Genomic DNA, 54198 nt, shown 5'->3' on the forward strand with positions numbered 1-54198 from the left:
AGCTTTATCGTGCCGCTGTCGCTGCTGGTGCTGACCGCGTTGTTCGCGATCCAAAAACGCGGCACCGGCAGCGTCGGCAAACTGTTTGCCCCGGCGATGGTTATCTGGTTCCTGACGCTGGCGCTGCTGGGCATCGGCGGCATTCTGCATCACCCCGGCGTGCTGCGGGCGCTGAACCCTTACTGGGCGGTGAATTTCTTCCTCGAATACAAGGCGGTGTCATTCTTTGCGCTGGGCATGGTGGTGCTGTCGGTCACCGGCGCAGAAGCGTTGTACGCCGATATGGGCCACTTCGGTAAAAAGCCGATCCGTCTGGCGTGGTTTACGCTGGTGGCGCCGGCGCTGGTGTTGAATTACTTCGGCCAGGGGGCGCTGCTGCTGGCCAATCCGGCGGCGATCAACAACCCGTTCTTCCTGCTGGCGCCGACCTGGGCGCTGATCCCGCTGCTGGTGATCGCCACGCTGGCGACGGTGATCGCCTCGCAGGCGGTGATCTCCGGCGTGTTCTCGCTGACGCGGCAGGCGGTGCGGCTGGGTTACCTGCCGCCGATGCGCATCATCTATACCTCCGATCAGGAGTCCGGGCAGATCTACATTCCGGTGGTGAACTGGCTGCTGTTCGCGGCGGTGCTGATCGTGATTATCAGTTTCAAACACTCCAGCAACCTGGCGTCGGCTTACGGCATCGTGGTGACCGGCACCATGCTGCTGTCGTCGATTTTGCTGAGCATCGTGGCGGTGAAAAACTGGGGCTGGCCGCGCGCGCTGGGCGGGTTGATGCTGCTGGTCATGCTGTGCATCGACGTGCCGCTGTTCGGCGCCAACCTGATCAAGCTGGCGACCGGCGGCTGGCTGCCGGTGGCGCTTGGGCTGACGATTCTGCTGATCATGCTGACCTGGAAGACCGAGCGTTCGCGCCTGATCCGCCGGTTGCGCGACAACCAGGAAGGGCTGAGCGCGCTGATCGAATCGCTGGAGAAGGCGCCGCCGAAGCGGGTGCCGGGCACCGCGGTGTTTATGGAGCGCACGCCGCATGCGGTGCCGCTGGTGCTGTTGCATAACCTGAAGCACAACAAGGTGCTGCACGAGCGCGTGGTGCTGCTGACCATCGTCACCACCGACATGCCGTACGTGCACAATGTGCAGCGGGTGGCGATCGAACAGCTGTCGGCGAGCTTTTGGCGGGTGGTGGCGAGCTACGGCTGGCGCGAGACGCCCAACGTGACGGATATCCTTTATCGCTGCGGGCTGGAGGGGATGAGCTTCACCATGAACGAGACCTCGTTCTTCATGTCGCGCGATACGCTGGTGCTGGGCAAGCGGCCCTGGTATCTGCGCGTGCGCGGCAAGGTGTTCCAGCTATTGCAGCGCAACGCGCTGCGGGCGCCGGATCTGTTCGAAATCCCGCCGAATCGGGTGATCGAGCTGGGCGCGCAGGTGGAATTTTGAATAAAAAAACGCTGCGGTAAACGCAGCGTTTTTCTTGGGCGGCAGGCGAATTACGCCAGGCGCTGTTCGATGATGCCGCCGCCGAGGCAGATTTCGCCCTGGTAGAACACCGCCGACTGACCGGGGGTGACGGCGGAGACCGGCTCGTCGAAACGCACTTCGATGCGTTCGTCGTCGAGCGGGGTCACGGTGCAAGGGATGTCCTGCTGGCGATAGCGGGTCTTCACCGTACAGCGGAACGGGCCGGTCAGCGGCAGACGATCCACCCAGTGCAGCTGCTGCGCGATCAGGCCGACGGACATCAGACGCGGGTGATCGTGCCCCTGCGCAACCACCAGCACGTTGTTGGCCACGTCTTTATCCACCACGTACCACGGATCTTCGCTGCTGTCTTTCAGGCCGCCGATGCCCAGCCCTTTGCGCTGGCCCAGGGTGTGATACATCAGACCCTGGTGTTCGCCGACGGTCTGGCCGTCGACGCTGACGATCGGGCCCGGCTGCGCCGGCAGGTAGCGGCCGAGGAAGTCGCGGAACTTGCGTTCGCCGATGAAGCAGATGCCGGTGGAGTCTTTCTTCTTGGCGGTGACCAGCTCCAGTTGCTCGGCGATGCGGCGCACCTCCGGCTTCTCCAGCTCCCCGACCGGGAACAGGCTCTGCGCCACCTGCTCGTGGCTCAGGGTGTAGAGGAAGTAGCTCTGATCTTTGTTGCCGTCGACGCCGCGCAGCAGGCGGCTTTTGCCGTCCACGTCCTGGCGGCGCACGTAGTGGCCGGTGGCGATGAAATCGGCCCCCAGATCTTCGGCGGCGAACTCCAGGAAGGCTTTGAATTTGATCTCTTTGTTGCACAGGATGTCCGGGTTCGGCGTGCGGCCGGCCTTGTACTCTTCCAGGAACAGCTCAAACACGTTGTCCCAGTATTCCGCCGCAAAGTTCACCGTGTGCAGTTCGATGCCCAGCTTGTCGCAGACCGCTTGCGCGTCGGCCAGATCGGTCGCGGCGGAGCAGTACTCTTCGTCGTCGTCTTCTTCCCAGTTTTTCATGAACAGCCCAGCGACCTGATAGCCCTGTTGCTGTAACAGATAGGCGGTAACGGAAGAGTCGACGCCGCCGGACATACCGACGATTACTTTTTTCTGGCTGTTGTCTGACATGGGGATCTCACGAACTTGAACACGAACCGTGCTGATAAAAACAAGCGCAGGATTTTACCACGTTGCCCGCGCCGGCGCACTGTTCATCTTGTGCTGCCCGGCGCCCTCAATGTGGCCAGGCGAAGCTGCCGACTAGCGACAGCGGGTAACGCTCCGGCTGCTGATAGCTGCGAATGCTCTCGGCCACCAGCGCGGAACGCAGGTTGGGCGCCTGCAAAATCTCGTCGGCGCTCAACCACAGGCAGCGATCGATGTCGCTGTCATGCGGCTCGGTCGGCAGCGGCTGTTCCAGCTCGATGACGAAGCAGAAACGCAGGAACGGCGTGCGATCCGGCGCGATCCACTGGTGCAGGCGCAGGAACGCCTGCGGCGTGGCGCGGATGCCGGTCTCTTCCCACAGCTCGCGCTCGGCGGCCTGCACCAGCGTCTCGTCGGCCTCCAGGTGGCCGGCCGGCTGATTCCACAGCGCTTTGCCGTTGATGGTCTCTTCGACGACCAAAAATTTGCCGGCGGCGTGCACCACGCAGGCTACGGTGACGTGCGGTTTGAACATGCGGTCTCCTTACAGCGGTTTGTCGATGCGCCGGTAGATGTCGTCCAGCTCGGCGATGCGGGTGCGGTAACTTTGCAGCAGGCAGGCGGTGTCGCCGCCGCACCGCTGGCGTTTGGCCAGCCAGGCCTGCTGGCTGTCCTGCATCGCGCCGCGCGCGCCCATGGCGAACAGGCCGCGCAGGAATTGGTACTTGGTGGCCATTTGCACGTCCAGATCGTTCAGCGTGCGGTTGGCGCAGATGGTGCGTTCATCGCTGCCTGCCGCCTTGGCGCAGTCGAAGCTGGCGGCCGGGGCGGCGAACGGGGCCGCCAGAGCGGCGAGCAGCAGCGCGATCGGAGTAGATTTCATGGCGCCTCCATCAGTTATCGGTCTACAGGGAATCGATGGTTTTCCATTCACCGGGCTGCAGTGAACCCAGCGAAAGATTACCCATACTGTAGCGAATCAGGCGCAGGGTAGGGAACCCGATATGCGCCGTCATGCGACGCACCTGGCGGTTTCGCCCTTCATACAGGGTGATTTTCAGCCAACTGGTGGGGATGGATTTACGCTCGCGGATCGGCGGGTTGCGCGGCCACAGCCACTGCGGCTCGGCCACCAACTCAACACCGGCGGGCAGCGTCGGGCCGTCTTTCAGCGTGACGCCGCTGCGCAGCGGCGCCAGATCGCTCTCCTGCGGCGCGCCCTCGACCTGCACATAATAGATTTTGCCGGTGCGCTTGCCCGGCTGGGTGAGCTGCGCCTGCAGCTGGCCGTCGTTGGTCAGCACCAGCAGCCCTTCGCTGTCGCGATCCAGGCGCCCGGCGGCGTAAACGTCGGGGAAGGGGATGTATTCTTTCAGCGTGGCGCGGCCGGCTTCGTCGGTGAACTGCGGTAGCACGTCGAAGGGCTTGTTGAATAACACAATGCGGCGCGGCCCCTTCGGCGCGGCGGGTTTGGCGGCATTCGGCTTGCTGAATCGTTTAACGTTGTGATTTCTAACAGAGAATTTTTTCATAACGGTTGAGATTACGGATGATAAGCGCATTATAACCGAATCCGTTTCGGATTGGCGCGGACCGAATATTCAAGTAGTATCTACACGCATCTTACAAAGCATTAACAAAATTGCGCTTGAAGGAGAGGTTGATGGAAAGCAAAGTAGTTGTTCCGGCAGAAGGTAAAAAAATCACGGTTGACGCCCAGGGTAAACTGGTTGTTCCTCATAACCCGATCATCCCGTTCATCGAAGGCGACGGCATCGGCGTTGACGTGACTCCTGCCATGATCCACGTGGTTGATGCGGCCGTTAAAAAGGCTTACCACGGCGAACGTAAAATCTCCTGGATGGAAATCTACACCGGCGAAAAATCTACCCACGTTTACGGTAAAGACGTGTGGCTGCCGGACGAAACTCTGGACCTGATCCGCGACTACCGCGTCGCCATCAAAGGCCCCCTGACCACCCCGGTCGGCGGCGGCATCCGTTCTCTGAACGTGGCCCTGCGCCAGCAGCTGGACCTGTACGTGTGCCTGCGCCCGGTGCGTTACTACCAGGGCACCCCAAGCCCGGTGAAACAGCCTGAGCTGACCGACATGGTGATCTTCCGCGAAAACGCCGAAGACATCTACGCCGGTATCGAGTGGAAAGCCGGCTCCGCCGAAGCGGACAAAGTGATCAAATTCCTGCGCGACGAAATGGGCGTGAAGAAAATCCGCTTCCCAGAGCAGTGCGGTATCGGCGTGAAGCCATGCTCCGAAGAAGGGACCAAGCGTCTGGTGCGCGCGGCGATCGAATACGCCATCACCAACGACCGCGACTCCGTGACTCTGGTTCACAAAGGCAACATCATGAAGTTCACCGAAGGTGCCTTCAAGGATTGGGGCTATGAGCTGGCGCGCGAAGAGTTCGGCGGCGAGCTGATCGACGGCGGCCCATGGCTGAAGATCAAGAACCCGAACACCGGCAAAGAGATCGTGGTTAAAGACGTGATCGCCGACGCCTTCCTGCAGCAGATCCTGCTGCGCCCGGCGGAATACGACGTGATCGCCTGTATGAACCTGAACGGCGACTACATCTCCGACGCCCTGGCGGCCCAGGTAGGCGGCATCGGCATTGCGCCGGGCGCCAACATCGGCTCCGACTGCGCGCTGTTCGAAGCGACTCACGGCACCGCGCCGAAGTACGCCGGCCAGGACAAAGTGAACCCAGGCTCCATCATCCTGTCCGCAGAGATGATGCTGCGTCACATGGGATGGTTCGAAGCGGCTGACCTGATCGTTAAAGGCATGGAAGGCGCCATCGCGGCCAAGACCGTGACCTACGACTTCGAACGCCTGATGGAAGGCGCTAAGCTGCTGAAATGTTCAGAGTTTGGCGACGCCATCGTTAAACACATGTAAGGGTGTTTGGCGTTAGAATGAGAACGGGAGCCTTAGGGCTCCCGTTTTTTTACTGTTCAAATATGAGTGAGGTGTCGGACAGGCTCACTGCGCGGCGTTAGCTGATTCACGCACGACCAGCACCGGGCAATTGGCGTGACGGACGACGGCGGTGGCATTGGAGCCGAGGAGATAAGTGATGGCAGAAGGGCGGTTGGAACCCATCACGATAATCTCCGCGTTGAGCGCATCGGCGAGCTCCAGGATTTGATCTTTGGGATCGCCGACGGCAACGTGCGTGGTCACTCTATCTTCAGGCACGCTGAATTCTTTGGCCGCTTTTGCCAGCCCCTCGGTTGCTACCGCAATGATTTCGTCTTTGGTTTCTATCGCCGCCGTGGCGGCAAAGCCGAAAGCGGCATAGGTGGCGCGCGACGGGATCACCGCCAGGAAATGGACGTGGGAGTCTTCGAGCCTGGCGAGCGCGTTGACATGCGGGATGACCTGCTGTGTTAATTCCGGCTCGGTAATATCCACGGGAACCAAAATAGTTTTGTACATACTCCCTCCTTATCGTTTTCAAAAAACTCCACTTTTTGGATTATAGCTGCTTGACGCCGAGAAAACGGCGATCGGTATGGCAGAACCAAAGAAATTGGCCGCCAAAAGGGAAAGTATGCAGAAACCGTTGTTGTGGCAATCGATTAGAAGCGGCTGATCTGGCTGTTAAAGGCATGGGAAGCGAACTGTTCAATGATCGCGCCGCTATTGTTAAGCGTGTATCAGTGTGTTTGGCGTTTGAGTAGAAAAGGAGCTCTCGGGAGCCTTCTTTGTTACAATCAGTAATATTGTTATCCAGTGAAAAGATAGTTTAAATGACCAAGAAAACCATTTCTGTTTTGATTTTGTCTTTATTTATTGGCGGGTGCACCACGCAAACTACCGATGAGCGAATGGCCAGGGCGAAAGCGAAGTACGCCGAATCAAACCCAGTCGCGCAAGCGCCTTCACCCTTGGTGCGTTTGGAATGCAATACGCAAGCAGGAACCCAAATCACGGCCATGATGAATGGCGCATCGCAAACCGTCACCATTAACAGCGCCGTATTCCGTTTTGTCGACCGGGACGACGTTCAGGGCATTGATACATTGAGCTTTGCCAGAACCGTTGACGGCGTTACCAGCTGGGTGTTCGTGAACATGGCATCCAGCGATCCGGTTTATCTCAGCATTGTGAGCCAAAAGACCGTGTTGAAATTTATGTGCAGTGCTTACAAAGGATGAGCGAAAACGTGTATGCCATCGCTGTCTATTCATACGTTATTCTGTCGAAAATCGGTGCGTCACTGCTGTTGTAATGACGGACTGCACAGCCCCTGGCGAAAGTTTTAATGTCACTAGCGATGTATATTGATCCTGTATAACGTATTGGCCGGCGCTCTTTGCGTGGCCCAGCGTCAACTGATTTCACTACTGATAATTATCCATAAGGACAGGGATATGAAAATAACGCATTCAGGCTATAAAACCGGCGTTGCCACAGTATTGGCGGCGATGACCGCGCTGGCATTAACGGGGTGCGCCAAGAGCACGGCCCCCAGCCAAACCGATCCGGTAAATAAAGAGGTTGGCGATATTTCAACCAACCTTGGCGGCCCAAAGACGTCGGCGCCGGGAAAAGAGAAAGAACACTATATCGCCCAGTTGCAGGCCGCGATTCAAAGCCATTTGAAAGATGCCGAAGCCTACTCAGGCAAGCGTTGCACATTGAGCATCAAGCTGGCGCCGGACGGTATGCTGATCAGCATTCGGGCTGAGCAAGGGGAACCGGAACTTTGCCAGGCCGCGATCAAGGCAATCACCAATGCGCGTCTGCCTAAGCCGCCAACGGCCGCGGTTTACGAAGCGGTCAAAAGCAGCGCGTTGGAATTTCGCCCGCAGTGAATAAACAACGCTGTTTCCGTGCAACGCTATCCCGGTCAAGGCCGGGATTTTTTATTGCCGTCATCCTGCGTTAATTGGTGAGAATCACTAAAGCCCTTGATGAATGGTGACGATAACCCTTAAAAATCCTGATTATAAAAGAGTGGCCATGCGTTTTTTCTGGGTCAATATTGGTGGCAGCGTCGCGGAAGTTTTTAAGGGCGAATTCCTGTGGGCGCCGCAATATGGAATAAATAAGACTGGGAACATGTTTAAACCTGCCGGGTGGGAAACGGTCAAAAAAGTCAAAGAGGGTGACCTGATTTTTTGCCACAAGGGTAGGAAGATCATCGGCGTGGCGACAGCGGTACGCGATGCTTACTCTGCACCGCGGCCTGAGCATCGGGTCGCGGGACCGCCGCATATTGCGGGTACCCAAGTCGATTTGGCACTGACGCGTCTTGAACTACCTATTGATGTTTCCCTTTTTAATCAAGCGTTCACACGCATGCACAACCAGGCTTGCCTTCCGCGCGTTTTTAATAAGAAAGGCGGATGCACCGAAAACTATATGTGCGAGATCCCCGCGCCGGCAGCCGCGTTGATCGCCGGTTTTCTCTCGGAAAATCTCTCTATCAACTTCCATGCGGATACCGTCGAAATCACCAGAGAGGTCGGTGGTGAGCAAGAAAGGGTGATTCAGGCGCGGATTGGGCATGGTCCCTATCGCGATAAAATGTTTAAGCGGTGGGGAAACCGGTGCGCCGTCACGGGGATTGCGGAGCCGTCCATTCTCATTGCCTCTCACATCGTTGCCTGGTCGATTGCGACCCCAGAAGAAAAAGTGGATCCGCACAATGGTTTGCCGTTAATCCCCAATCTGGACAAGCTGTTCGATCGTGGCATGATCAGTTTTGCCGATGACGGACGTTTGCTGTATTCACGGACGATGAGCGGTTTGCTATGTGAGCTGAGGATCCCGTTGGACGCCAATATTAGCGGGTTGTCTGAAAAGAACAGAGCATACCTGCAACGGCATCGAGTGAAGTGGGGGTTTGAAACTGTGCCCTGATGCAGGTTTGCCAAATCTGAGCCGGGTTCTTACCGATACATCATCGCGCTCACGCGTTCGCTCCGATCTTTAAAACCGTTGCTGCGCATCGTGACCACATAGTAGCGATAGTGATGTTTCTGTGCGTATTCGCGCACCAGATCTTCGGCGAACAGGCCGCTGAAGGTGACGGTGGTGACGAACGTCAGCCCTTTCACTTCGTAGGTGCTGATCTCCTGCGGGGCGCCGATATACGGCGGCGGGAACACGGTCTTGTGGAACTGGCAGCCCGCCAGCAGCAGGGTAAACAGCAGGGCGGCGGAGATTTGCGGTATTCTCATCGGGAAAAGCTTTCCTTCCTTGGCGTGTGTTTTAGTAACTCTATAATAGGATTACAAAATTCGGCGGGGATGTAAAAGTTATCCCGCTTCGGTTGCCGTTTCGTTGAAGCGGTGTCGCCGTATCCATCAGCATGAGGATTAAAACATGTTTGTTCGCCAGGCCACTGACAGCGATGTCGCAGCCCTGATCGCCCTCGACAGCGTCGCCGAACACGAACCGCAGCGCGCGGCGCAGATCCGGGCCTGGTGCGGGCAGGGGGAGTGCTATCTTGCCAAGGAACAGGACGTGGTGATGGGCTATGGCGTATTGCACTATCATTTCTTCGGCTGCGGCTTTATCGAGATGCTGATGGTCGGCGAGCGCTATCGCCGCCGGGGCGTCGGGCAGGCGTTGATTACGGCATTGAAGTCCCATTGCCGAAACCCGAAGCTGTTCACTTCCACCAATCGTTCCAACCTGCCGATGCAGCGGCTGCTGCTGAACGCCGGATTTGTCGCCAGCGGCCAGATTGACAATCTCGATGACGGCGATCCGGAGCAGGTCTTTTTTATCCCGCTGCGCTAATACAACCGGACATCGACCGCCTGCTGTTGCAGCCAGGTGCTGACGTAGCCATAAGCGGCATAGAAGGCCAGCAGCGCGAAGAGCAGCACCGAAAGCGAGGCCAAAAATTTGACGTCGCCGTGCTTCGAAAGCTGGTAAGCGCAAGAGATAAAGGCCAGCAGGCACAGCAGGGTGAAGGCGATGGCCAGCATGGCGTAAAAAATAAGCATAACGAAACCCGTTCTTCCTTGTGAGCCTGGCAAGGATACCACAGACAAAAAAAGGGGCCCAAACGGGCCCCTGCGTGATTCGCTGCGGGAGGTTTACTCCACCGCGTCGGGATGGTTCTTGCCTTCCTCGATAAACTCTTCGTCGATCTCTTCGATGTTCTCCTCGCTGTCGCGGCCGGACAGGATGTTCCAGCAGGCGATGAACAGCGCGGCGATCAAGGGGCCGATGACGAAGCCGTTGATGCCGTAAATCTCCATGCCGCCCAGGGTGGAGATCAGGATCAGGTAGTCCGGCATTTTGGTGTCTTTGCCCACCAGCAGCGGGCGCAGGATGTTGTCCACCAGGCCGATCACCACCACGAAGAACACTACCAGGAAAATGGCTTTCCACAGCATGCCGGTGGCGAAGAAGTAGATCACCGCCGGCACCCAGATGATGGCGGAGCCCACGGCCGGGATGATCGACAGGAACGCCATCAGCGCGCCCCACAGCAGGCTGCCGTCGATGCCGGTAAAGTAAAACGCCAGCCCGCCGAGCGCGCCTTGCACCACGGCGACCACCACCGTGCCCTTGACGGTGGCGCGGGAAACGGCGGCGAACTTGACGAACAGATGGTGTTTCACGTGCTGGGAGAGCGGCAGCGCTTCGAGCGCCAGGTTCACCAGATAGGGGCCGTCTTTCAGCAGGAAGAACAGCAGGTAGAGCATCACGCCGAAACCGACGACGAAGTTGAAGGTGCCCTTGCCGATCAGGAACACGCTGCCCGCCAGATATTGCCCGCCCTTGAGCGCCACCTCGGAAAGCTGCTTTTGGATCTCGGCGGCGCTGTTGAGGTTATGCTCCGCCAGGAAGCGCTGCGCCCAGCCGGGCAGGTGGCGCATAAAGTCCGCCAGCATGGTCGGCAATTGGCTGTTGTTGGTCTGCAGCTTGGTGTAGATCACGTTGAATTCCATCGCCAGCGACGAGGCGATGATCGCCAACGGCGTGAACACGATCAGGCAGATCAGCGCCACCGTCAGCAGCGACACCACGCCGTTGCGTTCGCCGACGTACTGCTTCAACTTCTTTTTCACCGGATGGAAAATCACCGCCAGAATAACCGCCCACAGCACCGAGGAGTAATAAGGCCCCAGCACGTCGAGAAAGGCGGCGGTAACGATGAACAGGATCAGAATAAAGAATCCTTTGGAAATGCCTTTAGACATCATAGTCGTCCCTCAAAAGATGAATTTTCAGCATAGATGAACTGAATGAAAACAACACTATCATCACCTTTGCTTAACCGGTAGGGGATTTTTAGTGGCGTATTCCATAGGGTTATTAAGGGCAAGGCGGGCGCCGCACGGTGAACAGGCGGCGGCGAGAGAAAAGAAAGAGGGCTAAATAATTAAATAAATTTATCGATTGTGTTTCATTTTGTGAGCCGCACTTGCCGCCTGCGCCAGGCTTTCCTAGTTTTTAGGAGGGCGGCCGTTCGCCCGATATCTCGAAGGAGTATGCAAATGACTGAACACAAACGACTTGCCGTTATCGAAAAGGCATTGCTGATCGCTTTCGCCGGTCTGCTGATTTATCTTGTTGCGACCGGCGCCTTGTCATTGTCGGGCCTGGATCATCACTGGCCTTATCCTTCACGATAAGCACGCGCCCGCACCAGGGAATATTCAGCACCGCTAATAATAAATAGAACCTCCTTTCTCATTATTGCTTATTGCGCCATTACGCCGCATTGCGTGGCCCGCGGCGAAAAATCAGCGCCAATCCCGCCCCTGACACCGCCGCCGCGAGCACCAGCCACGCCGGGGCCGCCCAGCCGGCCGCGGCCACGATGGCGCTCAGCGCGACCGGGCCGATCACCTGGCCGAGGTAGTTTCCCTGCATCACCAACCCGAGGCTCAGCGGCAGCAGCGTCGGTTCCGGCGTCGCCGCCGGCGTGGCGGCCAGAATGGTGGCGGGCAGCATGCCGGCGATGGCGCAGAACAGGAAGCACAGCGGGATCAGCAGGCCGTTGGGCGTCATCGGCAGGAAAATGCCGACGCCGAAGACCCCGATCAACAGGCTGGTGGCGGCGAGCAGCGTTCTGGCGGGCAGCCCGCGCGACAGCAGCACGCCGGCGGCGAGGTTGCCGATGATGTTGGCCGCCACCGCCGCCGCGCTGATGCCGCCGGCGGCCGCGAGCGACAGGCCGATGCGCTGCATCAGAAAGATCGGCAAAAAGGTCATCACCGAGAAAAACTGCAGGTTGTAAGCAGTGAACATCAGCGCCAGCAACAGCGGCTGGCGCGCCCGCAGCATCGCGCCCAGCGCTTGCCGCAGCGGCGCCGGCGGAACGTGCGCCTCGGCGGCGCGGCGGGACGTGGTCAACGGCAGCAGCAGGGCGGCCAGCAGCGTCAACGCCGCACCGGCCTGCCAACTCTGTTGCCAACCGGCGAGATGGGGGCCGAAAAACAGTGAAATGGCGATGCCCGCCGGCATGAAGGTGCTCCAGATGCCGAACACCAGGTTGCGCTGCGCCGGGGCGACGATGCGGTTCAGCACCGCCGGCGAGGCGACCACCACGATCACGAAGCCGAGGCCTTCGACAAAGCGGCTGACAATCAACCCGCTGAAGTCGTGCAGCGTGGCGCCGGCGAAGCTGGCGGCGCTGATGATCAGCAGCCCGAGCGCCAGCAGGCGCCGATCGCCCCAGCGGCGCACCAGCAGTCCGGCGGCGATGCCGCCGAACACCCCGACGAAAGGAAAGGCCGAAATGACCCAGCTTAGCGTCTCCAGTGAACGGCCAAACTCGGCCTGCAGCGCCGGCAACGCGATAGTGGCCTTACCCACATGCAGCGCCGCCGCGATGCCGGCGAACAGCACGTTGATGACGGCCAGCCAGGGCGTGGCGGCGGGGAGAACGCGGTCGATGGCGTCCGGTTTAATCGCGGTCATAACACTCTCCGGTGGCGGCAACGCCATCACTATGCCTCTGCGCTACAGCAAAGGCCGTTCAAATGCTGCGCTATCACGTGGGGAAACTGTTCATTTCGAGCTTTATTTTGCGCGCCTCGTTGTTTGGTTCGCCAGCGTGCCGCCCGGCGTGGACGCGGGTCCTCCCGCAGCGGTTTACTGTTCCGGCACGCAGCAGGCGTGTTGAATTCATTTTATAAGGAGCAGTGTATGTCAGAGATGATGAACGAGAGTGGGGCGCCGGCCATTGAATGGAGCTATGGCGGCCGGGGTGACGATATCAGCAGCAGCCTGAGCCTCGACACGGTTGAGGAACAGCCGCAGGGTTTCTTGATGACGGTCGATCGGCCGGTGCAGATCTTTAAAGAAGCGCTGTCGCCGATGATGGCCTTTGTCACGCTGCTGCGCCCGCTGTACGCCAAGACGAGCGAAGGCTTCCAGTATGTGCCGGTTTCCAACCCCTGGACCGACGTGCAGCGCCTGCCGGCCAGCGCAGGCTATTTGGGCGTACAGGTCAACGCCGGGCTGTTCTTCCATGGCGCCAAGCCGACGCACTATAAAGACCGCGACGGCCAGATGAAACCGATCGACGGCGGCACGCTTTTGCAGAACATCACCGTGCTGCATCAGGTGGCGCAGCCGCAGGGCCCGGGCGAAGGCGGGATCTGAGGCTGAAACGTTATCACGGGGCCGGACGCGGCCCTTATCTCGCCTTGAAAACCGCCCTTGGCTTGGGTAAAAAGGGTTGTCTATTCAAGGAGAAGAGTATGTACAGCGACAACGAGAAAAAATTCTACATCATCCTCAACCGCAACCACGAACCGGCCACGCTGTTTAACGCCTCCTGCCATCTGACGGCGGGCATCACCGATCTGATCGAACAGCGTGAGTTTCACCACTATCCGAGCAGCCTCGACGGCGTCAGCGCCAACATGAGCCACTACCCGATCGTCATCCTTCAGGCTAAAAACAGTAGCCAGCTCAGCAACCTGATCCTCAAATGCAAGGAGGAGGGCGTGCTGTCCAACTTCTTCACCACCACCATGCTGTCGCACTCCGCCGAGCAGCAGATCGCCGACACCGCCAATACCCCCTACGAGCAGCTGGATTTCGTGGCGGTGGCGCTCTACGGTGACACCGAGCAGCTTAAGCCGCTCACCAAGAAGTTCTCCGTCTACCGTTAATCGCGAACGGCGTCACATCAGGGGCGGCAACGGCTATGATATTTTTCCATCAAATCGTTGATGGAGATGAACATGAGCGGCAAGAAAACCACCATGGCGGCCATCGCCAGAGAGGCGCGGGTCGGCATCGCCACCGTCGATCGGGTGATCAACCAACGCGCGTCGGTGCGGCCCGCCACCCAGCGCCGGGTGATTGAGGCGGCGAAAAAGTTGGGGTTCGCGTTGGAGAAGTCCCACTGCCTGTCGGCGGTGCTGGGCAGGCCGGAGCGCCGCCTGAAAATGGGGTTTATCCTGCTGCGGCGCGAACACTCTTTCTATGCGCAACTGGCTGATGAACTGATGGCGCAAGCGGCGCCGTATCATGAGCCGGGTCAGCCGCCGCAGTTCATCTTCCACTCTCTCAATGCCATCGGCGACACCGCCGCCGCCATTAGCCAATTGAGCCGCCAGGTGGAAGCGATCGGCGTGCTGGCGCTGGATCACCCCCTGATCCACTATGCCGTAGAAGAAGCCGCCCAGGCGGGCATCAACGTTTTCGCGCTGCTGTCGGATTTATCGGTGCCCAGCCGCGCCGGCTACATCGGTCTGGATAATCAAAAAGCGGGCCGCACCGCCGGCTGGGCGGTGGATCGTCTGTGCCGGCGTCAGGGCGACGTCGGCGTGATCATCGGCGACAACCGTTTTACTTGCCAGGAAGCCTGCGAGATCGGTTTTCGCTCCTACCTGCGTGAGCAGATGAGCGGCCAGCGTGTGCTGGAACCGGTGCGCAGCCTCGAGGACGCTGAAACGGCGCGCCGGGTCACGCGTGAACTGCTGGCGAACCACCCGGAACTGGCGGCGCTTTACGCGCCGAGCGGCGGTGTGGAGGGCATTATTCAGGCGTTGCGAGAGAGCGGCCGGCAGCGCGACATCACGCTGGTGTGCCACGGCCCGGTGCAGGGCGGTGAAATGGCGCTGCTCGACGGCACGGTGGATCTGCTGCTGTGCCACCGCATTCCCGAATTGGCCGCCACGATCGTCGAGACGTTACTCGCCGCCGATGAACAACCGGGATTACGCCACATCATTAATCGCTTCGATGTGATCACCAAAGAAAACCTCTGACGGCCGCTGAGTGGTGTTTGCCGAGGTCAGGGCGCAGCCAGGCGCTGCCTGAATTTGATTGAAAAATATCAAATAATTTATCAAAAATAGCGCGATCTCTATCAAAAAATAAAATTTTCATTATTGATGGTTTTGGAATTTTTGTTTGATACTGCCGGCATTCCCCGCAAAAAAGGAGCCGTCGCCATGACTTTGCCTATCGCCAATGCGCCCTGCAGTTGGGGCGTGGATGATCCGAACAACCCCCATTTGCCGCCCTATGCCACGGTTCTGCAAGAAGCGTCGGCGGCCGGCTACCGCAGCATAGAGCTGGGGCCGTGGGGCTATCTGCCGACGCAGAGCGAGGCGCTGTGTGCCGCGCTGGAGCAGCATCGCCTGTCGCTGGTGGCCGGCACGATTTTTGACGATCTGGTCAGCGAGGCGAACATTGAGCGCCTGCTGGCCCTGACTCATCGGATATGCCGCAACCTCTCGCGGGCGCCCAGGGCGGAGCCGACCGAGGGCGATCGCGCCGCGCCGCCATTCTTGGTGATTATCGATTTCGGCAATCCGCAACGCGCCAGGTTCGCCGGGCGTTCAGATTTAGCGCCGCGTTTGTCGCAGGCGGAGTGGCAGAGGATGATCGGGCACATTACGCGCATCAGCGAACTGGCCTGGCGGGAATACGGTGTGCGGCCGGTGGTGCATCCGCACGCCGGCGGCTGCATCGAGTTCGCCGACGAAATCGACCGGTTGGCGGCGGACATTCCGCATCACACCGCCGGATTGTGCCTGGATACCGGCCATCTGTATTACGCCGGGCTGGACCCGGCTGCCTGGCTGAGCAAGCACTTTGATCGTCTTGATTACCTGCACTTCAAAGACGTCGATCCGCAGGTGTTCCGCGAGGTGCTGGCGCGCGGCGTCGATTTTTTCACCGCCTGCGCCGAGGGCGTCATGTGCCCGTTGGGCAGCGGGGCGATCGATTATCCGCAGCTGCGTGCGCTGTTGGCCGAGCGCGGATATCGGGGCTGGATCACTATCGAGCAGGAGCGCGATCCGCGCAATGTGCAGGGCAGCCTGCAGGACGTCGCCGCCAGCTTGCGCTACTTGCGCGGCCTCGGCTTTTAATCAGGAGAAACACGATGATCAACGGCAGCAAACCTTTGGCGAGATCGTTGCGCTGGGGCATGGTCGGCGGCGGTGGCACCAGCCAGATCGGTTACATCCACCGTTCGGCGGCCTTGCGCGACGGCGCGTTTACTCTGTTGGCCGGCGCGTTCGACATTGACGCCGAACGCGGGCGTGATTTTGGCCGGAGTCTGGGCGTGGCGGCGGAGCGCTGTTATGCGGATTATGCCGAGATGTTCCGCGCCGAAGCCGCGCGGGCGGACGGCATCGAAGCGGTCTCGATCGCCACGCCGAACAACACCCATTACGCCATTTGCCGGGCGGCGCTGGAGGCGGGATTGCACGTGGTATGCGAGAAGCCGCTGTGTTTCAGCATCGAAGAGGCGCAGGCGCTGGCGGCGCTGTGCGAGCGGCAGCGCAAAGTCATCGGCGTGACCTACGGCTATGCCGGGCACCAGATGATTTTGCAGGCCCGGCAGATGATTGCCGATGGCCGGCTGGGGGAAATTCGGCTGGTGAATATGCAGTTCGCCCACGGCTTTCACGCCGCGCCGGTGGAGCAGGATAATCCCAGCACTCGCTGGCGGGTCGATCCGCGCTTTGTCGGCCCCAGCTATGTGCTGGGCGATCTGGCAACCCACACGCTGTTCCTGGCGGAAACCATGGCGCCGCAGTTGAAGATCCGGCGGCTGATCTGCAGCCGGCAAAGCTTTGTGCCGTCGCGCGCGCCGTTGGAAGACAATGCCTATGTGCTGATGGAGTATCACAACGGCGCCGTCGGCTCCGTGTGGGCTTCGGCGGTCAACTGCGGTTCGATGCACGGCCAAAAGGTGCGCATTGTCGGTGAAAAGGCCAGCCTGGAGTGGTGGGATGAACAACCCAATCAGCTGCGCTTCGAAGTGCAGGGCGAGCCGGTGCGGATCCTGGAGCGCGGCATGCCGTATCTCGCCGCGTCGGCGCTGGCGGACGATCGCATCGGCGGCGGCCATGCGGAGGGGCTGTTTGAAGCCTGGTCGAATCTCTACCGCCGCTTCGCGCTGGCGATGGACGCCACCGATCGGCGCGACGCAGCCTTCCTGGCCGACTTCTGGTACCCGGACGTGCAGGCCGGCGCGCTGGGCGTGAAGTGGGTGGCGCGCTGCGTGCAATCCGCCGAAACCGACGCCGGCTGGGTCGCCTTCGACTGAGCGAGCGATTCGCTCAGACGCTGGCCCCGTCGTAGCTGTGGATCTGTAACGCATCCAGCGCGACGTCCGGCACGCAACGCAGGTTAACGGCGCACATCGCGGCGCCGTCTGGCGCGGTGCCGTAGGCGAAGGGCTGGGCTCCGCAGACTCGGCAGAACTGATGGCGGATCCGGTGGTGATTGAAAGTGTAGGTGCTGAGCTGGTCCTGACCGCTGTTGAGCGTGAAAGCGCTGATGGGGAAGAACGACAGCAGCAGCCCTTTGCGGCGGCAAATCGAACAGTTGCAGCTGAGGGCTTCGGTCGGCAGTTCGGCGTCCACGGTAAAGGTGACGGCGCCGCAGTGGCAGCTTCCCTGGAATGACATGGCGATGATCCTGTAACAGGGGAGAGTGTTTGCCCAGTATAGTGCAATTTATCGTCACTCGGCCGCGCCCGGCCTGGTTTCCTTAGTAAATGCACGGTTTTCTGGTAGGTTAGAGGTTAACGTCATCAAAAGGAGATCGCGATGTTAGAACATTACTATCCGGCCAATATGGGCGCCGAACCGGTCACGGACGAACAGCACAAACGGCTGGTGGCGGTGCAGGCGGCGCTGGAACTGATCAAGGCCACGCTGTCGGATACCAACGACGGCAACGGCGTGGACTTCCAGCTGAAGGCGGCGGAAAAGCACATCGGCCCGATGGCCGACGCCATTCAGGAAGCCCTGAAGTAACGGTTCGCCGTCACGTCAACCGCCCGTCTCGGGCGGTTTTTTTTGCGCTGATTACTGCGATTTTTTTAGTGGCGCATTGCCTTTTTCCCGGCTGGTGCCGTGAGCGGCGCGATCCTACTCTAGCGATCCGAGTCCTCATCAGGGTCATGCTCATGTTCCGCTTCAGCTTCTTTTCTTTCTTATTGCCGCGCCGCCGACGCGTCACCCAGTTGGCCGGCGCAGCGCTGTTGTTCAGCGGCGTTATGCAGGCGCAGGCCACGCAACGCATCGAGTTTTCGCCGAACCCCGCCGGCGCCTACCCTGAGGGCATCGCCTGGAATGCACGCGCCGGTGCGTTCCTGATTTCCTCTCTGCGCGGCGGGCAGCTTGGCCTGGTCTACCCGGATGGCCGCTATCGGCGGTTTTCCACCGGCAAGGGGCTTATCACCACCTCCGGCATGCTGGTGGACGCCGAGCGCAACCGGGTGCTGGTGTGCAACGAAGACGTGGGCGTGTCCCGCAACTCTGCCGCTGGCACGCGCAATCGCGTGGCGCAGGTGCTGGAGTTCAATCTCGATACCGGCGCGCTGCAGCAGACGTACGATCTTTCATCGCTAAGCCATGGGCCGACGCTGCCCAACGATCTGACGCTCGACGCGCAGGGCAATATCTACGTGACCGACAGCTTCCAGCCGCAGATTTACAAGATCGACCAGACAACGCGCCAGGCGTCGATTTTGGTGCGCTCAGCGCGCTTGATGCCTGCCGACGCACCCGCCGCTGCGCAGGGCTCGCGGCCTTATCTCAATGGCGTGGTGTATCACCCGGATGGCTACCTGATTGCCGCGGACTACACCCGCGGGCTGCTGTGGAAGGTGACGTTGGAGAACGCGCCGGCGGTCAGTGAAATCAGGCTGCCGCAGCGGCTGAAAGGGCCGGACGGGCTGCGGCTCAAAAATGCCCATGAATTGGTGATCGTACAGTCTTTTCCGGATGAAAAGGGGAGCATGTCCGGCGACGTGTCACTGCTCTCCTCGACCGACGGCTGGGCCAGCGCGCGTATCGCCGCGGTCGCCGCGCCGCCGGGATTGGATGGGCCGACCGGCGCCGCGCTGCGGGATGGCGAGGTGTGGGTCGTCAACTCCCGTTACCCCCGGCTGTTTGCCGACGTCGCTCAGGCGGAAAGTACCAAGACGTTCAGTATCGTCAAGGTGGCGTTCAAACCGGCCGCGGCGGATGGCCGCTGATCGACGGCGATTGCCAACCGCGCCGGAATAGGATTAAATGCGCAGTGACTGTATAAATAAACAGGTGTGCTGCGATGAGTCTGATGTTGAAGGGTGAAAAGATTGACCGTAACCGCTTTACCGGCGAGAAGATTGAAAACGGCAGCTTTATGCTGTGCGATTTTTCGGGCGCCGATCTGACCGGTACCGAGTTTATCGGCTGCCAGTTTTACGATCGCGACAGCCGACAGGGCGGCAATTTCAGCCGCGCGATACTGAAAGACGCCAGCTTCAGAAGCTGCGATTTGTCGATGGCCGACTTCCGCCATGCCAGCGCTCTGGGGGTGGAGATCCGCGAATGCCGCGCGCAGGGCGCCGATTTTCGCGGCGCCAGCTTTATGAACATGATCACCAGCCGCACCTGGTTTTGCAGCGCCTATATCACCAAAAGCAACCTGAGCTATGCCAACTTCGCCAAGGTGGTGCTGGAGAAATGCGAGCTGTGGGAAAACCGCTGGCACGGCGCGCAGGTGCTCGGTGCCAGTTTCAGCGGTTCCGATCTGTCCGGCGGCGAATTCTCCGGTTTCGACTGGCGTGCCGCCGATGTCACCCAGTGTGATTTGAGCAACGCGGAACTGGGCGAGTTGGATTTGCGTACCACCGATCTGCAGGGCGTCAAAATGGACAGCCACCAGGCCGCGCAGCTGCTGGAGCGGCTGGGGATCGCGATCATCGGCTAAGGGAATGGCTAACGGGACGGTTGGGCAAATAAGCGCTTGAAGGCTTTCTCTGCGTCCACGGGAATGCGGCGTTGCATTACCGGGATAGTGAAACGCGGATCCTGGGAGAGGTGGCGAGCCTGCTCGTTGAGCGGCACGACGGCGATCGCCAGATTGTCGTTAGCCTGCATGACGCCTTCCTGTTCGAACAGGGCGAACACCGGCGTGTCGCGCGCGTTACCCAATGAGCAAGCCGAAATCCAATAATCGCCGTCTTGGGCAAATTTGCACTGCGCCGCTTGCGGGCCAATCGCGCTGATTTGTTTGGCAATCAAGGCATTCGCGTTTTCCACATAGCTTGGCGGTGCCGGCTGGCAGCCTGCCAAACTGAGCGTCAGTGCAGCAAGCGTCAGTGTTCTTTTGCCCATCATAGCCATCCTTGAGGTCATTTCCTGTAAAGTAAAATAATTATCCTAACAACGATAATGCGCCAGTGTCGAGAACAGATTGATTTATTAAGCTTTTATTTCTCTTTCATGACGATTAAGCGGTTTTCTTCAGTGTTATAGCAGGGAGTAGTTTCGCGTGAAGGGAAGAGCAGAACGCGGAATCGGCGGCTGTTTGCGCGTTCATGATCGGCCCCGGCGCGGCGAGTCCAATCGTTCGTTATTTTTCACCCCGAACGCCGCGCAGATAACCCTGAGCTGGCGGCAGATGCAGGCGGTGCTTTGCGGTAATAAATTTATGAGGCAGATGAATATAATTTAAAATATATCTTGCTTAAATAATTTAGCTGTGTGTAAATAGCGTCATCGGTTTGTAGTACAGACCTTATGAAAGCAGTTTTAGTAAAGCAGTTCTCAGTATTAGCGATATCCCTCAGATACCTCTTCTTCCGCGAATTCTCTTCTCTAGTGCCCCATAAGCTTCCAATAAAAACAGACCTCTATCGCCCTATGGCGTCGCAAAAATATAAAGGAAATATCTCTATGTCCAATAAAATGACTGGTTTGGTAAAATGGTTTGATGCAGGTAAAGGCTTTGGCTTTATCACCCCGGCAGACGGCGGCAAAGATGTGTTCGTACACTTCTCCGCTATCCAGAGCAACGATTTCAAAACGCTGGACGAAGGCCAACAGGTTGAGTTCACTATCGAAAATGGCATGAAGGGGCCTTCTGCCGGCAACGTGGTCGCGTTATAATTTTCGGCCGAGGTGCAATTTCTTACGACAGCGATGATGGTTTAAGCCGGAGCAGTTAAGCAATGAAATCCTCAGCCTGAATAAACTCCGGGTTCGCCCGGAGTCTTTCTCGATACGTCATTAGCTCAGCAGGAAGAGCGGCAGCGAAATTATTCGTTGGCGGACTGGGGTTCGATTCCTCGATGACGTTCCAATAATTAATGATTATTGGCAACAGAAAAACAGATTGCCGCAGAATTAATAACGCCGCGTTTCAGTCTATTTTTCTGTTGTGAAAAAGTCGCGCTTAGGCTGCGTAATGTTGGAGTGTGGGATGGACGCTTACGCCATAACATGACAGCCGGGAAAGTCACCGGCACACGATTAATAGCCCCGGCCTTGGCCGGGGTTTTTTATGCCCGCGATCTTAACGCTGCGAGTCCAGCAGTTCGTTGTTTTTCACCACGTCCTGCGCTTTGAGGTAGCTCTCGATCAGCAGCTGATAGGCCGGGAAGATTTTGGTGTAGACCTCGGCCCATTGCTGAGCGTCGGCGCGGTTCCAGCTGCCCTGCAGCTCCGAGGCCACGCCGGCGGTGTCGATCGGCACCACGCCGGCCTGCACCACACGCGCCAGGGTGATTTCCTGCGCCATTTTCGAGTAGGTGCCGGAGGCGTCGATTACCGCGAACACTTTATAGCCTTCGGCCACCGCACTGATGGACGGGAAGGCCATGCAGACGCTGGTGATGGTGCCGGCGATGATCAGGGTCTTGCGGCCGGTGGCCTTGACCGCCGCCACGAAGTCCGGGTTGTCCCAGGCGTTGATTTCCCCTTTACGGGCGACGTATTGCGCGTGCGGTGCATTCTGGTGAATTTCCGGGATCAGTGGGCCGTTGGGGCCCTGCGGCACCGAGGCGGTGGTGATCACCGGCAGTTTACTGAGGGTGGCGATGCTGGCCAGGGCGGCGGCGCGGGCGCGCAGTTCGGTCATCGGCATATCGGCGACGGTCTGGAACAGGCCGCTCTGGTGATCAATCAGGAGCATGACCGCGTCATTGGCATCAATAACAGGACGCTGGCCGTTGAAATTGGCTGGAGTGCTCATGGTGTTTTCCCTTTCTCGTCGTGAGGTCAGTGGGTATCTTCTTTGATTGATAAGGCTGAAACTCAGCACTTGCCTACAGTGTAGGGAGAAGAGAGAAATCCGGTAGAGCCTGAAGTCGGGATGCATCGTTCCATAAATGGAACGATTTTGACGCAGGCGAGCGGCCCGGCGCTGGGCTAAACTTAAGATGCATAAGAAACATGCGGCAAGGAGCGCCATCCTGTTTACGGATCTGACGAGGAGGGCCGCCATCATGGCTTACCGGCATATCGTTGTCGCCACGGATCTCAGCGAAGACGCCGAGTTCCTGCTGGGCAAGGGCGCCAGACTGGCCGCTGCGCTCAATGCCAAACTTTCCCTGATCTATATCGACATCCACCGCGCCGGCTATTACGTCGATCTGGGCGTGGGCGATTACAACTACACCGATCGCACCTTTTCGGAGCGGGTGAAGAATATGCTCAATGCGATCAAAGGGCAGTCGTCGTATCCGGTGGAAGAGGTGATCGTCAGTCGCGGCGCGTTGACGGAAGAGCTGAACCGGGTGGCGAAGGAAAAAGGGTTCGATCTGGTGATCTTCGGCCATCATCATGATGTCTGGAGCCGACTGGTCTCTTCGGCGCGTCAGGCGATCAACGAGCTGAACGTTGATCTGCTGGTTGTTCCCATCGAGAAAAAATAGTCGCGGCCGCCTGCGGGCGGCTGCCGTTTTCCATTCGCATCGCTTATCTCTGGGTGAAGATAACCGCATACCTGCAATAATTCCGCTTGCTGACAATCCGCCCGAAAAATAGTGACTGCCTGGAATTTTATTTTCTCCATCAATATGTTGGCCAAAATCCGATAAAGGTTAATCCAGCGCATTGAAATCACTGTCATACCTCCTTTTGGTTAATAAATCGCACGTTTTGACTGGCTCTCCGCGAAGAGGCGTCTTATCCTCAGGGTAATGAGATTTGTATGACTTATATAAATACGTTCACATGGAGGAGGTCTCATGCGTTTTGACAATAAAGTCGTGGTTATCACCGGTGCGGGCAATGGCATGGGGGAAGCGGCGGCGCGGCGTTTCTCCGCCGAGGGCGCGATCGTGGTGCTGGCCGACTGGGCCAAGGAAGCGGTGGACAAGGTCGCCGCTTCGCTGCCGAAGGGCCGGGCGATGGCGGTGCATATCGACGTTTCCGATCACGTCGCGGTTGAAAAAATGATGAACGAGGTGGCGGAAAAACTGGGCCGCATCGACGTCCTACTGAACAACGCCGGCGTACACGTGGCGGGCAGCGTGCTGGAAACCAGCGTCGACGACTGGCGTCGCATCGCCGGGGTTGATATTGACGGCGTGGTGTTCTGCTCCAAATTCGCCTTGCCGCACCTGCTGGAGACCAAGGGCTGCATCGTCAATACCGCGTCGGTGTCCGGCCTGGGCGGCGACTGGGGCGCGGCCTATTACTGCGCGGCGAAAGGCGCGGTGGTCAACCTGACGCGCGCCATGGCGCTCGATCACGGCGGTGACGGCGTGCGCATCAACTCGGTCTGCCCGAGCCTGGTCAAAACCAACATGACCAACGGCTGGCCGCAGGAGATCCGCGACAAGTTCAATGAGCGCATCGCGCTGGGGCGTGCGGCAGAGCCGGAAGAGGTGGCGGCGGTGATGGCGTTCCTGGCCAGCGACGACGCCAGCTTTATCAATGGCGCCAACATTCCGGTCGATGGCGGGGCGACCGCCTCGGACGGCCAACCGAAGATCGTCTAAGCGTTAACGCACAGGCCCGGCCAGGATGACCGGGCCTGTTGTTTTTAGACGCCGATGCGGTCGCGCAGCGTGTAGTAGGCCGCGCCGATGGCGGTGAACGGGATCTGCAGATTGCGTCCGCCGAAGAACGGCAGGTGCGGCAGCTTAGCGAAGGCGTCGAAGCGTTCGGCGTCGCCGCGCATCAGCTCGGCGATCAGCTTGCCCGCCAGATGGGTGCAGGTCACGCCGTGGCCGCTGTAGCCCTGCATGTAGTACACGTTATTCTCCAGCCGGCCGAACTGCGGCATGCGCGACAGCGTCAGCAGGAAGTTGCCGGTCCAGCGATAGTCGATACGCACCCCTTTCAGCTGCGGGAAGGTCTTCAGCAGCTTCGGCCGGATCAGGTTATCGATATCGTCCGGATCGCGCGCGCCGTACACCACGCCGCCGCCGTACAGCAGGCGATGATCGGCGGTGATGCGGTAGTAATCCAGCAGGTAGTTGCAGTCCTCCACGCAGTAGTTCTGCGGGATCAGCGCCTGCGCGATCTCCGGCGCCAGCGGTTCAGTGGTCACCACCTGAGTGCCGCACGGCATGCTGCGCTTGGCCAGCCGCGGCTCCAGCTTATCGCCCAGATAGGCGTTGCCGGCGACGATGACGAAACGCGCCTTCACCTGGCCGTTGGCGGTGCTGATGAGCGCCGGTTCGCCGTGGCGGATGTTCGTCACCGCCGATTGCTCGAAGATGCGCCCGCCCTGCAGGCGGATCGCCTCGGCTTCGCCCAGCGCCAGATTGAGCGGATGGATGTGGCCGCCGCTGTGATCGAGCAGCGCGCCGACGTAACGATCGCTGGCGATCTCCTGGCGCACCCGGTCTGCGTCGAGCAGCTCAAGCTGGGTATTGCCGTAGCGCTCCCAGTTGCGTTTTTGCTCGATCAGCGCATGGAACTGCTTGTTGTTCAGGGCGGCGAAGATGCCGCCGGGGCGGTAGTCGCAGTCGATGGCGTAGCGGCTGATGCGGCTGCGAATGATCTCCGCGCCTTCGAACATCATGCTGCCGAGCAGGCGGGCGCTTTCCGCGCCGTAACGCTCTTCAATCACATCGATGTCGCGGCTGTAAGAGTTGACCAACTGGCCGCCGTTGCGGCCGCTGGCGCCGAAACCGATGCGCGCCGCTTCCAGCACCACCACGTCGTAACCGGCTTCCACCAGGAACAGCGCGGAGGAGAGGCCGGTATAGCCGCCGCCGATCACGCAGACGTCGCATTCGATCGATTCATTCAGTTGCGGATAGGGCTGATGTGCGTTGGCCGTGGCCGCATAGTAGCTTTTTACGTGTTCAGTCATGGAGATAAGCCCTTATTCCAGCGAGATCCAGGTGGTTTTCAATTCGGTGAACTTGTCCAGCGCATGCAGCGATTTGTCGCGGCCGTTGCCGCTCTGCTTGTAGCCGCCGAACGGCACGGTCATGTCGCCGTCGTTGTAGTTGTTGACGAACACCGTGCCGGCCTTCAGTTGGCGCGCCATGCGGTGCGCGCGCGCCAGATCGCGGGTCCAGACCGCGGCGCCGAGGCCGTAGTCGCTGTCGTTGGCCAGCTGCAGCGCCTGTTGCTCGTCGTCGAAGGCGGTCACCGCCAACACCGGGCCGAAGATTTCATCGCGCGCCACGCTCATGGCATTGTCCACCTGGGTGAGGATGGTCGGCCCCAGATAGCCGGCGTGGTCGCCCTGCGGATGGTCGCGCCCGTCGAGGAACAGCGCGGCGCCCTGGCTCAGCCCCCGATCGATATAGCCGGCCACTTTCTCGCAGTGGCCGCTGTCGATCAGCGTGCCCATCACCGTGTCGGGATCGAGCGGATCGCCGGGCATGAAGGTCGCCGCGTGTTTGCGCAGCGCCTGCAGGAACGCTTGCTCAATGCTCGCTTCGACCAGCAGGCGAGTGCCGGCGATGCATACCTGCCCCTGATTATAGAAGATGCCGGCGGCGGCGCTGCGGGCGGCCTGATCCAGATCCGGGCAGTCGGCGAAGACGATGTTGGCGCTTTTGCCGCCGGCCTCCAGCCAGACGCGCTTCATGTTCGATTCGCCGGCGTAAATCATCAGCTGTTTCGCCACCAGGGTGGAGCCGGTAAAGGTGAGGGCGTCGACGTCGCGGTGCAGCGCCAGCGCCTTGCCGGCGTCGTGGCCATAGCCGGGCACCACGTTCAGCACGCCGTCCGGCAGTCCGGCCTGCTGAGCCAATTTGCCGAGCAGGATGGCGCTCAGCGGCGATTTTTCGGAGGGTTTAAGCACCACGCTGTTGCCGGCGGCCAGCGCCGGGCCGAGTTTCCAGCAGGCCAGCAGCAGCGGGAAGTTCCAGGGCACGATGGCGCCGACCACGCCGATCGGCTCGCGCTCGATCAGCGCCAGCGCCTCGCGACCGGTGGGGGCGATTTCGCCGTACACCTTATCGATCGCTTCGGCGTACCAGCGGATGCAGCGGATGGCGCCCGGCACGTCGTCGCGCAGGCTGTGACGAATGGGTTTGCCGGTGTCCAGCGTTTCCAGCAGCGCCAGCTCTTCATGATGCTGTTCCATCAGATCGGCGAAGCGCAGCAGCGTGGTTTTGCGCTGCGCCGGGGCGGCCTGGGCCCAGTCGCCGCGTTCAAAGGCGGCGCGCGCCGCGCTGACTGCCCGATCGATGTCGGCGGCTTCGCCGCGCGCGACCTGCGCCAGCTCGCGGCGGCCGGCGGGATCTTCCACGGCGAAACGTTTCCCCGCGGCGGCCGGCTGGTAGCGGCCGTCGATAAACAGCTGGTGCTCAATCTTCAGGGCCTGCGCCCGTTGTTGCCAATACTGCAAATGGTGAAAGTTCATGCCTGGCTCCGTTGATCAGAATGTCGTCGGCGTATGGGCGCTGATAATCCGGCAAATGCGCGCCGACGTGTTGCTGAAACTGTGGGGGATGCCGGTATTGATGGCGTAGCTCTGCCCGGCCAGCAGGTGATAGCTCTGGCCGTTGACCTGCAGCACCACTTCGCCCTCCAGCAGCGTGCCGATCTCTTCCCCTTGGTGTTTGATGCGCTCGCCGGTGGTGGTGCCCGGTTCGTAGGTCTCGATCATCATCGCCAGCGTGCGGTTCGGGTCGCCGTTGTGGATCAGCTTCATCGAAACGCCCTGGCTGCCGATTTCGATCAGGTCGTCGCTGTCTATCACGATCTGCGGCTCAGCCGGTTTTTCCGGCTCGGCGAAAAACGCCGACAGCGACAGACCGTACACCGTCAGCAGCTTTTGCAGCGTGCTGATGGCCGGGCTGACCTTGTCTTGCTCGATAGTACTGATGGCGCTGTGGGTTAACCCAGACAGTTCGGCGACCCGGCGCTGCGACAACCCTAATTGTTGACGGATCTGCGACAGACGTTTTCCCGGTGCCAAGCTGACGTCGCTCATGGGCGTTTTTCCTTTTGATAGTTCCGACAGGCGGTGATGAAACCATCAAACAACAGGCGCGACAGGGCGTACTCGTCGCTGTTCCACTCCGGGTGCCACTGCACGCCGAGCGCGAAGGGCTGATCGCGCACGCTGATCGCCTCCACCAGCCCGTCAGCGGCGTGCGCCTCGATGCGAACGCTCGCGCCCAGGGTTTTGGCGCCCTGGCCGTGCAGCGAGTTCACCCAGAATCTGTTGCAATCCGGTATCAGTTGCGAAAGCAGCCCCCCTTCCTGAACGATGACCTCGTGGGCGGGGGCGTATTGCTGTTCCAGCGGCAGGTCGTGATCTTCACGATGCTCCAGCAGCTCGGGCAGTTCATACAGGCGGCGATGCAGGGTGCCTTGAGTGGCGACCACCATTTCCTGCATGCCGCGGCAAATGGCGAAAAGGGGAATGCGCCTGTCGAATGCCTGGCGGATCAGCGCCAGGCTCAACGCGTCTCGGCCAGGATCGGCGTCAGGCTCATCGCCGTTTTCACCATAAAGGTGCGGCTGCACATTACTGGGGCTGCCCGGCAGCAAAATGCCGTCGAGGCGCGGCAGCAGTTCCGCCAGCATTTCCGGCTCCGCCAGCGCGTGTGGCAGGGCGATCGGCAAGCCGCCGGCGGTGATAACGGCATTCAGGTACTTTTCTTGCAAGGTCTGTGTGAGGTGCCCGTTTAACCTATACCTGCACATGACGACGCCAATGACTGGTCTGTTAAATATATTGTCCATGCTATCCCCTTGGTACGTTCGAAATTATGAACGATAAGCTTCTCCACCGCCGATTTCGTTCAATATTCTATAAATCTAGCAGTCGATTGGGCAATATTCAAACCAAAAGTAACACTTGCAAAACAAATTTGTTTCATCTACGTTTCATTTGTGGGCATTATATTGAACAAGACGGTCAATAAACATCGACGACAGCAAAACACAAACGGCGGGTGAACCATGCAGACCAACATCGTAGAAGTGGAAAACTTTGTTCAGCACAGTGAAGAGAGACGAAGTAGCGCGTTCCAGCGCGAAGTGAAGAAGTATTTGGAACGTTATCCGTTAACCCAACATGTCGACGTACTGTTGACCGATCTGAACGGCAGCTTCCGCGGCAAACGCATCCCGGTCGGCGGCCTGAACAAACTGGAGAAGGGTTGTTACTTCCCGGCGTCGGTATTTGCGATGGATATTCTCGGCAACGTGGTGGAAGAGGCCGGGCTGGGGCAGGAGTTGGGCGAGCCGGATCACGTGTGCGTGCCGGTGCCGGGCACGCTGACGCCGTCGGCGGCGGACCCGCAATATATCGCGCAGGTGCTGCTCACCATGCTGGATGAAGATGGCACTCCCTTTGACGTTGAACCGCGCAATGTGCTGAACCGAGTATGGCAGCGTTTGCGTCAGCGCGGGCTTTCCCCCGTGGTAGCGGTAGAGTTGGAGTTCTATCTCATCGATCGTCAACGCGACGCGGAAGGCTATCTGCAGCCGCCGTGTGCGCCGGGAACCCAGGAGCGCAACACCCAAAGCCAGGTGTACTCCGTCGATAACCTGAACCATTTCGCCGATGTGCTGAGCGAAATCGACGAGCTGGCGCGTTTGCAGGGCATTCCGGCGGACGGCGCGGTGGCGGAGGCGTCGCCGGGGCAGTTCGAAGTCAACCTGCACCATACCGATGATGTGCTGCAGGCCTGCGACCATGCGCTGGCGCTGAAACGGCTGGTGCGCATGGTGGCCGAGAACCACAACATGCAGGCCACCTTTATGGCCAAGCCGTATGAAGAGCACGCCGGCAGCGGCATGCACGTGCACATCAGCATGCTGAATGCGCAAGGCGACAATGTGTTCGCCGACGACGACGGCGAGGATTCGGCGCTGCTGAAACAGGCGCTGGCGGGCATGATCGCCCTGATGCCGTCCTCGATGGCGCTGCTGGCGCCGAACGTCAACGCCTATCGCCGTTTCCAGCCCGGCATGTATGTGCCGACCCAGGCTTCCTGGGGGCATAACAACCGCACCGTGGCGCTGCGCATTCCCTGCGGCGATCGCGACAATCACCGCGTGGAGTATCGCGTGGCGGGCGCCGACGCCAACCCTTATCTGGTGATGGCGACCATTCTGGCGGGCATCGTCTACGGCCTGGAAACCGCATTGCCGCTGCCTGAGCCGGTGACCGGCAACGGGCTGGAGCAGGACGGGCTGCCGTTCCCGATCCGCCAGAGCGACGCGCTGTACGAGTTTGAACATCAGCCGGTGCTCAATGCGTTGCTGGGCGAACGCTTCAGCCATGTCTACCTGGCCTGCAAAACCGACGAACTGGTGCAGTTCGAGCGCCTGATCACCGAAACCGAAATCGAGTGGATGCTGAAAAACGCCTGATCCCGCTCACCCAACGACTACCGCGCGCGCCCGGCGCATTTCATCGGCTCTCCTGTAGCCCGTGAGGCTGCGCGCTGCGGTACAGCATTTCTTCTATCACGGCGTACAGGACGCCGACGAGGAAATAACCATGACTCAGCCATTCCCATGCGCAGACGTTTGCCTGTGCCGCAGTGCCTACGGGCCGGTCGCCGGCCGCCCGACAGTGACCCCAACCCGCTTTCCCCGCCGCCTGAGCAGCAGTTTCCCCGCGGCCTCTCTGAATGACGTTGCACGGTTGACAGCAGAGGACCAAAAGGGGAAACGCCATGACGATTAAAACCATCGACGGCGGTCCGGCGGGCAAACCGCAACTGCGCAAATCCCTCAAGCTGTGGCAGGTGGTGATGATGGGCCTGGCCTATCTGACGCCGATGACGGTGTTCGACACCTTCGGCATCGTCTCCGGCCTTACCGACGGCCATGTGCCGACCTCCTATCTGCTGGCGCTGGCCGGCGTGTTGTTCACCGCCATCAGCTACGGCAAACTGGTGCGCCAGTTTCCCACCGCCGGTTCCGCCTACACCTATGCGCAGAAGGCGATTAACCCGCACGTCGGTTTTCTGGTGGGGTGGTCATCGCTGCTTGATTATCTGTTCCTGCCGATGATCAATACGCTGCTGGCGAAGATTTACCTGACCGCGCTGTTTCCGGAAGTGCCGCCCTGGGTGTGGGTGGTGGGCTTCGTGATCCTGATCACCGCCATCAACCTGAAAAGCGTCAATCTGGTGGCCAACTTCAATACCCTGTTCGTGCTGGCGCAGGTGGCGATCATTCTGGTATTTATCTACCTGGTGGTGCGCGGCCTGCACAACGGCGAGGGGATGGGCACGGTGTGGAGCCTGCGGCCGTTCCTCAGCGAGAATGCGCACCTGCTGCCGATCATTACCGGCGCGACCATCCTGTGCTTCTCGTTCCTCGGTTTTGACGCGGTCACCACGCTGTGCGAGGAGACGCCCGACGCCGCCAAGGTGATCCCGCGCGCCATCTTCCTGACTGCGCTGTACGGCGGGGTGATCTTTATCAGCGTGTCGTTCTTTATCCAGCTGTTTTTCCCGACCATTCAACGCTTTCACCAGCCCGACGCCGCGCTGCCGGAGATCGCGCTGTACGTCGGCGGCAAGCTGTTCCAGTCGATCTTCCTGTGCGTGACCTTTATCAACACGTTGGCCTCCGGCCTGGCGTCGCACGCCAGCGTGTCGCGCCTGCTGTATGTGATGGGGCGTGACAATGTGTTCCCGGAGAAATTCTTCGGCTATATCCACCCCAAATGGCGTACGCCGGCGCTGAACGTACTGATGGTCGGGCTGGTGGCGTTGTCGGCGCTGTCATTCGATCTGGTGACCGCCACGGCGCTGATCAACTTCGGCGCGCTGGTGGCCTTTACCTTCGTTAACCTGTCGGTGATCAGCCACTTCTTTATTCGCGAAGGGCGCAACAAAAGCTGGAAGGATCGCTTCAACTTCCTGTTCCTGCCGTTGGTGGGGGCGCTGACGGTGGGGGTGCTGTGGCTGAACCTGGAGAAAAGCTCGCTGACCATGGGGCTTATCTGGGCGACGCTGGGCTTCGGCTATTTGGCCTGGCTGACCCGACGCTTTCGCCAGCCGCCGCCGCAGTTGGAGCGGCAACCGCAGCAATAAATTCACAGGCGGGAGTTTCCCGCCTTTCTTTTTGGTACGTGCGGCAGTAGAGTGAAAAACCTGATAAAAAATAACCTATTGGACCTGCCTTATGCCCGCTTTGCCCTCGCGTACCCGCGCCACGTTGTTCGGTTTATTGGCCATTGTGCTGTGGAGCAGCGTGGTCGGCCTGATTCGCAGCGTCAGCGAAGGGCTGGGGCCGATCGGCGGTGCGGCGATGATCTACAGCGTCAGCGCGGTGTTTTTGCTGGTGGCGCTCGGCGTGCCGAAATGGCGCAGCTTTCCGCGGCCTTATCTCATCGTCGGCAGCCTGCTGTTCGTCAGTTACGAGATCTGTCTGTCGCTGTCGCTCGGCTACGCCAATACCCGCCTGCAGGCGATAGAAGTGGGCATGATCAACTACCTGTGGCCCTGTTTCACCGTGCTGATGGCGCTGGCGATCAACGGCCAAAAGGCGAAATGGTGGCTGCTGCCGGGGCTGCTGCTGTCGCTGTTCGGCATCGGCTGGATCATGAGCGGCGAGGGCGGCTGGTCACCGGCGCAGATGCTGGCCAACGTGCGCAGCAACCCGCTCAGCTACGCGCTGGCCTTCAGCGGCGCGGTGATTTGGGCGCTGTATTGCAACCTGACCAAGAAGATTGCCCGGGGCAGCAACGGCGTGGTGCTGTTTATCGTGCTGACCGCGCTGGCGCTGTGGCTGAAGTACGCCTTCAGCGCGGAAAGCGGCATGCAGTTCAGCGTCGGCGTGACCGTGACGCTGCTGTGCGCCGGGGTGGCGATGGGGGCGGGGTATGCCGCCTGGAACGTCGGCATTCTGCACGGCAACATGACGCTGCTGGCGACCGTCTCCTATTTTACCCCGGTGCTCTCGGCGGTGTTCGCCGCGCTGGTGCTGCACACCTCGCTGACCGCCAGTTTCTGGCAGGGCGTAGCGATGGTCACACTCGGCTCGCTGATCTGTTGGCGGGCAACTCGCGGAAATTAACGGAAATTATCCGCTGTCGTCGCAATGTTGAACTAGAATTTAACTAGCCATGTTGCCTGAAGGAACGACGACGATGAGAAGCGACATTCAATTTATTCAACAGCCTGAAATCGACGTGCATCACTATGAGCGCGGCGATACCGTTCGCCTGACCACGGCGAATTTGCGACATGAATATCAGCTCGACGTTTATATTTTGCGCCGCGACGATAAGCTGATTTACGGCTCGGTCGTCGCGGCGGCGCCCAAAACCGATATTCCGGTCGCCAGTTGGGAGGTGAAAAACGGCGAAGAGGTGGCGTTCCGCCAGGAAAACATCGCCAAGGCGGTGCCGGCGGTGAACTGACGCACAGCGATTATGGCGCGATTACGCTGAATAAATTAAAGAAATCAATTTATTGTTTCCACTGGCTGCGCTTTTTGAAGATGAGAAAGCGTTTTATTTGCCATTAGGAGACCTTTGAAATTATTGGTAACATATGCGGGTTATATAGCGTGTTATAGGGATATATTTTATGACTCCACCTGCGGATGTTGCGCGAGTTTTTATCGGGTGTGATCCAAATGATTGCGATTTGGAACAGATGATGGTTTTGGAGTACAGCTTGCGTAAGCATGCTTCAATACCTGTTCAAATTGAGTGGATGCGTTTGTCGCGAGACCCTGCCAGTCCCTGGTATTCTCAAAGTGGCGGCGAAGGTTGGACCACCGAGCGTTGGGCAACGCCGTTCTCTGCATTTCGCTGGGGCATTCCCGCTTTCTGTAACTTCCAGGGGCGGGCATTTTACTCCGATGCGGACGTGCTGTATCTCTGTGATATCGCAGAGATTTGGCATCATCCGATGAAGGAGGGCACTGCCATTTTGGCCGCGGGTTCCGGCAACGATCTGCGCTTGGGGGAAATGCTGTGGGATTGCGAGGCAGCGGCGCGATTCTTGCCGCCGCTGGATGAGTTGCGCCGTGATCCATTGGGGCATAAAAAAATGCAGCGGTTCTTTGAAGAACATCCCGAGTTCGTTGAGCCGTTGAAACCGGAATACAGCAATCTGGATGGTGACGATTTGCCGTTGGAAGCATTGAAGGCGTTGCATTACTCGGATATGAGCAGCCAATTTTCCCACCGTTATTCGCTTCCCAGACTGCGGGCTGAAAGCCGCAAGCATTGGTTTGATGGCAAGATCCGCAGCCATTATCGCGATGATCTGCGCGAGCTGTTCGAACAATACTATCGCGAAGCGCTGCAGGCCGGTTATACCCTGGAACGGTACCGGAATGTGCAGTTATTCGGCGGTTTCAATAAGCAATCTCAGAAAAAATATGACGGCAATCCGATTACGCGCAAGAAACAACCTTTTTTGCGCCGCGTCTTGAGCGGTTTGCTGGATTAGTCGATCTTTCCCTCCCAGGGAGTTTGTCGCGCGCTGGCGCCTGAGGGTGTTTTTTGCGTTCACTATTCTGCGGGCTGTGGCGTTAATCGCCGCGGCCCATCTTTTATGACTTTCAGCGGGTTTCCCCGCCGTCTACCAGCGGGTTACATTTGCTGCAATTTTCGGCTGAAAAATGCTTTACATGACAAAAATCACAGCGAATGTGAATTTGCATGAAACATAATTTGACAAATGTGAACGCAATCGATTACCTATTCGCGAAATGCGTAACTGGATCACAGATTCTTACAGTCAGTGGTTTCTATAATGCGCGCGTCATCCGAGTTTCTGTGTGAAGACAACGCCAGGTGTCGGCAGACTCATTGTCATCTTTTCTAAACGGGCAGGAAATGGCCCTTTAAGCATGTGGTAATAAAATGAAAAAAATAGCTCTCGCAGCAGGTGTACTGCTCGCAGCGTCTTACAGTGCATCATCAATGGCTGATAGCAAAGACAGTCAATATGTCTCCGACTGGTGGCACCAGAGCGTCAACGTGGTGGGCAGCTACCACACCCGCTTCGGGCCGCAGCTGAATAACGACGTGTATCTCGAATACGAAGCCTTCGCCAAGAAAGACTGGTTCGATTTCTACGGTTACGTTGACGTACCGAAATTCTTCGGCGTGGGCAATACCCCGGATCGCGGCATCTGGGACAAAGGCTCCCCGATGTTTATGGAGATTGAACCGCGTTTCTCCATCGACAAACTCACCGGCACCGATCTGAGCTTCGGTCCGTTCAAAGAGTGGTACTTCGCCAACAACTACATCTATGATCTGGGCCACAACGCCGATGGCCGTCAAAACACCTGGTACATGGGTCTGGGCACCGATATCGACACCGGTCTGCCGATGAGCCTGTCGATGAACATCTATGCCAAATACCAGTGGGAAAACTACCAGGCCGCCAACGAGAACAGCTGGGACGGTTACCGCTTTAAGGTGAAATACTTCGTGCCGCTGACCCAGGTGTGGGGCGGCAACCTGAGCTACATCGGCTTCACCAACTTCGACTTCGGTTCCGATCTGGGCAAGGACAGCCATTGGGTTGACGGCACCGGCAAACAGGTGCGCACCAGCAACTCGATCGCCTCCAGCCATATTTTGGCGCTGAACTACGATCACTGGCACTATTCTTTCGTGGCGCGTTATTTCCACAACGGCGGTCAGTGGCAGGATGGCGCGGATATCGGCACCCCGCAGGGCCCGATCAAGTCTACCGGTTGGGGTTATTACCTCGTGGTCGGCTATAACTTCTGATTTTCCGTGCTATCAGAAACAGAAAACCCCGCCTGGCGGGGTTTTTTTTCGTCATCACTGGGCTTGTTCAACCGGGAGATGCTTCACCGGCATAAACAGTCTGCCTTTGATCACGTGACATTCATTATTTATCCAACTAATGATTTGTTCACGGCTGACGCCTTCCGACTGCGCGTACCGATGAAGATCGCCATTAAAGTGCCGAGTGATGTATTCCATGAGGGTCATTTGCACGTCTTTTGCTCCTGAACGCCCACCCGTTGCCAGCCTGGCCACCGCGGGAGGTTGAGGTTTCTCAGACAGCGAATGTAAATTATCGGCAACCAAATCTCAACATAAAGCACCAGATTGGGGCGACAGCGGTGTGAAAAAGAATCCCGCACGGAGAGGCGGGAAATGTTCGCTATTATCATTATGGATGATAAGAATAAGATTTGAGGTGCGACGAAAAAGAGCACGCTAACTCTTTTTTGTTACCTTCCCACGCTAGCGTAAGGCTTATTTTTCTTCAAGAAAAATCTGAGACAAGCATCGGCATTTTCGAGGCATTTTGCGTTGAGACAAGGTTTGAAAGCGAATGCCGTAAAAGCGCACCGTTATCTCGGAGTTTTCCTTATACTTTGTCTGGAAAAGGCTGGCTATAGTCAACAGAGTCACCCACGCAGGAATACACAACATGAACAAACGTCGTACGACTCTCACGGTGTTGGCGCTGATTGCATCGCTGGGGTTGTCATCCGCCCCGGCCTTGGCCGACAAAGGCGGCAATGGTAACGGCAACGGGAACGGCCATGGTAACAGCGGCAATCACGGCAATAACGGTAACCATGGCAACAACGGCAATCACGGCAACAAAGGCAATAAAGATAAAGGCGGCTATAGGAACGACGATAATCTGGTCTCCGTCAGCCTCTCGCGAGACCGCGCCCGTTCGCTGGCGCACAACTATGGCCTGACCGGCTACAGCTCGCTGCCACCGGGCATCGCCAAAAATCTGGCGCGCGGTAAACCGCTGCCGCCGGGTATCGCCAAAAAAGTGGTGCCTTACTCGATGCTGCGTGAGTTGCCGCAGTACCCGGGTTATGAGTGGCGTATCGCCGGCGACGACCTGGTGCTGGTCGCACTCAGCACCGCGATTGTGGCCTCCGTGATCAATGGCGTTTTCGACTAACGTTTGTCGAGCGTTATCGGGCCTCGCTGCGGCGGGGCCTTTTTATTTGCCAGCGCGGGGCGGACGTGGTGAACTTTGGGCCTGACATTTTCACTGCATCATAAGGGAGGCGCCATGTTCAGGGCGTTATTGATAGCCTGCTGTTTGACCAGTTTTCCGGCGTTGGCAGACGGCGCCGCCGCCATCGGCGAGCTGGTGAACCAACGGCTGTCGTTGATGAAAGACGTTGCCGGTTACAAGGCGCAGCAGCATTTACCGATCGAAGACCTGGCGCAGGAGGCGAAGGTGTTGGCCAGCGCGCAGGCGGAGGCGGGGCGTTTGGGGCTGGAGCCGGCGTCGGTGCGGCCTTTTATCGCCGCGCAGATGGACGCCGCCAAGGCGATTCAGTACCGCTATCGCGCCGACTGGCTGGCGAGCCCGGAGCCCGGCTGGCAGCCGCGGCCGTTGGCGCAGGTGCGCCCGCAGATCGCGCAACTGAGCAGCCAGATATTGCAACGCCTGGCGGAGCGGCTGCGTGCCGGCCCGCTCGGCGAGGCGGATCGGGCGGCGTTTATGGCGTCGGTGGATCAGGTGAATCTCAGCGCCGCCGACAAGCGGCGGCTGGCGGATGCGCTGCTGGCGGTCAAAACCGGCAGCGCACGCTGAGCGTCAGTCGCGGCCGACGGTGCTGCGGCGGAAGGTCAGCATCCGGCTGCGGTTGGCGATGAGATCCACGTTGTAACCGCGGAAATAGAGGCAAAAGCGTTTTAACCACGGGCCGTCCTGGCACTCCACCAGCATGCGGCCCTGGCCGAGCGGGCTGAGCGTGCCGGTCTGCGCCGCCGGACCGACGCCAATATGCACCCGATCGCCGCGAATTTCAAAGGCGGTGCGATAGTGCGGGTGATACCACAGCCCCTGCACATGCTTCAGGCAGTCGCCGTTAGCCGTGACCGGCAGAAAACGGCGCGCCACATGCCCGACTTCGCCCTCGATCGCTTCACCGGTCCATTTCAATTTGAGCGGCATATGGGCGGACAGCGACACGGCGTACCCGTCCTCGCCCTGATACAGCGGTTCATCGCTGCCCAGATAGGCCAGGTTGCCATCTTTGACCTCCAGCCAGTGCGGCTCCGCCAGCGTGGCGTAGAGGCCGTCGGGGATCGCCGTGCTGCGCTGCGGCAGCGGTTCGCCGAGCAGCGCCGCCATCACCTGCAAAGCCATCCCGAAACTGTCGCAGTCTTCGCGATTGGCCACCAGCGCGACGCCGGCCTGACGGTCGGGCGCCAGCAGGAAATAGGTTTTGTAACCGGCGTGGGAACCGCCGTGGCCGAGCAAGCGGCGGCGGCCCAGCGGGGTTTGCGCCAGACCCAGGCCATAAGCGCTGAGCTGGCCCTGATTGAGACGGCGCGGTGCGCCGAGTTGCGCCAGCACGCCCTGGCCGGGGCCCTGGTCGGCCAGCAGCGTCTGCAGCCAGCGGGTGAGGGCGTTGAGGCTGCCGGTCAGGCTGCCGGAGGCGGAAAGGTGCAGGCCGGCGCTGGCGTGTTGCCAGCCCTGCGGCGCACGCCAGTAACCCGGCACCAATCCCGGCACCACGTCGAACCAGCTTTCCGGCGCCCGCATCTGCACCTGCAGCGGCCGGGCGATGTGCTGTTGCACCAGTTGGTCGAAATCATACCCTTTGCTGCGCAGCGCGGCCTCCAGCAGCCGATAGCCGGTATTGCTGTAGGCGATCTCGCTGCCGGCTTCGTAGTTCAATTTCTCCAGCCCCTCGACAAACCGCATCACCGGCTGCGCCTCGCTGACGGCGTGCAGCGAGATGCCCAGCAGGCCGAGCGTCTCGCGCACGTCGGGCAGGCCGCCGGTCATGTCCAGCGCCTGGCCGACGGTAACGTCCGCCAACGCGGGCTGCAGGGCGGGGAGCAGTTCACCCAGACGTTGCTCCAGCCGAATGGCGCGATCGGTGGCGTTCAGCGCCAGCGCTGCGAAGATATGCTTGGTCACTGAAGCATAACGCACCACGCTGTCGGCGGTGAAGGGGGTGTTCTGCGCCAGATCGGCCAGGCCGGCGCAGGCGGTGGCGCGGCGTTGTTGGGCGTCAAACAGGGTGATGGCGCCGCCGGGTTCGCCATGCCGTTGCCAGCCGGCCAGCAGTTGTTCGGCCAAGGCGCCGGCAGCGCGCCAGTTTAACGGTGTTACAGACATAGGGCCTCCAGAGAGTATTCGAAACGGGCCAGCTGGCCACACGCCGCCCGGCGCTGAGCGCGGGCTTTTGGGCTGATTGTGGCGCAGTGCGTTTTTCGTCGGCCGCTGTTTTGTGCGCTGTTTAGACCAGTTAGCGGGGAATCACGCGAAACTTTGATATAGCGCGCAGATTGCTGCTGGCGTTGCGGTTAGAGGCGGGAGAAAAACAGGCGCGCGGCGGCGCCTGTAAAGGGGGATCAATTCAGTCTGGCGGCGCCGTCCAACAGGCTTTCAATCATCTGCTTGAGCAGGCGCTGCAGCGAGGCGGCGCGCTGGGGCTCGAACGCGAAAGGATACTGTTCGGACATGTAGTTGACCTGCGCCAGTTCGAGCTGGATCGCATGCTGTTGTTGCTGCGGCTGACCATAAGCGCGGGTGATATAACCGCCCTTAAAGCGACCGTTGAGCACGTGGGTGTACTGCTGTTGCTGCTCGCAGCAGGCGACCAGCCGATCGCTCAGCGCCTGGGCGCAACTTTCACCGCCGTTGGTGCCGAGATTGAGATCCGGCAGTTGGCCGTCGAACAGCCGCGGGATCACTGAGGCGATGGAGTGCGCGTCGAACAGCAGCGCATAGCCATGGCGCGCTTTGAGGCGCGCCAGTTCGTTCTGCAGCTGCTGATGATAAGGTTGCCAAATTTGCTGCAGGTAGGCGGCGCGTTCTTCGTCCGTCGGCGCTTTGCCCGGCAGGAAGCTTGGGCGGCCGTCGAACAGCACGTCGGGATACAGGCCGGTGGTGGCGGTGGTGTACAGCGGCTTGTCGTCCGCCGGGCGGTTCAAATCGATGACGAAGCGCGAATAGTTGCCGACCAGCATGCTGGCGCCCATCGCCCGGGCGAAGTCGTACAGCTGCGGAATATGCCAGTCGGTATCGGGCAGCGGGCGAGCGTCGTCGGTCAGCCCGGCCTCGACCGCCGGCGTCAGTTGCGTGCCGGCGTGCGGAATGCTGATCAGCAGCGGCAGGCTGCCGGTCTGGAAGCTAAAAGGATCGCGAATGGTCATTGACGTACTTCTCCTCGGAAAATCACCGTACAGGGCAGTTGACCGCCCAACCAATAAGCCAGTTCCGCCGGCCGCGACAGCGGCCAGTGAACGAAGTCCGCCACCTTGCCGGTTTCCAGCGTGCCGTGGCTGTGCTGCAGCCCCAGCGCTTTGGCAGCGTGGGTGGTAACGCCCGCCAGCGCCTCTTCCGGCGTCAGGCGGAACAGCGTGCAGGCCATGTTGATCATCAGACGCAGCGACAGCGCCGGCGACGTGCCAGGGTTGGCGTCGCTGGCGATCGCCATCGCCACGTGGTGCTTGCGGAACAGCTCTACCGGCGGGCACTGGGTTTCGCGCAGCAGGTAGTAGGCGCCCGGCAGCAGCACCGCCACGGTGCCGGCGTCGCCCATGGCGCGGGCATCTTGCTCGGTGGCGTATTCGAGATGGTCGGCGGAGAGCGCGTGATGGCGCGCCGCCAGCGTGCTGCCGCCGAGGGCGGAGAGTTGCTCGGCGTGCAGTTTGACAGGCAAACCGGCGGCTTCGGCGGCGGCGAAGACTCGCTCCACCTGCGCCGGTGAGAACGCCAGGTGTTCGCAGAAGGCGTCAACCGCATCCGCCAGGCCAGCGGCGGCGGCCTGAGGGATGATGGTATCGCAGACCAGATTGATGTAGTCGTCGGCGCGGTTTGCGTATTCCGGCGGCAGCGCATGGGCCGCCAGACAGGTGGTTTTCACCTCGACCGGCAGCAGCTCGCCCAACTTGCGCGCCACCCGCAGCATTTTCAGCTCGCTTTCCGGGCTGAGGCCATAGCCGGATTTGATCTCCACGCAGGTGACGCCTTCCGCCAGCAGCGGCCGCAGGCGGAACAGCGCCTGCTCCAGCAGCAGCGCTTCGTCGGCCTCGCGGGTGGCTTTCACGGTGGAGATAATGCCGCCGCCCTGCGCGGCGATGTCGGCATAGCTCACGCCGTTCAGCCGCTGTTCGAACTCGCCGCTGCGGTTGCCGCCGAACACCAGGTGCGTGTGGCAGTCAACAAAGCCGGGGGTGACGATGCCGCCGTCGAATTTCACCGTTTCGTCCGCGATCAGGCCGGGCGGCAACGCCGCATGTTCGCCAATCCAGACGATCTTGCCGTCGCGCACGGCGATCGCGCCGTCGGTCAGGGTGTGATATTTGCCGTCGCGCATGGTGACGATATCGGCGCCGTGCCACAGGCTGTCACAGTGAATCTCAGACGTCATTGCTTTCCTCCGCCGGAGCCGCAGCTCCCACATGGTTGTATATACAATTAAAAACAACCTAACGCATTCACCGGGATGTCACAAGAGGCGGGAGAGATTTTGTTATCAGGATGTGATCGACCGCGGAGATGCGGGCGCAGGGGCGCCCGCCGGGGATCAGACTTCGCTGGTGAAGCGGCCGAACAGTTGATAACGGCTGCCGGGATACAGCAGCCGGGCCGAGGTGACCACGGTTTTGCCGGACCAGGTGCGGCGATGGATCAGCAGGCCGGGTTCGTGGTCCTCCAGCTGCAGCAGCTCGCGCTCGCGCCGGGTGGGGATCACCGCTTCGACGATGTGTTCGCCGGCGGTCAGCGGCGCGGCCTGCGTCAGATAGGTATAGGGCGTGACGCGGTCGAAATCCTGCTTCAGGTAATCCGGCGCCACCAGTGGGTTGACGCAGCGGTCTTCCACCTGCACCGGCACGTCGTTTTCGTAATGCACGATCTGGGAGTAGAACAGCCGTTGGCCGGGCTGAATGCCCAGCGCCGTCGCTTCTTCCTCGCTGGCCGGGCGGGCCTTCAGCTCGAGGATTTTACTGCTGTGGTGATGACCTCGCGCGGCGATCTCATCGGCGATGTTGTGCACTTCCAGCAGTGCGGTATGCGCCTTGGCTTCGGCGACGAAGGTGCCGACGCCCTGCATGCGAATCAAAAAACCTTCGCTGGTCAGCTCGCGCAGCGCGCGGTTGATGGTCATGCGGCTGACGCCCAGTTCCGCCACCAGTTCACTTTCGGAGGGCACGCGCTGGTGCGGTTGCCAATGCCCCGCACGGATTTGATTCACGATCGCCTGTTTGACCCGTTGGTAGATCGGGGCGGGGGCATCGCTCATTGCAGCCGCCAGTTGTAACACGGTCTGTTGTTCAGCCACGACGTTAACCTCGTCAAATAAAAAAATAATAACACCAGTTTACTGTTGATGTCGGCGTATGTATATGTATATACAACTAGTGGCCGTCGCGCCAGAAACTTGCCGGCGACCGCCAAAAATTCCTTAAGACGCGCCACCGCCGCGCCTTATTCGCCGTTACATTAACCGTGGAATACTGCCATGCCTGCTTATTTTGCCCCACGCGCTTTGCTCCCAGAGGGCTGGGCGCATAACGTCCGGCTGGACGTCGATGCGCAAGGTTATCTGACTCAAGTTACCGCCAACGCTGAGCCGCAAGGCTGCATTCGGCTGCACGGCGATGCGGTGCCGGGCATGCCGAACCTGCACTCCCACGCTTTCCAGCGCGCGATGGCCGGGCTGGCGGAAGTGGCGGGCAACCCGCAGGACAGCTTCTGGACCTGGCGCGATCTGATGTACCGCCTGGTGCAGCGTCTGACGCCGGAGCAGGTGGAGGTGGTCGCCCGTCAACTGTATATCGAAATGCTCAAGGGCGGATACACCCAGGTGGCCGAATTCCACTACCTGCATCACGACGCCGACGGCAAGCCTTACGCCGATCGCGGTGAGATGACTGGCCGCCTCAGCGAGGCCGCACATCAGGCCGGCATCGGCATGACGATGCTGCCGGTGCTTTACAGCTACGCCGGTTTCGGCGCCCAGCCGGCCCAGCCGGGGCAGAAACGGTTTATCCAGGACACCGAAAGCTATCTGCATCAGCAGCAGGTGATTGCCCGTCAGCTGGCGGATCGCCCGTTGCAGAATCAGGGGCTGTGTTTCCACTCACTGCGTGCGGTGGAGCTGGGGCAGATGCAGCAGATTTTGGCCGCGTCGGATCGCACCTTGCCGGTGCATATTCATATCGCCGAGCAGCAAAAAGAGGTGAACGACTGTCTGGCGTGGAGCGGGCAGCGCCCGGTGGCCTGGCTGTATGACCATCTGCCGGTGGATCAGCGCTGGTGCCTGGTGCACGCCACCCATCTGGATCGCGACGAGCTGGAAGCGCTGGCGCGCAGCCGCGCGGTGGCCGGCCTGTGTCTGACCACCGAAGCCAACCTCGGCGACGGCATTTTCCCCGGCGACGCTTACCTGCAGCAGCAGGGGCGCTGGGGCATCGGTTCCGACAGCCACGTTTCGCTCAACGTGGTGGAAGAGCTGCGCTGGTTTGAATACGGCCAGCGGCTGCGCGATCAGCGTCGCAATCGCCTAACGACACCGGAACAGTCGGCGGTAGGCGATGTGCTGTACCTGCAGGCGCTGCAGGGCGGCGCGCAGGCGTGCGGCGCGCCGATCGGTCGGCTGCAGAGCGGCTATCGCGCCGACTGGCTGGTACTGGACGGCGACGATCCGTATCTGGCGGCGGCGCCGGACGCCTCGATCCTCAATCGCTGGCTGTTCGCCGGCGGCAAGGAGCAAATTCGCGACGTGTTCGTCGGCGGCCGGCAGGTGATCGAGCAGGGGCGGCACGCGCTGCAGCAGCAGAGCAGCGCCGAGTTCCTGCAGGTGCTGAAAACCTTTCAGCAGGAGGCGTAATGAGCCTGAACCGTTTTAACTTCGCCGCGCTGCCGGTCAGCCCGTGGCGCAACGGTGGTGGGGAAACCCGTGAAATCGTCAGCTGGCCGCCGGGCGCGCAGGATTTTGACTGGCGCGCCAGCATCGCCACCATCGCGCAGGACGGGCCGTTTTCCGCCTTTGCGGGCATCGATCGTTCGATCACCCTGCTGGAAGGCGACGGCGTGCGGCTGTTCAGCGCCGGGCATATCGACCATCAGTTGGCGCGCGTCGGGGAGCCGTTCGCGTTTTCCGGCGACGTGGCGCTGGAAGCGACGCTGCTGGGCGGCGCCAGTCAGGATTTCAACATCATGACACGCCGCGGCCGGCAGGCGGCCGAGGTGCGGCGCAGTACGGTGCCCGTCATCCTGTCACCCAACCGGGCGGGCGTGCTGTATGTGCTGGGCGGCGTTTGGTCGCTGCCGGAGGGCGGCGAACTGCGGGCGCGCGAGGGTGTCTGGTGGACGGCGGCGGGTGGCGAAGTGACGCCGCTGACGGCCGACGGCGCGATCCTGTGGGCGAACATCACAGCCTGCTAACGCAGAGTAGAGTCCTGCGCCCGGTTATGGGATTATTCACTTTTCCCCATTAATCATAAAGAAGGGCGCATGGCTTCGCTGAAAGACGTCGCAAAACTTGCCGGAGTCTCGTTGATGACGGTGTCCCGCGCCATCAATGAACCCGGCAAGCTGCGGCCAGAAACCTATCACCGCGTCAAACAGGCGATCGACCAGTTGGACTATGTGCCGGATCTGTCAGCGCGGCGTATTCGCGGTGACGGAAATCGCGTACAGACGCTCGGCGTGCTGGCGCTGGACACCGCCACGACGCCGTTCTCGGTGGACATGATCCTGTCGATTGAAAAAACCGCGCGTGAGCGCGGCTGGAACAGCTTCGTCGTCAACCTGTTTGCCGACGACAACGCTGAACAGACCGTCGATCTGCTGTTGGCGCATCGACCGGACGGCGTGATCTTCACCACCATGGGGCTGCGTCAGGTGGATGTGCCGGCCAAACTGTTGGACAAAAGGCTGGTGCTGGCCAACTGCGTCAGCCCGGCGCACGCGATCGCCAGCTACATTCCTGATGATGAGCAAGGGCAGTATGACGCCACGCGCACGCTGATCGCCAAAGGCTATCGTTCGCCGCTGTGCATACATTTACCGGCGGATACGCTGGCGGCGGGGCTGCGCCGTCGCGGTCTGGAGCGCGCCTGGCGCGAAGCGGGGCGCGATGTTGAACAACTGCGGCAGTATCATCTCGATCTGAGCGGCGGCGATCAAGGCTATCGCGACTGCGTCGCGGTGCTGGCGCGGCATTTCTCTGCCGGCCGGCGCGATTGCGATGTCGTGGTATGCGGGAACGATCGGATAGCGTTTCTGGTGTATCAGGTATTGCTGGCGCAAGGATGGCGGATACCGCAACAGGTGGCGGTGCTGGGCTACGACAACATGGTTGGCATCGGCGAGCTGTTCCTGCCGGCGTTGACGACGGTGCAATTGCCGCACTATGCGCTGGGTCGCCTTGCGGCGCTGCATGTGATCGAGCAGCGGGAACAGCGTGATACGGTGAAAGTGCCTTGCCCGCTGTTGGCGCGTGGTTCGCTGTAACCGCACCGGGTGCGTCGCTGCGCGCCCGGTGCTCATTCCCATTACCCCCAGATGCTCGCCAACTGCCATCCCTCGATTGACTCGAACTGCGCCCGGCCGCCTTCGGCGAACAGGCTGAGACGGCGATCGCCCGCCGTCGGATAGAAGCGGCTGGTCAGGCAGGCCTCTCCCTGATTAACGAAGATTTCCAGCGAGGAGCGGTCAATAAAGATCCGCAGCGACACGGTGTCACCTTCCGGCAGCGGCACACTGCGGCAGGCGCACAGCGCCGGATGTTCATTAAAACGCTCCAGCACCAGTCGGTGTGACTGATTGTCGACGTACAGCCGCGCCGCACTCCCAATGGCCAGCCCGTAACGCTCGGCGTCGCTGTCGGTCGGTCTCAACGTCAGGATGAGCTCCTGCATATCGTTCGCCAGCGGCAGTTGCTGATTGGTCAGCGTCTGCGCCGACAACGTGTGTGACTCTCGACGCAGCGCCGCCAGTTCACGCGCCGGGTTCATGCGGACGCTGCCGTCGGCGGCCAGCGTCAGCTCGCGCGGCAGGGTGAGGGCGCCGGCCCAGCGGTGCGCTTTGCTGGGCATCGGTGATTCCCACATATCCATCCAGGCAAACAGCAGCCGACGGCCGTCGGCGGCGGTGAAGGTCTGCGGCGCATAGAAATCGTGGCCGGCATCCAGCTCACAGAAAGGCTGGGTCACCGTAAAGTCGCTATCAGGCCGCCAGTGGCCAAGCAGATAGCCGCTCTGGAAGCGATTGCGGTAGCGGTAGCCCTGCGCCGCAAGTCCTTGCGGCGAGAACAGCAGCAGGTGTTGTTCCCCCAGCGGGAAGAAATCCGGGCATTCCCACATATACCCTTGATGCGCCGTTTGCGCGCCGGCCAGCACCCGATCGAAGCGCCAGGCGCGCAGGTCGGCAGAACGGTACAGGCGCACCTGGCCCAGGCCGTTTTCTTTGGCGCCGACCACCAGCCACCATTCGCCGTTCTCGCGCCAGACTTTCGGATCGCGAAAATGCTGAATGCCGTCCGGCGGGGCCAGCACCGGCCCGTGCTTGACGAAGCGTATGCCGTCTTCGCTGGTGGCCAGACATTGCACTTCCCGCACCTGACTGTCGTCACCGGGTTCGCCCAGCCACACGTGGCCGGTGTAAATCAGCGTCAGCACGCCGTTGTCATCCACGGCGCAGCCGGAAAAGCAACCGTCTTGGTCATAGGGCGCATCGGGCGCCAGGGCGATGGGCTGATGCTGCCAGCGTATCAGGTCGCGGCTGGTCGCGTGCCCCCAGTGCATGGGGCCCCAGTGCTCGCTATAGGGGTGATGCTGGAAGAAGGCATGATAGACGCCGTCAATACAGATCAGGCCGTTGGGATCGTTGATCCAGCCGGCGGGCGGCGCGAGATGGAACTGCGGATAATAATCGTCTCGGCGTTCTGCGCGCAGGGCTTCGACCGCATGGTCGGCTTGAGCTAAGGCAGTATTCATTGGACAGACTCACTTGATTTAATGGCGGATGGAAAGGGCGTTGCCGTGGCGGAGCGTTCGCCGCGCAGCAGGAAACAGGAGACAAGCGTGGTGGCGGCGACCGCGCAGCCCATCAGCAGATAGGTGTCGGCAAAGCCGATGCGGTCATAACCGTAGCCCGCCAGCGGTGACAGGAAGCTGGCCATCACCTGGGTGATGAACTGGAAACCTACCAGGTACAGCGTGGAGGAGAGTCGGCTGTCAAAGCGGCTCGCGATGTATTTGAAAATAGCGATCAGCAGGATTGGCAACTCTACGGCGTGCAGCAGTTTCATGGCGGAGATCATCAAGGCGCCGCTGACCAAGCCGGAGCCGAACATGCGCAGCGCCATTACGCCACCGGCTAGCAACAGCCCCTGTTTGGCGCCGATGCGGTTCACCAGTAGCGGGGCCAGGAACATGCCGCCTGCCTCGAGGAAGACCTGCAGCGAGTTGAGAAAACCGTACATCTCGTTGCCCTGTGCGCGAGAAGCGAACTGTGAAGCGAAGTAGACCGAAAATTGCTGATCGAAAACGTTGTATACGCTGATCCCCAGCACAAACACCACCAGCGCCCAGAAGCCGGGCATGCGCAGCAGCGCCAGCGCGTCCTGCAGCCGCAGGTTTTCCGGTTTGCCGAACGCCAGGCCGGCCATGGCATTCGGCTTCAGCTCGCGTACCTGGCTAAGCAGCACCAGGAACACCACGGCGGCGGCGGAGGCCAGCCAGAAATTGATGTTCGGATTGATATTGAAGATAAAACCGGCCACAAAGGTGGCGCTGGCCCAGCCAAGCGAGCCCCACATGCGGGCGCGGCCGAATTCGAAACCGCTGATGCGGCTGACTCGCTCGGTATAAGATTCCAACGCGCCGATACCGGCGAAGAAGGTCGCGCCGATGAACACCCCGCCGACCAAAGCGCCGAGCGGCAGGCTGCTCGCCAGCAGCGGGGCGTAAACGTAGATAAAGAACGGGCCGGTCAGCAGCAGCATCACGCCGAGAAACTGCAGCAGGTGTTTGCGCAGCCCAAGTTTATCCTGAATAAACCCGTACAGCGGCTGTGCGCACAGCGCCACCAGCGAGATAGCGGAGAAGATCAGGCCGGTCTCGGCGCCTTTCAGGCCGATCTTTTGATTCAGCCACAGCGAGATCAACGAAAAGCTGGAAGACCAGGTGAAGAAAAAGAAGAACAGCAGGCCGCTGAGCAGCACGTAATATTTTTTCGTTTCGCGGTTCATGGGTAGGGCCCCGGTGAGTGAAGTTAGCTCTATTGTTAACGTTAACTCGCGAAGGGATGAAGCGGCCAGATATCACGCATGAGATGTTAATCACAAAAGTTAACGTTAACATTTTTGCCTTGTGATCGAGGTCACGAGTTGGCAAGGGGGCGATGCGCCCCCGCAGGATTAACGTTCGTTCAGCGAGCGCAGATGATCGTCGCGGCGCAGCGTCATCAGCGCAAACAGGCTCACCACCGAGGTGGCGACCACGTAGTAGGCGGGAATGTCGATATTGCCGGTCTGTTTGATGAGGCCGGTGATAATCAGCCCGGCCGAGCCGGAAAACACCGCATTGGATAGCGAGTAAGCCAGCCCCAAACCGGTATAGCGCACCCGGGTCGGGAACATCTCAGCCAGCATCGCCGGGCCGGGACCGGCCAGCAGGCCGACCACGGCGCCGGCGACCATCACCGCCAGCCCTTTGGCCCACCGTGAACTCTGCGCATCCTGCAGCAGGTGCAGTAAGGGAAAGGTGAACAGGATCACCGCCGCCACCGCCGTCAGCATCACCGTTTTACGTCCCAGTTTGTCGCTGATGTTGCCCGCCGGCAGAATGGTCAGGGCGAAACCGACGTTGGCCAGCACCGTCGCCACCAGCGCCTGTTGGAAGGTGGCGTGCAGCGAGGTTTGCAAATAGGAAGGCATCACCACCAGGAAGGTATAACCGGCGGCCGACCAACCCATCATGCGGCCGATGCCGATCAGAATGGTTTTCACCACGCTCCCCAGCTTCGCTTCCGGCGGTGGGGCGGCGTGTTCCGCACGTTGCTGCGCCTGGGTGAACGTGGGCGTTTCCTCGAGCTTGAGCCGCAGCCACAGCGCCACGGCGCCCATCGGCAGCGCCAGCAGGAAGGGAATACGCCAGCCCCAGTCATGCAACTGCTGAGCGCTGAGCAGCGCGGCCAGCAGCGCCACCAGTCCGGCGCCGGCCAGCAGGCCGAGCGCGACGGTCAGCGATTGCCAGGCGCCGAACAGCCCGCGCTTGCCCTTGGGAGCAAACTCGGTCATCAGCGATACCGCGCCGCCGAATTCGCCGCCGGCGAACAACCCCTGAAACATGCGCAGCAGCGTCAGCAGCAGCGGGGCGGCGACGCCGATCGAAGCGTAGGTCGGCATGACGCCGATCAGCGCGGTGGCCAGCGTCATCAGCAGCAGCACCGCAATCAGCGTCGGCCGGCGGCCGATGCGATCGCCGATGCGGCCGAAGATCACCGCGCCGATCGGTCGGCAGAAAAACGCCAGCGCAAAGGCGGCGTAGGTGAGGATCAGGCTGGTGATTTCATTTTCACCCTGCAGCGTGAAAAAATTGGCGGCGATAACGGTGGCCAGGAACCCGTATACGCCGAACTCATACCATTCGATAAAGTTGCCGACCGAGCCGGCCAGCAACGCCTGACGCGAGCGGCGCGCGTCGAGAGTCTGTTGATTCATCCCCGTTCCCATATTTTGAATTATTGTTCGTCAGTTCTAAATTTATACGACAAAACAATCAATTGATTTCAGCGGGAACTGTGAAGCGCTCAGCGCATGCCGTCGATGCGCCACCATGAGGGGCATACATCGGCGAAAGCGTGCGAGGTCGGGCGGAGCTCCAGCAGATCGGCGCGATCGAAGCTGCCGGTGACCAGCGCCACCGTCGGCTCGTCGTCGAGCGCCCCCAGCGTGCTGCCGCAGCGCGGACAAAAGGCGCGGCTGGAATAAGGCGAGGAGCGGTACAAGGCCGGCAGGCCGCCCGGACCATTCCACTTGACGGCCTGACGCGGAAATTCGACCCAGCAGAGCGTCGGCGCGCCCGAGTGACGCCGGCAAAATTCGCAGGAACAGCTGTGTGGGTTACCGGGTAGGCCGTGCGCCTGAAAGCGAATATGCCCGCACAGGCAGCCGCCGCTATAGCCTGGATTTTCCATGAGTTCTCCGTCAGAAACGCGGGAATGGCGATGAAAATCACTATAGCGGCATCGTGAGAAAATAACAGGCCCCGCCGGCGGCTTACCAGAGCAACGGCGCCGGCTCGCGGCCGTTTTCGGCGTAGTACAGCGACGGCAGGAACTGCGCCAGATAGCTGAACTCGTTGTAGCAGTGGCGCATCAGGTTAAACCCGATGTCATCCGACAGTTCGTCGTGGGCGTTGGCGCAGGCTTTACCCAGCAGGAAGCGGCTGCGCAGCACGCACCCGTAAGGCGTATCGCGCACCAAATGCAGTATCTCGCCGTCGCAGGGATCGCCGTTGTCATCCAACGCCACCTGATCGCCGAAGCCGATACGCGCGCAAACCGCGGCGGAGAGCGCCTGCGCATCACGCGCCTGGCGTAGCGGCTGCGGCGCGAAGAAGTCATCGGCGGCGTGGAACTTGAGGCGCGCCGCGACCGGCGGCAGCTCCGCCAGCCATTCGACCGCTTCGATGCTGGCGCCGATGTAGCTTTCCCCTTTTTTCCAGTGGCGATCCCAGCCGCGATGTTCGACGTGATCGTGAGGGTGCCACCAGTTGATGTGCTGCGTGTTCTCGAAGAAGGTGAACCACCAGTCCAGCATGCGCCCTTTGCAGCCGTGCAGATCGGTACGAATCGTGACGGTGAGCAGGCCGTCGGCGCTGCGACTCAGCCCCATCTCCAGCCGCAGCGGTTCGGGCCTGAGCAACTCGTTGATATCGTTGACGCCCCACGGCGCCAGCAGGGAAGGGTGTGTCATAATGGGTTCCTGTTTTATTTTGGAAACTAATGTCGTTTCCAAAATAAAGCTATGCTGCTATGCTGAGTCTGTCAATGCTTATGAGGAATAAAGATGGCGACCCCGAATGAAGAACCGCCGCGCGCTCGCGGTCGGCCGGCCACGCCGGAAACGGCGCTGCGCGCCGCGCTGGCGCAGGCGACGCTGGCGTTGCTGCTCGACGGCGGCTATGCCGCAGCAACGGTGGACGCGGTAGCGAAACGCGCCGGGGTGGCGAAAAAAACCCTGTATCGTTTTGCCGCTAATCGCGACGAACTGGTCGCGCAGGCGGTGAGCGGCTGGACCGAGGCGTTTCAGTCGGCCTTCGCCCAGGATGCCGGGCAACGGGCGGCGGTGGCGCCGCTGTTGGAAAAAGGGCTGCAGGCCATCGCGCAGCAGGTATTGAGCGCCGAGGCGGTGGGGATGTTTCGGCTGTTGCAAAGCGAGTTTCCGGGGCGCGAGGCGCTGCTGGACAGCTATCAGCGCAACGGCATTCAGCGCGGCCGGACGACGGTGGCGGACTGGCTGCAGCGCCAGCAGCAGTGCGGGTGGCTGCGTGAGCGCGACTGGGCGCAAACCAGCGACCTGATGTTAGCGATGGCCATCGCCGAACCGCTACGGCAGATGACGTTGGGACTGTTGCCGCCGGGCAGCGCGATCGACGAGCGCATCGCGGCGGCGGTGGCGCTGGTGATGCCGGGTTTGCTGGCGGAAGGATGAAAACAAGAAAGGGCCGAGAGTTCGGCCCTTAAACAGCAGAATGCAAAACGTCTGCGTTACAGCTTCGGCCCGGCGTTCACCAGTTTTTCGCCCGCCGGAGTGACGGTATATTTGGCGAAGTTATCGATAAAGCGCTGCGCCAGATCCTGCGCTTTCTCCTGCCACAGCGATTCGTCGGCATAGGTTTTGCGCGGATCGAGGATAGACGGATCGACGCCCGGCAGCGCGGTCGGCACTGCCAGCCCGAAGATCGGCAGCGTGAAGGTCTCGGCCTGCTCAATGTCGCCATTCAGAATGGCGTCGATGATGCCGCGCGTATCTTTGATCGAGATACGCTTGCCGCTGCCGTTCCAGCCGGTGTTGACCAGGTAAGCCTGGGCGCCGGCGGCCTCCATGCGTTTCACCAGCACTTCGGCGTACTGCGTCGGGTGCAGCGTCAGGAACGCGGCGCCGAAGCAGGCGGAGAAGGTCGGCGTCGGCGCGGTGATGCCGCGCTCGGTGCCGGCCAGCTTGGCGGTGAAGCCGGACAGGAAGTGGTATTGGGTCTGCTCCGGCGTCAGGCGCGACACCGGCGGCAGCACGCCGAAGGCGTCGGCGGTCAGGAAGATGATCTTGCGCGCGTGGCCGGCTTTGGACACCGGCTTGACGATGTTCTCGATGTGATAAATCGGGTAAGAGACGCGGGTGTTCTCGGTTTTGCTTGCGTCGTCGAAGTCGATGCTGCCGTCGGCCAGCACGGTGACGTTTTCCAGCAGCGCATCGCGACGGATCGCCTGATAGATTTCCGGCTCCGCCTGCGGCGACAGCTTGATGGTTTTGGCGTAGCAGCCGCCTTCGAAGTTGAACACGCCGTCGTCATCCCAGCCGTGCTCGTCATCGCCGATCAGCTGACGCTTAGGATCGGTGGAGAGGGTGGTTTTGCCGGTGCCGGACAGGCCGAAGAATACCGCCACGTCACCTTGCTCGCCGACGTTGGCCGAGCAGTGCATCGACGCGATGCCCTGCAGCGGCAGCAGATAGTTCATGATCGAGAACAGGCCTTTCTTCATTTCGCCGCCATACCAGGTGCCGCCGATCAGCTGCATGCGCTCGGTCAGGTTGAAAGCGACGAAGTTCTCCGAGTGCAGCCCTTGCTGCTGCCAGTCCGGATTGGTGCATTTGGCGCCGTTCATCACCACGAAGTCCGGCTCGAAGTCAGCCAGCTCTTCGTCGCTCGGGCGGATAAACATGTTTTTCACGAAGTGCGCCTGCCAGGCCACCTCGGTGATGAAGCGCACTTTCAGACGCGTGTCGGCGTTGGCGCCGCAGAACGCGTCCACCACGAACAGACGCTTGCCGGAGAGCTGATTGCCCACCAGCGTCTTTAGATGCTGCCAGACTTCCGGCGAGAGCGGCTGGTTGTCGTTCTTGCCGGTGCCGTTGTCCGACCACCAGACGGTATCGCGCGTGGTGTCGTCGCGCACGATGTATTTGTCCTTCGGCGAACGGCCGGTAAATTCACCGGTCGCGACGTTGACCGCGCCCAGTTGGGTGAGCGTGCCGCGCTCCAGCGGCGGCAGGTCGGCGCGGGTCTCTTCGGCGAACAGCAATTCATAGCTGGGGTTATAGACGATGTCGGCGGCCTGATGGATGCCGTAGCGAGCGAGGGTTTGTGGGGTAACAGCGCGTGAAGACATATTCTACTTCCTTATGAGTCATATTATGCCTCTTTCCCGTGCGGTGCCGCGCGCAGGATTGAGATTCGGATCAAGCTGACCGGATTCAGCTAATGCGTTTCCGGTTCTTTATTAATAAAACAGGGGGCTTTTTCGCCCTCCTATAGCATAGCAGCGAATTTAAGCCTGCTTACTTTAATTACAAAATGCTGACGATAATTAATTAAAACCAACCTTGGCGGAGGGTCACAATATTGAATTTCGCCGGCGTAATTTAGTTTTGCATTTTTATTTTTTATCATATTGTCAGGGCTGTCTACTGTTTTATTTCTTATTAGAAAAAGCGAAATCCACAATAGGATTTTTCGTAATCATTTGTTTTTGCTTGGCTATGGCAGAGTTTTTGCGCCAGGTGAATCTAACCGTACTGTACGCTTGTCAGCAGGGTGAATAATGAAACAGATAAATGCAGAACTGGCCTGTGATAAAAATACGGCATCGTCCGAATCCTCAGGGTTAATTAATCAACTTCGTCAAATGGATATCGGCGCGGTACCGATCGCCTTGTTTATCACGATTTGCGCGATCGTAGCGATTTCCGCCTACGCCAACTTCCTGCCGAAGAATATGATCGGCGGCCTGGCGGTGATAATGACGCTGGGCTTTGCGCTGGCGCAGTTGGGAAAAAGCATTCCCGTGCTGCGCGATATCGGCGGGCCGGCCATTCTGTGTTTGATGGTGCCGTCGGTGCTGGTCTATTTCAATGTCTTCCAGCCTAACGTCATGGGCACCGTCCATTTGCTGATGAAAGACGCCAACCTGCTCTATTTCGTCATCGCCAGTCTGGTGGTCGGCAGCATTCTCGGCATGAACCGGGTGATTCTGATCCAGGGGATGATTCGCATGTTCGTGCCGCTGGTGGTGGGCACGATCACGGCGGTGATCACCGGGCTGCTGGTGGGTAAGCTGTTCGGCTTTACCTTCTATCACACCTTCTTCTTCATCATCGTGCCGATCATCGGCGGCGGCATCGGCGAGGGGATTTTACCGCTGTCGCTGGCCTATTCGGCGATCCTGGGCTCGACGCCGGATGTCTATGTCGCGCAGCTGGCGCCGGCGGCGGTGCTGGGTAACATCTTCGCCATCGTGACCGCCGGGGTGCTGGCGCGCATCGGCATGCAGCGCAAGGCGCTGAGCGGCGACGGCATGCTGATCCGTTCGGCGCAGGAGAACGCGATGTTCGCCATCAAGGAGCAAGACGGCAACGTCGATTTCCAACTGATGGGCGGCGGGCTGCTGGTGATCTGCGCCTTCTTTATCGTCGGCGGCCTGTTCGAACACATCGTGCATATTCCCGGGCCGGTGCTGATGATCCTGTTCGCGGTGTTGTGCAAGTACTGCCGGGTGATCCCGGCTTCGATGGAGACCGGCGCGCACAGTTTCTACAAGTTCGTCTCCACCGCGCTGGTGTGGCCGCTGATGATCGGTCTGGGCATGCTGTACGTGCCGCTGGAAAGCGTGGTGGCGGTGTTCTCGGTCGGTTATGTGGTGGTCTGTGGCTCGGTGGTGCTGTCGATGGGACTGGTCAGTTTCTTGATTGCGCCTTACCTGAAGATGTTTCCGGTGGAGGCGGCGATTGTCACCTGTTGTCACAGTGGCCT

58 protein-coding genes and 1 pseudogene (2 of these 59 only partly in view) are annotated in these 54198 nt (G+C 60.2%); 32 read left to right on the top strand and 27 right to left on the bottom strand.

Going from position 1 to position 54198, the window contains the following annotated elements:
- Positions 1-1449: the 3' portion of a low affinity potassium transporter Kup gene (gene kup, locus IT763_RS09505; RefSeq protein ID WP_016928067.1), read on the top strand. The gene continues 420 nt to the left of window position 1, outside the view; 1449 of the gene's 1869 nt are visible here — the last part of the coding sequence; its start codon lies off the left edge, out of view; its stop codon occupies positions 1447-1449.
- Between the two features lie 50 nt (positions 1450-1499).
- On the opposite strand, the gene mnmA is transcribed toward kup, so the two are convergent.
- The 4 genes from mnmA to rluE all read right to left on the bottom strand — a co-directional run bounded on the left by mnmA (position 1500) and on the right by rluE (position 4150).
- Complete coding sequence (gene mnmA, locus IT763_RS09510) at positions 1500-2600, bottom strand: tRNA 2-thiouridine(34) synthase MnmA (protein WP_016928066.1); 1101 nt, start codon at positions 2598-2600, stop codon at positions 1500-1502.
- Positions 2601-2706: 106 nt separating this feature from the next.
- The gene (locus IT763_RS09515; protein ID WP_015377609.1) at positions 2707-3153 is read right to left on the bottom strand and encodes an NUDIX hydrolase; all 447 of its coding nucleotides are present in this window, start codon (positions 3151-3153) and stop codon (positions 2707-2709) included.
- Between the two features lie 9 nt (positions 3154-3162).
- Entirely contained in the window at positions 3163-3501 is a 339-nt protein-coding gene (locus IT763_RS09520; RefSeq protein WP_033640599.1) for a lysozyme inhibitor LprI family protein, read from the bottom strand.
- Between the two features lie 22 nt (positions 3502-3523).
- Positions 3524-4150 (bottom strand): 23S rRNA pseudouridine(2457) synthase RluE, encoded by a 627-nt coding sequence (rluE, locus tag IT763_RS09525; protein ID WP_016928064.1) that lies wholly within the window; start codon positions 4148-4150, stop codon positions 3524-3526.
- A 131-nt stretch (positions 4151-4281) separates the two neighbouring features.
- Here rluE and icd point away from each other — a divergent pair, with 131 nt between their 5' ends.
- Complete coding sequence (gene icd, locus IT763_RS09530; protein WP_015377612.1) at positions 4282-5535, top strand: NADP-dependent isocitrate dehydrogenase; 1254 nt, start codon at positions 4282-4284, stop codon at positions 5533-5535.
- A gap of 84 nt (positions 5536-5619) precedes the next feature.
- Here icd and uspF read toward each other — a convergent pair whose 3' ends face one another.
- On the bottom strand, positions 5620-6075 hold the full coding sequence (gene uspF, locus IT763_RS09535) for a universal stress protein UspF (protein WP_016928063.1): 456 nt from the start codon (positions 6073-6075) through the stop codon (positions 5620-5622).
- A gap of 314 nt (positions 6076-6389) precedes the next feature.
- Between uspF and IT763_RS09540 the strand changes: the two genes are divergently transcribed.
- From IT763_RS09540 to IT763_RS09550, 3 genes are all read left to right on the top strand, one after another.
- A complete protein-coding gene (locus IT763_RS09540) occupies positions 6390-6797 on the top strand; it encodes a hypothetical protein (protein ID WP_060445305.1) in 408 nt (135 codons plus the stop codon).
- A 126-nt stretch (positions 6798-6923) separates the two neighbouring features.
- Complete coding sequence (gene tolA / locus IT763_RS09545; RefSeq protein ID WP_232036927.1) at positions 6924-7457, top strand: cell envelope integrity protein TolA; 534 nt, start codon at positions 6924-6926, stop codon at positions 7455-7457.
- A 103-nt stretch (positions 7458-7560) separates the two neighbouring features.
- On the top strand, positions 7561-8508 hold the full coding sequence (locus tag IT763_RS09550; RefSeq protein WP_241005497.1) for an HNH endonuclease: 948 nt from the start codon (positions 7561-7563) through the stop codon (positions 8506-8508).
- 29 nt (positions 8509-8537) lie between these two features.
- Here the strand turns inward: IT763_RS09550 and IT763_RS09555 are convergent, their stop codons facing one another.
- On the bottom strand, positions 8538-8828 hold the full coding sequence (locus tag IT763_RS09555) for a hypothetical protein (protein WP_016928059.1): 291 nt from the start codon (positions 8826-8828) through the stop codon (positions 8538-8540).
- 145 nt (positions 8829-8973) lie between these two features.
- Here IT763_RS09555 and IT763_RS09560 point away from each other — a divergent pair, with 145 nt between their 5' ends.
- On the top strand, positions 8974-9393 hold the full coding sequence (locus tag IT763_RS09560; RefSeq protein ID WP_016928058.1) for a GNAT family N-acetyltransferase: 420 nt from the start codon (positions 8974-8976) through the stop codon (positions 9391-9393).
- On the opposite strand, the gene IT763_RS09565 is transcribed toward IT763_RS09560, so the two are convergent.
- Both IT763_RS09565 and IT763_RS09570 read right to left on the bottom strand, forming a co-directional pair.
- On the bottom strand, positions 9390-9602 hold the full coding sequence (locus IT763_RS09565; protein ID WP_176063336.1) for a hypothetical protein: 213 nt from the start codon (positions 9600-9602) through the stop codon (positions 9390-9392). The genes IT763_RS09560 and IT763_RS09565 overlap by 4 nt on opposite strands.
- 93 nt (positions 9603-9695) lie before the next feature.
- Positions 9696-10811 carry an AI-2E family transporter gene (locus tag IT763_RS09570; protein ID WP_033640590.1) on the bottom strand — a complete coding sequence of 372 codons (1116 nt, stop codon included), beginning with the start codon at positions 10809-10811 and terminating at the stop codon, positions 9696-9698.
- A gap of 294 nt (positions 10812-11105) precedes the next feature.
- Between IT763_RS09570 and IT763_RS09575 the strand changes: the two genes are divergently transcribed.
- Complete coding sequence (locus tag IT763_RS09575; protein WP_016928056.1) at positions 11106-11243, top strand: hypothetical protein; 138 nt, start codon at positions 11106-11108, stop codon at positions 11241-11243.
- A gap of 79 nt (positions 11244-11322) precedes the next feature.
- On the opposite strand, the gene IT763_RS09580 is transcribed toward IT763_RS09575, so the two are convergent.
- Positions 11323-12534, bottom strand: coding sequence for a CynX/NimT family MFS transporter (locus IT763_RS09580; protein WP_176063334.1), 1212 nt, complete (start codon positions 12532-12534; stop codon positions 11323-11325).
- 228 nt (positions 12535-12762) lie between these two features.
- Here IT763_RS09580 and IT763_RS09585 point away from each other — a divergent pair, with 228 nt between their 5' ends.
- From IT763_RS09585 to IT763_RS09605, 5 genes are all read left to right on the top strand, one after another.
- Positions 12763-13221, top strand: coding sequence for a hypothetical protein (locus IT763_RS09585; RefSeq protein ID WP_079449331.1), 459 nt, complete (start codon positions 12763-12765; stop codon positions 13219-13221).
- Positions 13222-13319: 98 nt separating this feature from the next.
- Positions 13320-13736, top strand: a complete 417-nt coding sequence (locus IT763_RS09590) for a DUF2000 domain-containing protein (protein WP_004941246.1) — start codon at positions 13320-13322, stop codon at positions 13734-13736.
- A gap of 72 nt (positions 13737-13808) precedes the next feature.
- Positions 13809-14840, top strand: a complete 1032-nt coding sequence (locus tag IT763_RS09595; RefSeq protein WP_016928053.1) for a LacI family DNA-binding transcriptional regulator — start codon at positions 13809-13811, stop codon at positions 14838-14840.
- Between the two features lie 186 nt (positions 14841-15026).
- Complete coding sequence (locus IT763_RS09600) at positions 15027-15950, top strand: TIM barrel protein (RefSeq protein ID WP_049300636.1); 924 nt, start codon at positions 15027-15029, stop codon at positions 15948-15950.
- A gap of 14 nt (positions 15951-15964) precedes the next feature.
- On the top strand, positions 15965-17137 hold the full coding sequence (locus IT763_RS09605; RefSeq protein ID WP_206195368.1) for a Gfo/Idh/MocA family protein: 1173 nt from the start codon (positions 15965-15967) through the stop codon (positions 17135-17137).
- A gap of 13 nt (positions 17138-17150) precedes the next feature.
- On the opposite strand, the gene IT763_RS09610 is transcribed toward IT763_RS09605, so the two are convergent.
- Entirely contained in the window at positions 17151-17501 is a 351-nt protein-coding gene (locus IT763_RS09610; protein WP_016928050.1) for a GFA family protein, read from the bottom strand.
- A 141-nt stretch (positions 17502-17642) separates the two neighbouring features.
- Here IT763_RS09610 and IT763_RS09615 point away from each other — a divergent pair, with 141 nt between their 5' ends.
- The 3 genes from IT763_RS09615 to IT763_RS09625 all read left to right on the top strand — a co-directional run bounded on the left by IT763_RS09615 (position 17643) and on the right by IT763_RS09625 (position 19797).
- Positions 17643-17852, top strand: coding sequence for a hypothetical protein (locus tag IT763_RS09615; RefSeq protein WP_004941260.1), 210 nt, complete (start codon positions 17643-17645; stop codon positions 17850-17852).
- Positions 17853-18004: 152 nt separating this feature from the next.
- Complete coding sequence (locus tag IT763_RS09620) at positions 18005-19078, top strand: SMP-30/gluconolactonase/LRE family protein (protein WP_049300696.1); 1074 nt, start codon at positions 18005-18007, stop codon at positions 19076-19078.
- Positions 19079-19152: 74 nt separating this feature from the next.
- Entirely contained in the window at positions 19153-19797 is a 645-nt protein-coding gene (locus tag IT763_RS09625; protein ID WP_015377630.1) for a Qnr family pentapeptide repeat protein, read from the top strand.
- 8 nt (positions 19798-19805) lie between these two features.
- On the opposite strand, the gene IT763_RS09630 is transcribed toward IT763_RS09625, so the two are convergent.
- A complete protein-coding gene (locus IT763_RS09630; protein WP_033645933.1) occupies positions 19806-20207 on the bottom strand; it encodes a hypothetical protein in 402 nt (133 codons plus the stop codon).
- Positions 20208-20765: 558 nt separating this feature from the next.
- On the opposite strand from IT763_RS09630, the gene cspA reads away from it, so the two are divergent.
- Both cspA and IT763_RS09640 read left to right on the top strand, forming a co-directional pair.
- Complete coding sequence (gene cspA / locus IT763_RS09635; RefSeq protein WP_004941268.1) at positions 20766-20978, top strand: RNA chaperone/antiterminator CspA; 213 nt, start codon at positions 20766-20768, stop codon at positions 20976-20978.
- A gap of 114 nt (positions 20979-21092) precedes the next feature.
- Positions 21093-21171 (top strand): annotated as a pseudogene (locus tag IT763_RS09640).
- Between the two features lie 213 nt (positions 21172-21384).
- Here the strand turns inward: IT763_RS09640 and IT763_RS09645 are convergent.
- A complete protein-coding gene (locus tag IT763_RS09645) occupies positions 21385-22062 on the bottom strand; it encodes an isochorismatase family protein (protein ID WP_016928046.1) in 678 nt (225 codons plus the stop codon).
- Between the two features lie 253 nt (positions 22063-22315).
- On the opposite strand from IT763_RS09645, the gene IT763_RS09650 reads away from it, so the two are divergent.
- Positions 22316-22744 (top strand): universal stress protein, encoded by a 429-nt coding sequence (locus IT763_RS09650; RefSeq protein WP_033633267.1) that lies wholly within the window; start codon positions 22316-22318, stop codon positions 22742-22744.
- Between the two features lie 315 nt (positions 22745-23059).
- Positions 23060-23815: an SDR family NAD(P)-dependent oxidoreductase gene (locus tag IT763_RS09655; protein ID WP_206195369.1), complete on the top strand. Its 756-nt coding sequence runs from the start codon at positions 23060-23062 to the stop codon at positions 23813-23815.
- A 44-nt stretch (positions 23816-23859) separates the two neighbouring features.
- Here the strand turns inward: IT763_RS09655 and IT763_RS09660 are convergent, their stop codons facing one another.
- From IT763_RS09660 to puuD, 4 genes are read right to left on the bottom strand one after another with little or no spacing between them, the layout of a single operon-like run.
- Positions 23860-25140 carry an FAD-binding oxidoreductase gene (locus IT763_RS09660; RefSeq protein WP_016928043.1) on the bottom strand — a complete coding sequence of 427 codons (1281 nt, stop codon included), beginning with the start codon at positions 25138-25140 and terminating at the stop codon, positions 23860-23862.
- Between the two features lie 12 nt (positions 25141-25152).
- Positions 25153-26649, bottom strand: a complete 1497-nt coding sequence (puuC, locus tag IT763_RS09665; RefSeq protein ID WP_060445309.1) for an aldehyde dehydrogenase PuuC — start codon at positions 26647-26649, stop codon at positions 25153-25155.
- Between the two features lie 15 nt (positions 26650-26664).
- Entirely contained in the window at positions 26665-27222 is a 558-nt protein-coding gene (gene puuR, locus IT763_RS09670) for an HTH-type transcriptional regulator PuuR (protein ID WP_016928041.1), read from the bottom strand.
- Entirely contained in the window at positions 27219-27980 is a 762-nt protein-coding gene (gene puuD, locus IT763_RS09675; protein ID WP_025302552.1) for a gamma-glutamyl-gamma-aminobutyrate hydrolase, read from the bottom strand. Before puuD ends, puuR begins: the two co-directional genes overlap by 4 nt.
- A gap of 219 nt (positions 27981-28199) precedes the next feature.
- Between puuD and IT763_RS09680 the strand changes: the two genes are divergently transcribed.
- The 6 genes from IT763_RS09680 (at position 28200) to IT763_RS09705 (ending at position 34968) form a co-directional block, all read left to right on the top strand.
- Positions 28200-29618, top strand: a complete 1419-nt coding sequence (locus tag IT763_RS09680; RefSeq protein WP_015377637.1) for a glutamine synthetase family protein — start codon at positions 28200-28202, stop codon at positions 29616-29618.
- Between the two features lie 308 nt (positions 29619-29926).
- A complete protein-coding gene (locus IT763_RS09685) occupies positions 29927-31297 on the top strand; it encodes an APC family permease (RefSeq protein WP_016928039.1) in 1371 nt (456 codons plus the stop codon).
- A gap of 91 nt (positions 31298-31388) precedes the next feature.
- Positions 31389-32282, top strand: a complete 894-nt coding sequence (yddG, locus tag IT763_RS09690; protein ID WP_016928038.1) for an aromatic amino acid DMT transporter YddG — start codon at positions 31389-31391, stop codon at positions 32280-32282.
- 73 nt (positions 32283-32355) lie between these two features.
- Positions 32356-32628, top strand: a complete 273-nt coding sequence (locus tag IT763_RS09695; protein WP_004941292.1) for a hypothetical protein — start codon at positions 32356-32358, stop codon at positions 32626-32628.
- Positions 32629-32797: 169 nt separating this feature from the next.
- Positions 32798-33670 carry a glycosyl transferase gene (locus tag IT763_RS09700; RefSeq protein ID WP_028128053.1) on the top strand — a complete coding sequence of 291 codons (873 nt, stop codon included), beginning with the start codon at positions 32798-32800 and terminating at the stop codon, positions 33668-33670.
- Positions 33671-34086: 416 nt separating this feature from the next.
- Positions 34087-34968 (top strand): nucleoside-specific channel-forming protein Tsx, encoded by an 882-nt coding sequence (locus IT763_RS09705; protein ID WP_028128054.1) that lies wholly within the window; start codon positions 34087-34089, stop codon positions 34966-34968.
- Positions 34969-35022: 54 nt separating this feature from the next.
- Here IT763_RS09705 and IT763_RS09710 read toward each other — a convergent pair whose 3' ends face one another.
- Positions 35023-35202 (bottom strand): hypothetical protein, encoded by a 180-nt coding sequence (locus IT763_RS09710; protein WP_025160261.1) that lies wholly within the window; start codon positions 35200-35202, stop codon positions 35023-35025.
- Between the two features lie 442 nt (positions 35203-35644).
- Here IT763_RS09710 and IT763_RS09715 point away from each other — a divergent pair, with 442 nt between their 5' ends.
- Both IT763_RS09715 and IT763_RS09720 read left to right on the top strand, forming a co-directional pair.
- Positions 35645-36139, top strand: a complete 495-nt coding sequence (locus IT763_RS09715) for an anti-virulence regulator CigR family protein (RefSeq protein WP_033640576.1) — start codon at positions 35645-35647, stop codon at positions 36137-36139.
- Positions 36140-36253: 114 nt separating this feature from the next.
- Positions 36254-36784, top strand: a complete 531-nt coding sequence (locus IT763_RS09720) for a chorismate mutase (protein WP_033640575.1) — start codon at positions 36254-36256, stop codon at positions 36782-36784.
- 3 nt (positions 36785-36787) lie between these two features.
- On the opposite strand, the gene IT763_RS09725 is transcribed toward IT763_RS09720, so the two are convergent.
- The 4 genes from IT763_RS09725 to hutC all read right to left on the bottom strand — a co-directional run bounded on the left by IT763_RS09725 (position 36788) and on the right by hutC (position 41495).
- Entirely contained in the window at positions 36788-38323 is a 1536-nt protein-coding gene (locus tag IT763_RS09725; RefSeq protein ID WP_110146925.1) for a serine hydrolase, read from the bottom strand.
- 236 nt (positions 38324-38559) lie between these two features.
- Positions 38560-39363: an N-formylglutamate deformylase gene (gene hutG / locus IT763_RS09730; protein ID WP_176063328.1), complete on the bottom strand. Its 804-nt coding sequence runs from the start codon at positions 39361-39363 to the stop codon at positions 38560-38562.
- Positions 39360-40583 carry an imidazolonepropionase gene (gene hutI, locus IT763_RS09735; RefSeq protein WP_206195370.1) on the bottom strand — a complete coding sequence of 408 codons (1224 nt, stop codon included), beginning with the start codon at positions 40581-40583 and terminating at the stop codon, positions 39360-39362. Before hutI ends, hutG begins: the two co-directional genes overlap by 4 nt.
- A gap of 156 nt (positions 40584-40739) precedes the next feature.
- A complete protein-coding gene (hutC, locus tag IT763_RS09740; RefSeq protein WP_028128056.1) occupies positions 40740-41495 on the bottom strand; it encodes a histidine utilization repressor in 756 nt (251 codons plus the stop codon).
- 180 nt (positions 41496-41675) lie between these two features.
- Between hutC and IT763_RS09745 the strand changes: the two genes are divergently transcribed.
- The 3 genes from IT763_RS09745 to IT763_RS09755 all read left to right on the top strand — a co-directional run bounded on the left by IT763_RS09745 (position 41676) and on the right by IT763_RS09755 (position 44674).
- On the top strand, positions 41676-43046 hold the full coding sequence (locus IT763_RS09745) for a formimidoylglutamate deiminase (RefSeq protein ID WP_049300630.1): 1371 nt from the start codon (positions 41676-41678) through the stop codon (positions 43044-43046).
- On the top strand, positions 43046-43603 hold the full coding sequence (locus IT763_RS09750) for a HutD family protein (RefSeq protein ID WP_206195371.1): 558 nt from the start codon (positions 43046-43048) through the stop codon (positions 43601-43603). The genes IT763_RS09745 and IT763_RS09750 overlap by 1 nt, the downstream gene beginning before the upstream one ends.
- 69 nt (positions 43604-43672) lie before the next feature.
- A complete protein-coding gene (locus IT763_RS09755) occupies positions 43673-44674 on the top strand; it encodes a LacI family DNA-binding transcriptional regulator (RefSeq protein ID WP_028127390.1) in 1002 nt (333 codons plus the stop codon).
- 41 nt (positions 44675-44715) lie between these two features.
- On the opposite strand, the gene IT763_RS09760 is transcribed toward IT763_RS09755, so the two are convergent.
- The 5 genes from IT763_RS09760 to IT763_RS09780 all read right to left on the bottom strand — a co-directional run bounded on the left by IT763_RS09760 (position 44716) and on the right by IT763_RS09780 (position 50144).
- Positions 44716-46158 (bottom strand): glycoside hydrolase family 32 protein, encoded by a 1443-nt coding sequence (locus IT763_RS09760; protein ID WP_143778902.1) that lies wholly within the window; start codon positions 46156-46158, stop codon positions 44716-44718.
- Positions 46155-47414 carry an MFS transporter gene (locus IT763_RS09765; RefSeq protein WP_033640564.1) on the bottom strand — a complete coding sequence of 420 codons (1260 nt, stop codon included), beginning with the start codon at positions 47412-47414 and terminating at the stop codon, positions 46155-46157. The genes IT763_RS09760 and IT763_RS09765 overlap by 4 nt, the downstream gene beginning before the upstream one ends.
- Before the next feature lie 168 nt (positions 47415-47582).
- The gene (locus tag IT763_RS09770) at positions 47583-48887 is read right to left on the bottom strand and encodes an MFS transporter (protein WP_206195372.1); all 1305 of its coding nucleotides are present in this window, start codon (positions 48885-48887) and stop codon (positions 47583-47585) included.
- Between the two features lie 89 nt (positions 48888-48976).
- Positions 48977-49363 carry a GFA family protein gene (locus IT763_RS09775; RefSeq protein ID WP_206195373.1) on the bottom strand — a complete coding sequence of 129 codons (387 nt, stop codon included), beginning with the start codon at positions 49361-49363 and terminating at the stop codon, positions 48977-48979.
- Between the two features lie 82 nt (positions 49364-49445).
- Positions 49446-50144 carry a DAPG hydrolase family protein gene (locus IT763_RS09780; protein ID WP_206195374.1) on the bottom strand — a complete coding sequence of 233 codons (699 nt, stop codon included), beginning with the start codon at positions 50142-50144 and terminating at the stop codon, positions 49446-49448.
- Between the two features lie 93 nt (positions 50145-50237).
- On the opposite strand from IT763_RS09780, the gene IT763_RS09785 reads away from it, so the two are divergent.
- Positions 50238-50882 carry a TetR/AcrR family transcriptional regulator gene (locus IT763_RS09785; RefSeq protein WP_206195375.1) on the top strand — a complete coding sequence of 215 codons (645 nt, stop codon included), beginning with the start codon at positions 50238-50240 and terminating at the stop codon, positions 50880-50882.
- A gap of 56 nt (positions 50883-50938) precedes the next feature.
- Here IT763_RS09785 and pckA read toward each other — a convergent pair whose 3' ends face one another.
- Positions 50939-52558: a phosphoenolpyruvate carboxykinase (ATP) gene (gene pckA / locus IT763_RS09790; RefSeq protein ID WP_197766354.1), complete on the bottom strand. Its 1620-nt coding sequence runs from the start codon at positions 52556-52558 to the stop codon at positions 50939-50941.
- Positions 52559-52990: 432 nt separating this feature from the next.
- Between pckA and IT763_RS09795 the strand changes: the two genes are divergently transcribed.
- A protein-coding gene (locus IT763_RS09795; RefSeq protein WP_206195376.1) for a 2-hydroxycarboxylate transporter family protein crosses the window boundary here: on the top strand, positions 52991-54198 show its 5' portion. It continues 136 nt past the right edge of the window; only the first 1208 of its 1344 coding nucleotides appear in the window; it begins with the start codon at positions 52991-52993; the stop codon falls past the right edge of the window.

This window comes from Serratia sp. CMO1, assembly GCF_015689115.1.
Classification (GTDB): Bacteria; Pseudomonadota; Gammaproteobacteria; order Enterobacterales; family Enterobacteriaceae; genus Serratia; species Serratia marcescens.

Excerpts from the sequence above, each read along its gene's own strand:
- IT763_RS09660 (WP_016928043.1), bottom strand. The coding sequence starts at position 25,140 with ATGACTGAACACGTAAAAAGCTACTATGCGGCCACGGCCAACGCACAT.
- IT763_RS09615 (WP_004941260.1), top strand. The coding sequence starts at position 17,643 with ATGTTAGAACATTACTATCCGGCCAATATGGGCGCCGAACCGGTCACG.
- IT763_RS09760 (WP_143778902.1), bottom strand. The coding sequence starts at position 46,158 with ATGAATACTGCCTTAGCTCAAGCCGACCATGCGGTCGAAGCCCTGCGC.
- IT763_RS09650 (WP_033633267.1), top strand. The coding sequence starts at position 22,316 with ATGGCTTACCGGCATATCGTTGTCGCCACGGATCTCAGCGAAGACGCC.
- IT763_RS09750 (WP_206195371.1), top strand. The coding sequence starts at position 43,046 with ATGAGCCTGAACCGTTTTAACTTCGCCGCGCTGCCGGTCAGCCCGTGG.
- mnmA (WP_016928066.1), bottom strand. The coding sequence starts at position 2,600 with ATGTCAGACAACAGCCAGAAAAAAGTAATCGTCGGTATGTCCGGCGGC.
- yddG (WP_016928038.1), top strand. The coding sequence starts at position 31,389 with ATGCCCGCTTTGCCCTCGCGTACCCGCGCCACGTTGTTCGGTTTATTG.
- IT763_RS09575 (WP_016928056.1), top strand. The coding sequence starts at position 11,106 with ATGACTGAACACAAACGACTTGCCGTTATCGAAAAGGCATTGCTGATC.
- IT763_RS09765 (WP_033640564.1), bottom strand. The coding sequence starts at position 47,414 with ATGAACCGCGAAACGAAAAAATATTACGTGCTGCTCAGCGGCCTGCTG.
- IT763_RS09605 (WP_206195368.1), top strand. The coding sequence starts at position 15,965 with ATGATCAACGGCAGCAAACCTTTGGCGAGATCGTTGCGCTGGGGCATG.
- IT763_RS09745 (WP_049300630.1), top strand. The coding sequence starts at position 41,676 with ATGCCTGCTTATTTTGCCCCACGCGCTTTGCTCCCAGAGGGCTGGGCG.
- IT763_RS09655 (WP_206195369.1), top strand. The coding sequence starts at position 23,060 with ATGCGTTTTGACAATAAAGTCGTGGTTATCACCGGTGCGGGCAATGGC.
- IT763_RS09595 (WP_016928053.1), top strand. The coding sequence starts at position 13,809 with ATGAGCGGCAAGAAAACCACCATGGCGGCCATCGCCAGAGAGGCGCGG.
- rluE (WP_016928064.1), bottom strand. The coding sequence starts at position 4,150 with ATGAAAAAATTCTCTGTTAGAAATCACAACGTTAAACGATTCAGCAAG.
- IT763_RS09570 (WP_033640590.1), bottom strand. The coding sequence starts at position 10,811 with ATGATGTCTAAAGGCATTTCCAAAGGATTCTTTATTCTGATCCTGTTC.
- hutG (WP_176063328.1), bottom strand. The coding sequence starts at position 39,363 with ATGACCATTCGCGATCCTTTTAGCTTCCAGACCGGCAGCCTGCCGCTG.
- IT763_RS09580 (WP_176063334.1), bottom strand. The coding sequence starts at position 12,534 with ATGACCGCGATTAAACCGGACGCCATCGACCGCGTTCTCCCCGCCGCC.
- IT763_RS09610 (WP_016928050.1), bottom strand. The coding sequence starts at position 17,501 with ATGTCATTCCAGGGAAGCTGCCACTGCGGCGCCGTCACCTTTACCGTG.
- IT763_RS09600 (WP_049300636.1), top strand. The coding sequence starts at position 15,027 with ATGACTTTGCCTATCGCCAATGCGCCCTGCAGTTGGGGCGTGGATGAT.
- IT763_RS09515 (WP_015377609.1), bottom strand. The coding sequence starts at position 3,153 with ATGTTCAAACCGCACGTCACCGTAGCCTGCGTGGTGCACGCCGCCGGC.
- IT763_RS09785 (WP_206195375.1), top strand. The coding sequence starts at position 50,238 with ATGGCGACCCCGAATGAAGAACCGCCGCGCGCTCGCGGTCGGCCGGCC.
- IT763_RS09700 (WP_028128053.1), top strand. The coding sequence starts at position 32,798 with ATGACTCCACCTGCGGATGTTGCGCGAGTTTTTATCGGGTGTGATCCA.
- IT763_RS09630 (WP_033645933.1), bottom strand. The coding sequence starts at position 20,207 with ATGATGGGCAAAAGAACACTGACGCTTGCTGCACTGACGCTCAGTTTG.
- IT763_RS09645 (WP_016928046.1), bottom strand. The coding sequence starts at position 22,062 with ATGAGCACTCCAGCCAATTTCAACGGCCAGCGTCCTGTTATTGATGCC.
- IT763_RS09680 (WP_015377637.1), top strand. The coding sequence starts at position 28,200 with ATGCAGACCAACATCGTAGAAGTGGAAAACTTTGTTCAGCACAGTGAA.
- IT763_RS09755 (WP_028127390.1), top strand. The coding sequence starts at position 43,673 with ATGGCTTCGCTGAAAGACGTCGCAAAACTTGCCGGAGTCTCGTTGATG.
- IT763_RS09725 (WP_110146925.1), bottom strand. The coding sequence starts at position 38,323 with ATGTCTGTAACACCGTTAAACTGGCGCGCTGCCGGCGCCTTGGCCGAA.
- IT763_RS09775 (WP_206195373.1), bottom strand. The coding sequence starts at position 49,363 with ATGGAAAATCCAGGCTATAGCGGCGGCTGCCTGTGCGGGCATATTCGC.
- IT763_RS09705 (WP_028128054.1), top strand. The coding sequence starts at position 34,087 with ATGAAAAAAATAGCTCTCGCAGCAGGTGTACTGCTCGCAGCGTCTTAC.
- IT763_RS09560 (WP_016928058.1), top strand. The coding sequence starts at position 8,974 with ATGTTTGTTCGCCAGGCCACTGACAGCGATGTCGCAGCCCTGATCGCC.
- icd (WP_015377612.1), top strand. The coding sequence starts at position 4,282 with ATGGAAAGCAAAGTAGTTGTTCCGGCAGAAGGTAAAAAAATCACGGTT.
- IT763_RS09715 (WP_033640576.1), top strand. The coding sequence starts at position 35,645 with ATGAACAAACGTCGTACGACTCTCACGGTGTTGGCGCTGATTGCATCG.
- IT763_RS09550 (WP_241005497.1), top strand. The coding sequence starts at position 7,561 with ATGGTGACGATAACCCTTAAAAATCCTGATTATAAAAGAGTGGCCATG.
- IT763_RS09555 (WP_016928059.1), bottom strand. The coding sequence starts at position 8,828 with ATGAGAATACCGCAAATCTCCGCCGCCCTGCTGTTTACCCTGCTGCTG.
- IT763_RS09780 (WP_206195374.1), bottom strand. The coding sequence starts at position 50,144 with ATGACACACCCTTCCCTGCTGGCGCCGTGGGGCGTCAACGATATCAAC.
- IT763_RS09565 (WP_176063336.1), bottom strand. The coding sequence starts at position 9,602 with ATGCTTATTTTTTACGCCATGCTGGCCATCGCCTTCACCCTGCTGTGC.
- cspA (WP_004941268.1), top strand. The coding sequence starts at position 20,766 with ATGTCCAATAAAATGACTGGTTTGGTAAAATGGTTTGATGCAGGTAAA.
- pckA (WP_197766354.1), bottom strand. The coding sequence starts at position 52,558 with ATGTCTTCACGCGCTGTTACCCCACAAACCCTCGCTCGCTACGGCATC.
- IT763_RS09590 (WP_004941246.1), top strand. The coding sequence starts at position 13,320 with ATGTACAGCGACAACGAGAAAAAATTCTACATCATCCTCAACCGCAAC.
- puuD (WP_025302552.1), bottom strand. The coding sequence starts at position 27,980 with ATGGACAATATATTTAACAGACCAGTCATTGGCGTCGTCATGTGCAGG.
- uspF (WP_016928063.1), bottom strand. The coding sequence starts at position 6,075 with ATGTACAAAACTATTTTGGTTCCCGTGGATATTACCGAGCCGGAATTA.
- puuR (WP_016928041.1), bottom strand. The coding sequence starts at position 27,222 with ATGAGCGACGTCAGCTTGGCACCGGGAAAACGTCTGTCGCAGATCCGT.
- puuC (WP_060445309.1), bottom strand. The coding sequence starts at position 26,649 with ATGAACTTTCACCATTTGCAGTATTGGCAACAACGGGCGCAGGCCCTG.
- IT763_RS09585 (WP_079449331.1), top strand. The coding sequence starts at position 12,763 with ATGTCAGAGATGATGAACGAGAGTGGGGCGCCGGCCATTGAATGGAGC.
- IT763_RS09625 (WP_015377630.1), top strand. The coding sequence starts at position 19,153 with ATGAGTCTGATGTTGAAGGGTGAAAAGATTGACCGTAACCGCTTTACC.
- IT763_RS09770 (WP_206195372.1), bottom strand. The coding sequence starts at position 48,887 with ATGAATCAACAGACTCTCGACGCGCGCCGCTCGCGTCAGGCGTTGCTG.
- IT763_RS09720 (WP_033640575.1), top strand. The coding sequence starts at position 36,254 with ATGTTCAGGGCGTTATTGATAGCCTGCTGTTTGACCAGTTTTCCGGCG.
- IT763_RS09540 (WP_060445305.1), top strand. The coding sequence starts at position 6,390 with ATGACCAAGAAAACCATTTCTGTTTTGATTTTGTCTTTATTTATTGGC.
- IT763_RS09695 (WP_004941292.1), top strand. The coding sequence starts at position 32,356 with ATGAGAAGCGACATTCAATTTATTCAACAGCCTGAAATCGACGTGCAT.
- hutI (WP_206195370.1), bottom strand. The coding sequence starts at position 40,583 with ATGACGTCTGAGATTCACTGTGACAGCCTGTGGCACGGCGCCGATATC.
- IT763_RS09620 (WP_049300696.1), top strand. The coding sequence starts at position 18,005 with ATGTTCCGCTTCAGCTTCTTTTCTTTCTTATTGCCGCGCCGCCGACGC.
- IT763_RS09520 (WP_033640599.1), bottom strand. The coding sequence starts at position 3,501 with ATGAAATCTACTCCGATCGCGCTGCTGCTCGCCGCTCTGGCGGCCCCG.
- IT763_RS09685 (WP_016928039.1), top strand. The coding sequence starts at position 29,927 with ATGACGATTAAAACCATCGACGGCGGTCCGGCGGGCAAACCGCAACTG.